55 protein-coding genes (2 of these 55 cut by a window edge) are annotated in these 57,000 nt (G+C 70.0%); 21 read left to right on the forward strand and 34 right to left on the reverse strand.

Annotated features, from left to right (window positions below; genetic code table 11):
- The 19 genes from Q0795_RS11135 to Q0795_RS11225 form a co-directional block, all read right to left on the reverse strand.
- Nucleotides 1-91 carry the 5' portion of a CaiB/BaiF CoA-transferase family protein gene (locus tag Q0795_RS11135; RefSeq protein ID WP_298889676.1) on the reverse strand. Its footprint begins 1,136 nt before the window's first position, so the window shows 91 of its 1,227 coding nt (coding positions 1-91); it begins with the start codon at nt 89-91; the stop codon falls past the left edge of the window.
- A complete protein-coding gene (locus Q0795_RS11140) occupies nt 88-1,152 on the reverse strand; it encodes an ABC transporter permease (RefSeq protein WP_298889678.1) in 1,065 nt (354 codons plus the stop codon). The genes Q0795_RS11135 and Q0795_RS11140 overlap by 4 nt, the downstream gene beginning before the upstream one ends.
- A gap of 28 nt (nt 1,153-1,180) precedes the next feature.
- On the reverse strand, nt 1,181-1,978 hold the full coding sequence (locus Q0795_RS11145; protein ID WP_298889680.1) for an aldolase/citrate lyase family protein: 798 nt from the start codon (nt 1,976-1,978) through the stop codon (nt 1,181-1,183).
- Nucleotides 1,979-2,051: 73 nt separating this feature from the next.
- Complete coding sequence (locus tag Q0795_RS11150; protein ID WP_298889682.1) at nt 2,052-3,575, reverse strand: ABC transporter substrate-binding protein; 1,524 nt, start codon at nt 3,573-3,575, stop codon at nt 2,052-2,054.
- Between the two features lie 92 nt (nt 3,576-3,667).
- Entirely contained in the window at nt 3,668-4,489 is an 822-nt protein-coding gene (locus Q0795_RS11155; protein ID WP_298889684.1) for an enoyl-CoA hydratase/isomerase family protein, read from the reverse strand.
- On the reverse strand, nt 4,486-5,325 hold the full coding sequence (locus Q0795_RS11160) for an ATP-binding cassette domain-containing protein (protein WP_298889686.1): 840 nt from the start codon (nt 5,323-5,325) through the stop codon (nt 4,486-4,488). The genes Q0795_RS11155 and Q0795_RS11160 overlap by 4 nt, the downstream gene beginning before the upstream one ends.
- Nucleotides 5,322-6,356 carry an ABC transporter ATP-binding protein gene (locus Q0795_RS11165; protein WP_298889688.1) on the reverse strand — a complete coding sequence of 345 codons (1,035 nt, stop codon included), beginning with the start codon at nt 6,354-6,356 and terminating at the stop codon, nt 5,322-5,324. Before Q0795_RS11165 ends, Q0795_RS11160 begins: the two co-directional genes overlap by 4 nt.
- Nucleotides 6,353-7,549, reverse strand: a complete 1,197-nt coding sequence (locus Q0795_RS11170; RefSeq protein WP_298889690.1) for a CaiB/BaiF CoA-transferase family protein — start codon at nt 7,547-7,549, stop codon at nt 6,353-6,355. The genes Q0795_RS11165 and Q0795_RS11170 overlap by 4 nt, the downstream gene beginning before the upstream one ends.
- Nucleotides 7,546-9,051: an aldehyde dehydrogenase family protein gene (locus Q0795_RS11175; protein WP_298889692.1), complete on the reverse strand. Its 1,506-nt coding sequence runs from the start codon at nt 9,049-9,051 to the stop codon at nt 7,546-7,548. The genes Q0795_RS11170 and Q0795_RS11175 overlap by 4 nt, the downstream gene beginning before the upstream one ends.
- Before the next feature lies 1 nt (nt 9,052).
- Entirely contained in the window at nt 9,053-9,958 is a 906-nt protein-coding gene (locus tag Q0795_RS11180; protein WP_298889694.1) for an ABC transporter permease, read from the reverse strand.
- 4 nt (nt 9,959-9,962) lie between these two features.
- Nucleotides 9,963-10,745, reverse strand: coding sequence for an SDR family NAD(P)-dependent oxidoreductase (locus Q0795_RS11185; RefSeq protein ID WP_298889696.1), 783 nt, complete (start codon nt 10,743-10,745; stop codon nt 9,963-9,965).
- Nucleotides 10,742-11,821 (reverse strand): tartrate dehydrogenase, encoded by a 1,080-nt coding sequence (locus Q0795_RS11190; protein WP_298889698.1) that lies wholly within the window; start codon nt 11,819-11,821, stop codon nt 10,742-10,744. Before Q0795_RS11190 ends, Q0795_RS11185 begins: the two co-directional genes overlap by 4 nt.
- A complete protein-coding gene (locus tag Q0795_RS11195; RefSeq protein WP_298889700.1) occupies nt 11,818-12,231 on the reverse strand; it encodes a MaoC/PaaZ C-terminal domain-containing protein in 414 nt (137 codons plus the stop codon). Before Q0795_RS11195 ends, Q0795_RS11190 begins: the two co-directional genes overlap by 4 nt.
- The gene (locus tag Q0795_RS11200; RefSeq protein ID WP_298889701.1) at nt 12,228-13,130 is read right to left on the reverse strand and encodes a MaoC family dehydratase N-terminal domain-containing protein; all 903 of its coding nucleotides are present in this window, start codon (nt 13,128-13,130) and stop codon (nt 12,228-12,230) included. The genes Q0795_RS11195 and Q0795_RS11200 overlap by 4 nt, the downstream gene beginning before the upstream one ends.
- Nucleotides 13,127-13,591: a hypothetical protein gene (locus Q0795_RS11205; protein WP_298889703.1), complete on the reverse strand. Its 465-nt coding sequence runs from the start codon at nt 13,589-13,591 to the stop codon at nt 13,127-13,129. The genes Q0795_RS11200 and Q0795_RS11205 overlap by 4 nt, the downstream gene beginning before the upstream one ends.
- Before the next feature lie 247 nt (nt 13,592-13,838).
- Nucleotides 13,839-14,858 (reverse strand): LacI family DNA-binding transcriptional regulator, encoded by a 1,020-nt coding sequence (locus Q0795_RS11210; protein ID WP_298889705.1) that lies wholly within the window; start codon nt 14,856-14,858, stop codon nt 13,839-13,841.
- 31 nt (nt 14,859-14,889) lie between these two features.
- Entirely contained in the window at nt 14,890-16,176 is a 1,287-nt protein-coding gene (locus Q0795_RS11215) for a hypothetical protein (RefSeq protein ID WP_298889707.1), read from the reverse strand.
- Between the two features lie 20 nt (nt 16,177-16,196).
- Nucleotides 16,197-17,369: an enolase C-terminal domain-like protein gene (locus Q0795_RS11220; RefSeq protein ID WP_298889709.1), complete on the reverse strand. Its 1,173-nt coding sequence runs from the start codon at nt 17,367-17,369 to the stop codon at nt 16,197-16,199.
- Between the two features lie 2 nt (nt 17,370-17,371).
- Nucleotides 17,372-18,340, reverse strand: a complete 969-nt coding sequence (locus Q0795_RS11225; RefSeq protein WP_298889710.1) for a dihydrodipicolinate synthase family protein — start codon at nt 18,338-18,340, stop codon at nt 17,372-17,374.
- A 193-nt stretch (nt 18,341-18,533) separates the two neighbouring features.
- Here Q0795_RS11225 and Q0795_RS11230 point away from each other — a divergent pair, with 193 nt between their 5' ends.
- Together Q0795_RS11230 and Q0795_RS11235 are read left to right on the forward strand one after the other, a co-directional pair.
- A complete protein-coding gene (locus tag Q0795_RS11230; protein WP_298889712.1) occupies nt 18,534-20,018 on the forward strand; it encodes an FAD-dependent oxidoreductase in 1,485 nt (494 codons plus the stop codon).
- Nucleotides 20,015-20,704: an RraA family protein gene (locus tag Q0795_RS11235; protein WP_298889714.1), complete on the forward strand. Its 690-nt coding sequence runs from the start codon at nt 20,015-20,017 to the stop codon at nt 20,702-20,704. The genes Q0795_RS11230 and Q0795_RS11235 overlap by 4 nt, the downstream gene beginning before the upstream one ends.
- Nucleotides 20,705-20,775: 71 nt before the next feature.
- Here the strand turns inward: Q0795_RS11235 and Q0795_RS11240 are convergent, their stop codons facing one another.
- From Q0795_RS11240 to Q0795_RS11250, 3 genes are read right to left on the reverse strand one after another with little or no spacing between them, the layout of a single operon-like run.
- A complete protein-coding gene (locus Q0795_RS11240; RefSeq protein ID WP_298889716.1) occupies nt 20,776-21,420 on the reverse strand; it encodes an SRPBCC family protein in 645 nt (214 codons plus the stop codon).
- A 55-nt stretch (nt 21,421-21,475) separates the two neighbouring features.
- Nucleotides 21,476-22,192, reverse strand: a complete 717-nt coding sequence (locus Q0795_RS11245) for a triose-phosphate isomerase (protein ID WP_298889718.1) — start codon at nt 22,190-22,192, stop codon at nt 21,476-21,478.
- Entirely contained in the window at nt 22,192-22,998 is an 807-nt protein-coding gene (locus Q0795_RS11250; protein WP_366942466.1) for a DeoR/GlpR family DNA-binding transcription regulator, read from the reverse strand. The genes Q0795_RS11245 and Q0795_RS11250 overlap by 1 nt, the downstream gene beginning before the upstream one ends.
- 236 nt (nt 22,999-23,234) lie before the next feature.
- Here Q0795_RS11250 and Q0795_RS11255 point away from each other — a divergent pair, with 236 nt between their 5' ends.
- The 7 genes from Q0795_RS11255 (at nt 23,235) to Q0795_RS11285 (ending at nt 30,099) form a co-directional block, all read left to right on the forward strand.
- Nucleotides 23,235-24,632, forward strand: coding sequence for an extracellular solute-binding protein (locus Q0795_RS11255; protein ID WP_298889720.1), 1,398 nt, complete (start codon nt 23,235-23,237; stop codon nt 24,630-24,632).
- Nucleotides 24,633-24,700: 68 nt separating this feature from the next.
- On the forward strand, nt 24,701-25,567 hold the full coding sequence (locus tag Q0795_RS11260) for a carbohydrate ABC transporter permease (RefSeq protein ID WP_298889721.1): 867 nt from the start codon (nt 24,701-24,703) through the stop codon (nt 25,565-25,567).
- Entirely contained in the window at nt 25,564-26,445 is an 882-nt protein-coding gene (locus tag Q0795_RS11265) for a carbohydrate ABC transporter permease (protein WP_298889723.1), read from the forward strand. Before Q0795_RS11260 ends, Q0795_RS11265 begins: the two co-directional genes overlap by 4 nt.
- A 44-nt stretch (nt 26,446-26,489) precedes the next feature.
- The gene (locus Q0795_RS11270) at nt 26,490-26,990 is read left to right on the forward strand and encodes a YjbQ family protein (RefSeq protein ID WP_298889725.1); all 501 of its coding nucleotides are present in this window, start codon (nt 26,490-26,492) and stop codon (nt 26,988-26,990) included.
- Nucleotides 26,987-28,441 (forward strand): FGGY family carbohydrate kinase, encoded by a 1,455-nt coding sequence (locus Q0795_RS11275; protein ID WP_298889727.1) that lies wholly within the window; start codon nt 26,987-26,989, stop codon nt 28,439-28,441. Before Q0795_RS11270 ends, Q0795_RS11275 begins: the two co-directional genes overlap by 4 nt.
- Before the next feature lie 47 nt (nt 28,442-28,488).
- On the forward strand, nt 28,489-29,292 hold the full coding sequence (locus Q0795_RS11280) for a sugar phosphate isomerase/epimerase family protein (RefSeq protein ID WP_298889729.1): 804 nt from the start codon (nt 28,489-28,491) through the stop codon (nt 29,290-29,292).
- Nucleotides 29,293-29,331: 39 nt separating this feature from the next.
- Nucleotides 29,332-30,099, forward strand: coding sequence for an SDR family oxidoreductase (locus tag Q0795_RS11285; protein WP_298889731.1), 768 nt, complete (start codon nt 29,332-29,334; stop codon nt 30,097-30,099).
- Between the two features lie 93 nt (nt 30,100-30,192).
- On the opposite strand, the gene Q0795_RS11290 is transcribed toward Q0795_RS11285, so the two are convergent.
- Together Q0795_RS11290 and Q0795_RS11295 are read right to left on the reverse strand one after the other, a co-directional pair.
- Entirely contained in the window at nt 30,193-31,914 is a 1,722-nt protein-coding gene (locus Q0795_RS11290; RefSeq protein WP_298889734.1) for an ABC transporter ATP-binding protein, read from the reverse strand.
- On the reverse strand, nt 31,907-32,929 hold the full coding sequence (locus tag Q0795_RS11295; RefSeq protein WP_298889736.1) for an Lrp/AsnC family transcriptional regulator: 1,023 nt from the start codon (nt 32,927-32,929) through the stop codon (nt 31,907-31,909). The genes Q0795_RS11290 and Q0795_RS11295 overlap by 8 nt, the downstream gene beginning before the upstream one ends.
- A gap of 187 nt (nt 32,930-33,116) precedes the next feature.
- Here Q0795_RS11295 and Q0795_RS11300 point away from each other — a divergent pair, with 187 nt between their 5' ends.
- The 8 genes from Q0795_RS11300 (at nt 33,117) to Q0795_RS11335 (ending at nt 42,886) form a co-directional block, all read left to right on the forward strand.
- On the forward strand, nt 33,117-34,325 hold the full coding sequence (locus tag Q0795_RS11300) for a membrane dipeptidase (RefSeq protein ID WP_298889738.1): 1,209 nt from the start codon (nt 33,117-33,119) through the stop codon (nt 34,323-34,325).
- 38 nt (nt 34,326-34,363) lie between these two features.
- Nucleotides 34,364-35,953, forward strand: coding sequence for an ABC transporter substrate-binding protein (locus tag Q0795_RS11305; protein WP_298889740.1), 1,590 nt, complete (start codon nt 34,364-34,366; stop codon nt 35,951-35,953).
- Between the two features lie 3 nt (nt 35,954-35,956).
- Nucleotides 35,957-36,919, forward strand: a complete 963-nt coding sequence (locus Q0795_RS11310) for an ABC transporter permease (RefSeq protein ID WP_298889742.1) — start codon at nt 35,957-35,959, stop codon at nt 36,917-36,919.
- Nucleotides 36,916-37,824: an ABC transporter permease gene (locus Q0795_RS11315; protein ID WP_298889743.1), complete on the forward strand. Its 909-nt coding sequence runs from the start codon at nt 36,916-36,918 to the stop codon at nt 37,822-37,824. Before Q0795_RS11310 ends, Q0795_RS11315 begins: the two co-directional genes overlap by 4 nt.
- Nucleotides 37,821-38,996: a Xaa-Pro peptidase family protein gene (locus Q0795_RS11320; protein ID WP_298889745.1), complete on the forward strand. Its 1,176-nt coding sequence runs from the start codon at nt 37,821-37,823 to the stop codon at nt 38,994-38,996. Before Q0795_RS11315 ends, Q0795_RS11320 begins: the two co-directional genes overlap by 4 nt.
- An 11-nt stretch (nt 38,997-39,007) precedes the next feature.
- Nucleotides 39,008-39,853 carry an alpha/beta hydrolase gene (locus Q0795_RS11325; protein WP_298889746.1) on the forward strand — a complete coding sequence of 282 codons (846 nt, stop codon included), beginning with the start codon at nt 39,008-39,010 and terminating at the stop codon, nt 39,851-39,853.
- A 92-nt stretch (nt 39,854-39,945) separates the two neighbouring features.
- Nucleotides 39,946-41,397, forward strand: a complete 1,452-nt coding sequence (locus Q0795_RS11330; RefSeq protein ID WP_298889747.1) for a DUF2252 domain-containing protein — start codon at nt 39,946-39,948, stop codon at nt 41,395-41,397.
- Between the two features lie 25 nt (nt 41,398-41,422).
- Nucleotides 41,423-42,886, forward strand: coding sequence for a YdiU family protein (locus Q0795_RS11335; RefSeq protein ID WP_298889748.1), 1,464 nt, complete (start codon nt 41,423-41,425; stop codon nt 42,884-42,886).
- Nucleotides 42,887-42,953: 67 nt separating this feature from the next.
- Here the strand turns inward: Q0795_RS11335 and Q0795_RS11340 are convergent, their stop codons facing one another.
- The 4 genes from Q0795_RS11340 to Q0795_RS11355 all read right to left on the reverse strand — a co-directional run bounded on the left by Q0795_RS11340 (nt 42,954) and on the right by Q0795_RS11355 (nt 46,507).
- On the reverse strand, nt 42,954-44,678 hold the full coding sequence (locus tag Q0795_RS11340) for a glycoside hydrolase family 13 protein (protein ID WP_298889749.1): 1,725 nt from the start codon (nt 44,676-44,678) through the stop codon (nt 42,954-42,956).
- A 109-nt stretch (nt 44,679-44,787) separates the two neighbouring features.
- Nucleotides 44,788-45,564 carry an SDR family NAD(P)-dependent oxidoreductase gene (locus tag Q0795_RS11345; RefSeq protein WP_298889750.1) on the reverse strand — a complete coding sequence of 259 codons (777 nt, stop codon included), beginning with the start codon at nt 45,562-45,564 and terminating at the stop codon, nt 44,788-44,790.
- Between the two features lie 285 nt (nt 45,565-45,849).
- Nucleotides 45,850-46,125: a hypothetical protein gene (locus tag Q0795_RS11350; RefSeq protein ID WP_298889751.1), complete on the reverse strand. Its 276-nt coding sequence runs from the start codon at nt 46,123-46,125 to the stop codon at nt 45,850-45,852.
- Between the two features lie 10 nt (nt 46,126-46,135).
- The gene (locus tag Q0795_RS11355; protein WP_298889752.1) at nt 46,136-46,507 is read right to left on the reverse strand and encodes a hypothetical protein; all 372 of its coding nucleotides are present in this window, start codon (nt 46,505-46,507) and stop codon (nt 46,136-46,138) included.
- Between the two features lie 155 nt (nt 46,508-46,662).
- On the opposite strand from Q0795_RS11355, the gene Q0795_RS11360 reads away from it, so the two are divergent.
- Together Q0795_RS11360 and Q0795_RS11365 are read left to right on the forward strand one after the other, a co-directional pair.
- Nucleotides 46,663-47,352, forward strand: coding sequence for a response regulator transcription factor (locus Q0795_RS11360; protein ID WP_298889753.1), 690 nt, complete (start codon nt 46,663-46,665; stop codon nt 47,350-47,352).
- Entirely contained in the window at nt 47,346-49,109 is a 1,764-nt protein-coding gene (locus Q0795_RS11365) for a histidine kinase (protein WP_298889755.1), read from the forward strand. Before Q0795_RS11360 ends, Q0795_RS11365 begins: the two co-directional genes overlap by 7 nt.
- A gap of 13 nt (nt 49,110-49,122) precedes the next feature.
- On the opposite strand, the gene Q0795_RS11370 is transcribed toward Q0795_RS11365, so the two are convergent.
- Nucleotides 49,123-49,929: a CPBP family intramembrane glutamic endopeptidase gene (locus Q0795_RS11370; RefSeq protein ID WP_298889757.1), complete on the reverse strand. Its 807-nt coding sequence runs from the start codon at nt 49,927-49,929 to the stop codon at nt 49,123-49,125.
- Nucleotides 49,930-50,270: 341 nt separating this feature from the next.
- Between Q0795_RS11370 and Q0795_RS11375 the strand changes: the two genes are divergently transcribed.
- Nucleotides 50,271-51,452, forward strand: coding sequence for a histidine kinase (locus Q0795_RS11375; protein WP_298889759.1), 1,182 nt, complete (start codon nt 50,271-50,273; stop codon nt 51,450-51,452).
- Nucleotides 51,449-52,156 (forward strand): response regulator transcription factor, encoded by a 708-nt coding sequence (locus Q0795_RS11380; protein ID WP_298889761.1) that lies wholly within the window; start codon nt 51,449-51,451, stop codon nt 52,154-52,156. The genes Q0795_RS11375 and Q0795_RS11380 overlap by 4 nt, the downstream gene beginning before the upstream one ends.
- A 79-nt stretch (nt 52,157-52,235) precedes the next feature.
- Here Q0795_RS11380 and Q0795_RS11385 read toward each other — a convergent pair whose 3' ends face one another.
- The 5 genes from Q0795_RS11385 to Q0795_RS11405 all read right to left on the reverse strand — a co-directional run.
- The gene (locus Q0795_RS11385; RefSeq protein WP_298889763.1) at nt 52,236-52,625 is read right to left on the reverse strand and encodes a hypothetical protein; all 390 of its coding nucleotides are present in this window, start codon (nt 52,623-52,625) and stop codon (nt 52,236-52,238) included.
- Between the two features lie 154 nt (nt 52,626-52,779).
- Complete coding sequence (locus tag Q0795_RS11390; RefSeq protein ID WP_298889765.1) at nt 52,780-53,193, reverse strand: serine hydrolase; 414 nt, start codon at nt 53,191-53,193, stop codon at nt 52,780-52,782.
- Between the two features lie 1,074 nt (nt 53,194-54,267).
- A complete protein-coding gene (locus Q0795_RS11395) occupies nt 54,268-54,762 on the reverse strand; it encodes a hypothetical protein (protein ID WP_298889767.1) in 495 nt (164 codons plus the stop codon).
- A 441-nt stretch (nt 54,763-55,203) separates the two neighbouring features.
- A complete protein-coding gene (locus Q0795_RS11400; RefSeq protein WP_298889769.1) occupies nt 55,204-56,118 on the reverse strand; it encodes a cation diffusion facilitator family transporter in 915 nt (304 codons plus the stop codon).
- Nucleotides 56,115-57,000: the 3' portion of a cation-translocating P-type ATPase gene (locus Q0795_RS11405; RefSeq protein ID WP_298889771.1), read on the reverse strand. The gene runs 1,103 nt beyond the window's last position; 886 of the gene's 1,989 nt are visible here — the last part of the coding sequence; its start codon lies off the right edge, out of view; the stop codon is at nt 56,115-56,117. The genes Q0795_RS11400 and Q0795_RS11405 overlap by 4 nt, the downstream gene beginning before the upstream one ends.

The following is a 57,000-nucleotide window of genomic DNA, read 5'->3' on the forward strand; positions in this document are numbered from 1 at the left end:
CGCCCATGTCGGCCAGCATCTGGGTGGCGTAGGGGCCCTGCATGCGTTCGGTGAAGTCGAGGATCGTGGTTCCGTGCAGCGGTCCGGTCATCGGGTACTTCCTCCTGTGTCGGCGCCGCCGGCTGCGGCCAACGGGCTCGTCGTGGGTGAGGTCGAGGGCGACTGGCTGCTCTTCGAGGTCGACCGGTTCTTGCCTGCCGCCCGAGACCAGGGCGCCCGTCGGCGTCGTGTCTCCGTCAGTGCGGTGCGCGGGTCGATCCAGAGGTAGGCCAGGTCGATGAGCAGGTTGACGACGATGATCATCGAGGCGATGACGAAGACGCAGGCGGTGACCAGCGGGAGGTCCCGACGCTCGATCGCCTGGATGAACAGCCCGCCTACCCCAGGCCAGGCGAAGATGGTCTCGATCACCACGGCTCCGTTGAGGAAGGTGGCGATCTCGTCGCCTCCGACCGTGATGATCGGGATGAGGCTGTTCTTCAGCGCGTGCTTGCGGACGATGGTGTGCTCCGGCATCCCCTGGGCACGCAGGGTGGTGATGTAGGGCTTCTGCATCTCCTCGACCATCGCCGAGCGGCTCACCTGCGCCAGTCTGCCCAGGGGTCGCAGCGCCAGCGCCGTGGCGGGGAGCACCGCATACTCCAGCCCGCCGTAGCCGGAGGTGGGCAGGAGCTGGAGGTGCACGCCCACCACCAGGATGAGCATCAGCCCGAGCCAGAAGTCGGCGATCGACACCCCGGCCAGCGAGATCGTGGTCAGCGTCCGGTCCAGGGGACCCTCGGGACGGAGCGCGGAGATGATGCCCAGGGCCAGGGCCAACGGCACGGCGACACCCAGGGTCACCGTGGTCAGGAGCAGGGTGGCCGGCAGCCGCTCGAGCACGAGCGGGAGGGCCGGGACGTTCTGCCAGACCGAGATCCCGAAGTCGCCGGTCAGCCAGCCGGAGACCGAGCGCCAGAACTGCACCAGGATCGGGTCGTTCAGCCCCATGCTCTCCCGGGTGTCCAGGTACAGCTGCTCCGAGGCCGACGGGGGCAGGATGAGGCGCGCCGGGTCGCCGATCGCGTTGACCACGAACCAGACCGCCACCAGGACCGAGGCGAGGACCAGCACCGCATGGAGCAGTCGCTTGCCGAGATATCGCAGAACCACGTCGTTCTCCTGAGCAGGGGGCGGGTGTTCAGTAGGTCTGGCTGGGCGCCGCTGCGGAGCTGGGCGCATCCGTGGCAGGCCGCACCGCCAGCTTCAGCTCAGCCGCGGCGGCGCGGGCCAGCAGCCCGGCGTCCGAGACGACGGTGACGAAGTCGAAGCCGAGCGAGAGGTAGTGCTGGGCGGCCCCGCCCGACCCGGTATGCATCCCGATCGCCAGGCCGCGGCTGCGGCAGGCCTGCTGGATCGTGTCGACCGCCGCGACGAACTCGGGGGTCGTGGTGTTCGGCCGACCCCCCAGCGCCAGGGTGAGGTCGTTGGGACCGATGTACACGCCGTCCAGGCCGGGGGTGTCCAGGATGTCGTCGAGGTTCTCCATCGCTGCCGCCGTCTCGATCATGACGATGCAGGCCACCTGCTGGACCACCTCGGTCTCCCCGCTCCCCATCACCTCCCGGGCCCGGATGGGACCGTAGGAGCGCTGCCCCTGGGGAGGGAAGCGGCACGCCGACACGGCCCGAGCGGCGTCCTCGGCGGTCTCGATCATGGGCACGACCACGCCCGCCGCCCCGGCGTCGAGCGCCGACATGATGGCGGGAGGCTCGTTCCACCGGACCCGGACGAGCGGTGCGGAGCCGGAGGCGTCGATCGCCTGCAGCATGGGCACCATCGTGGAGTCGTCGATCAGCCCGTGCTGCTGGTCGACGCAGACGTAGTCGAATCCCTGCCGGCCCAGCACCTCCGCCGCCACGGTGTCGGGAAGGGTGCACCACGCACCGGTCATCTGCGAGTCCTGGGCCCACTGGGCGAAGAAAGGGTTGCTGTACACGTCGTGCCTCCTGGCTGATGGTGGAAGGGGTGGCACGGCCGGGCCGCCGTCGAGGGCGGCCCGGCCGCGGGTCTCACTCGCTGACGGTCATCTCCTTGAGCAAGATGAAGCCGTCCATCCTCGGGGTCCACTCCAGTCGCTCGGTCATGCCGAAGTTGAAGTTCGGCTGACCGATCGGCACCACGGGGACCTCTTCATAGACGTACTCGGCGATGGCGGCGAGCGCCTCCTGACGCTCGTCGTCGCTGGTCGTGACCGCCTCGGCGTACATGTCCTCGAGCGTGGGGGCGCAGTAGGCCGAGGTCTGCCCGTCGCAGCTGTAGTAGCCACCGATGGAGCCGGCGTAGTCCATGAGCTCCTGGCCGTGCTGCTGCAGCCCGGCCCAGGCCCGGTCCTCCGGGATGTTGTCGTAGCCGATCGTCCACTGCTCCTCGAAGGCTGCGGTCTCCTGCGTCTCGCTGGTGGCTCCGGTCAGGCCGATCTCCTGCAGCTCGGCGGCGATGACCTGGACGGCCTCGCTCGCCCGGAGGATGAAGCCCTCTCGGGCGATGACCGTGATCGGCGCGGTCACGTCCACGCCGTCGGCCTGCGCCTCCGCGACGAGCTCGGCCGCCCGGTCGGGGTCGTAGGGGTAGGGCTCGAGATCGGCGTACCCGACGGCACCGGGGCCGACGATCTGTCCGACCGTCTCTCCCCCACCGAGGATGTCGTTCATGATCTGGTCCTTGTCGATCGCCAGGGCGATCGCCTCACGCACCCGCTGGTCCGCGAGCAGCGGGTTGGGCGTGTCCAGCCGCAGGACCACCGTCTCCACGGTCGGTGTGGACTCGCAGACCGGCGCGGCCTCGCACTGCTCCGACGTGATCCGTGGCGCGAGGTCTGCCTCGTTGCTGGACAGCATCCCCGCCCGCACCTCGGTCTCCGGACGGAAGACGTAGGTGGCCTGGGCGATGTCCTGCTCACCCATCGCCTCGTCGGACTCCGCGCCCCACCAGTCCTCGTTGGCGGTCAGCACGATGTTCTGGCCGCGGTTCCAGGACTCGAAGGCGTAGGGACCCGTGCCGATCGGGTTGGTCTCGTAGCCGTCCGGATCGTCCACCTGCTCGGGCGAGGGGATGGTCACGAAGTAGAGCCGGGTGGGCAGGATCGGGTCCGGGCTCTCGGTCTCCACGTTCAGGGTGAACTCGTCCACGGCGCTCGCCGTGACGTCAGGCCCCAGGAACGTCCTCATGGGGAAGGCGTTCTCCGGGTCCAGGACGAAGTTCAGCGAGGTGGCGGCGGCCTCGGCGTCGAAAGGCGTCCCGTCGTGGAAGGTCACCCCTTCACGGAGCGTGAACTGCCAGTTGGTGTCGTCGATCTGCTCCCAGCTCGTCGCCAGCTCGGGGACGAGCTCGTTGGAGTCCGGGTCGCGGTTCAGGAGCGCCTCGGTCACGTTGCGGAGCACCGGGTGCCCGTCGTTGGAGTAGGCGTTCCAGCTGGCCAGCGTGCGTGGCTCCTCCGGCAGTGCGATGGTCACCTCGGCGCCACCCGTGTCGTCCGCCGTCTCCTCGGTCTCGCCTCCGCTGCAGGCGCCGAGCACCAGGGCAGATGCGGCCACGCCCGCCACCACGGCGGATCGTCCGGACGGCCGGTGCGCCCGCCGCCTCGTCGTCAGTGGTGTCACTGTGCTTCTCCTCTCGGTCGCGGGCGTCATCGTTGACGTCCGTCCGGTGGTGCGGCTCTGCTGCCGTCCACGGGTTCTTGGTCCCCTCGGAACGGTCGCGTCGCAGCGGCGTAGCGAGGATCTCGGTGTGTGGCGTCGCCGGCCAGCGCCTGGAATGCGGCGACCAGTCCGCGCTCCGAAAGCGGCTCAGGCCGGAGGGCGACCATGGCGAGGCGGAGGGCCAACGAGTTCCGCGTGGCCAGCTCGGCGGCGAGCGAATGTGCGGCGCGGTCCAGCTCCTCGTCCGCCACGACCCGGGTGACGAGGCCGCGGGCGAGTGCTTCTGATGCGTCCACGGTGCGACCGGTGAGGATCCAGTCCGTCGCCACCCCCAGCCCCACCACCGGGGCGAGTCGCTGCAGCCCCCCGGATCCGGGCAGGCTGCCCAGGCTCACCTCCGGGAGGGCGAAGGTCGCGTCCTGCGCAGCGATCCGGATCGTGCACGCCAGGGCCAGCTCCAGCCCCCCACCGACGCACCAGCCGTGCAGCGCCGCGACCACGGGGACCGCACACCCCGCCACCAGGTTCTTGGTCGCGAAGTCCAGTGCCACGTACTCCTGCTCGGCCCGTCCGCTGAGCTCCCCGATCTCTCGCAGGTCGGAGCCGGAGCAGAACGCCCGCCCAGCGCCGCGCACGACGATCGCCCCGATGTCCTCGTCCGCCTCCAGCTCTCGCACAGCGGCCGCGAAGACACGGTGCGCGGCCGAGTCGAGCGCGTTCAGCACCTCCGGCCTGTTGAGCGTGATGGTGCCGACGCGGTCCTCGTCCCTGCTGACCACCACGCTCTCCCGGGTCTGTCCGGTCGTCATGGTCGTCCTGCCTCCGTCGTCTGCGCGGAGCGGCGGGCGGCCAGCTTGGCCCGCTCCGAGCGCGGGTCCGGCTCGGGAACGGCGGCCATCAGTGCTCGGGTGTACTCGTGCTGCGGGTCCTCGTAGATCTGTTCTCGCGTGCCGATCTCACGGATCTTGCCGTCCTGCATGACGGCGATCCGACCGCAGAGATGGCGCACCGTGGAGAGGTCGTGCGCGATGTAGACGAGGGTCAGGTCGAGCCGTTCCCTGAGGTCGGCGAACAGGTTGAGGATCTGGGCCTGGATGGAGACGTCGAGCGAGGCGACGGGTTCGTCGCAGACCAGCAGCTTGGGCTTGAGGGCCAGCGCCCGGGCGATGCCGATCCGCTGCCGCTCCCCGCCCGAGAAGGCCGCAGGCTTGCGGGTCAGGTGGTCCGGGCGCAGCCCCACCAGCTCGAGCAGATCGACCACCTCGTCCTTCACGGTGGTGGACGACTCGCGTGGCCGGTGGATACGGATCCCCTCGGCGATGATGTCGGCCACGGTCATCCGCGGGTTGAGCGAGGAGTACGGATCCTGGAAGACGAGCTGCGCTGTGGAGCGGAGGCGCCGGAGTGCGGGTCCGCCCAGGGCGAGCATGTCCTCGCCGTCCAGGCGCACCTCCCCGGCGGTCGGCTCGATCAGCCGCAGCACGCAGCGGGCCGTCGTCGACTTCCCGGACCCGGACTCCCCCACCAGCCCGAGGGCCTCACCCTGCATGACGTCGAAGGACACGTCGTCCACGGCGCGGACGAGTCCCGGGCCGTGGCCGAACTCCCGGACCAGACCTCGCACCTGTAGCAGCGGAGTCGTCATCGCAGCTCTCCGGGTCGCTCGGCCAACCAGGCCGCCCGCAGGCAGGCGCTCGCGTGCTCTCCGCCGGGAGGCCTCTCGAGGGGAGGCGGTGTGGTGCGGCACTCCGGTTGCACGTACTGGCACCGAGGGTGGAACGGGCACCCGGTAGGGAGCCGGGAGGGGGCCGGCGGGCCCCCGCCGATGGTGAGGAGACGTTCGGGGACGGGGCCGCTGATCCGGGGCAGGGACTCGAGCAGTCCCAGGGTGTAGGGGTGGATCGAGCGGTAGTAGAGCTCGTCGGTGCTGCACTCCTCCATGACCCGGCCCGCGTACATGACGATGACCCGTTCGGCGAGACCCGCGAGGATGCCCAGGTCGTGGGTGATGAAGACCACGGCGACGCCCTGCTCGTCGGTGAGTCGGTAGAGCAGGTCGATGATCTTGGCCTGGACACGGACGTCCAGGGCCGTCGTGGGCTCGTCCGCGATCACCAGTCGGGGCTGGCCGATGAGCGCCATCGCGATCATCACCCGTTGCCGCATCCCTCCGGAGAACTGGTGGGGATAGTTCCGGGCACGTCTGGCCGGATCAGGTATGCCCACCTCGCCCAGCATCTCGACCGCGCGGCGATGAGCCTCCTTCTTCGGGACCCGTCGCAGCAGCAGCGGCTGGGCCACCTGGTGACCGACGGTCCGCGTGGGGTCCAGGGCGGAGAGCGGATCCTGGAAGACGTAGCTGATGTCCCATCCACGCAGTGCGCGCAGCCGGTCCTGAGGCGCCGTGAGCAGGTCCTCACCCTCGAAGACGATGCTGCCGGTGGTGTGGTCGCGGGGCGTCAGCCCGAGGAGCGCCTGCGCGGTGACCGACTTCCCCGAGCCCGATTCGCCGACGATGCCCAGCCGCTCCCGCGGCCGGACGTCGAAGGACATGCCGTTCACGGCGCGGATGGGCCCGTCCGCCGAGGGAAAGGTGACGGTGAGGTCACGCACCGACAGCATGGCCTGGCCCACCTCGACCGGCGCGCTGGTGTCTGATCTGGCCTGCGTGCTCATCGAGTGCTCCCCTCCGTGCTGCGGACCGCCAGCCCGGACAGCACCTCCTGCGTGTGCTCCCCGTGCGCCGGCGGGCTGGTGGGGGGTGGCAGCGGGGTGCGGGAGAACCGCGCCGGCGGTGCCACCAGGTGCACGGGGCCGTGCCGGCCCTCGACCGTGACGATGCGACCGGTGGCCGTCACCTGGGGGTCCCTCGCCGCCTGCTCGAGGGTCAGCACGGGCGCCGCGTAGATGTCCCGGGCGACCATCAGCTGCATCCAGTCCGCGGTGCACCGGGTCCGCAGGCGGCTCTCCAGCAGGTGCTCCATCTCCTCCCTGTGCTGGTCCCGCACGGCGAAGTCGGCGAAGCGTGCGTCCTGGGTGAGGTCCGGCAGGCCGAGGATCTCGCAGATCTGCGGGATCTGCCGCCCGCTGGACAGAGCGATGTAGCCGTCGGCCGTCGCGTAGAAGCCGTAGGGAGGGGGGATGTAGCCGTGCCCGTGCATGGCGGTGCGCCGCTCCGGCTCGGGAGCGTCGCTGTTGAGCAGGTGGACGACGTGCTCGGACAGCGCGGCCAGCGCGCTGCCCAAAAGGTCGACGTGCACCCGCTGCCCCTCACCGGTCCGTTGCCGGTGCACCAGGGCGGCGAGCGCGGCCGCAGCCCCGTTGAGCCCTCCGAGCACGTCCGTGATCGAGAGTCCGACCGGCAGAGGTCGCCCGTCCGGCGCGCTGTTGGCCTGGCCAAGACCACTGAGGGCCTGGGCCAGGACGTCCTGCCCAGGACGGCTGCTGTAGGGACCGTCGGGTCCGTAGCCCGAGGCGGACACGTAGACGAGCCCGGGGTTGTCGGCCGCCAGTTCGTCGTACCCCAGCCCCAGCCGGTCCAGCACACCGGGACGGAAGTTCTCGTAGAGCACGTCTGCTGACCTGGCCAGCTGTCGGGCGGCCCGCACCCCCTCGGCCGACTTGAGGTCCAGCACCACGGAGCGCTTGTTCCGGTTGTTGGCCAGGAAGGTCGCGCGGTAGAGCGAGGTGGGGGCCGGCTCGCCGGGCGCCTGGTAGCGCTCGTCAGCGCGGCCGTCCGGCGTGAGCGCGCTCGGCCGCTCGACCTTGATCACCTCCGCCCCGAAGTCACCGAGCATCTGGGTCGCGTACGGCCCTTGCACGCGCTCGGTGAAGTCCAGCACGGTCACCCCGTCCAGCGGGCCGGTCACGGGACCACCGCCGTGGGAGGTGCCTGGAACGACACGAAGCGGACCTCGGTCATCTCGACGACGGCGCTGGCCGGCCCCTCGCGCGTGTTGCCCGAGTCCCCGACGCCGCCGTAGGGCTGTTGGTCCAGCCGGGTCGTGGGGATGTCGTTGACGAGCACGCCGCCGAAGTCCAGCTCGCGTACCGCCCGCAGGGCCAGGCCGAGGTCGCTGGTGAAGATCCCGGCCTGGAGCCCGTACGGCGTCTCGTTGGCGATCGCGAAGGCCTCCTCCGGCTCGTCGAACGGCACCACGGTCAGCACCGGCCCGAACGCCTCGGCGTCCCGCAGCTGGGACCCTGTCGGTGCCTGGTCGACCACCGTCGGCCGGAGGCAGGCGCCGTCACGGACACCGCCCGCGACGAGAGAAGCACCCATCCCGGCTGCCTCGTCGATCCACTCCTGCACCCGCTGGGTGGCGGCCGGGAGGATCAGCGGACCGATGTCGGTGCCGTCGTCGAACGGGTCCCCGACCACCAGCGCATCGGCCCGGCGCCCGAGCTCGTCGACCAGGTCCTGGTGCCTGCTGCGGTGGACCAGGACCCGCTGCACCGAGATGCAGCTCTGCCCGCTCGTGCCGTAGGCGGCACGCACGATCCGGATGGCCGCCTCGGCGACGTCGGCGTCCGCAGCCACGATGACCGGCGCGTTCGACCCGAGCTCGAGAGCGACGCGCTTGCGATGGGCGGTCTGCGCGATGCCCCAGCCCACCGTGGTGCTCCCGGTGAAGGTGACCAGCCGCGGGATGGGGTGCTCCACGAGCGCGGGGCCGGCGGAGACCCCGTCGTCGGTGACCACGGTGACCCAGTCCTCGGGCAACCCCGCCTCGAGCAGGAGCTCGTGCAGAGCCAACGCGGTCAACGGGGTCTGGTGCGCCGGCTTGAGCACGACGGCGCAGCCGGCGGCGATCGCCGGCGCCACCTTGTGCAGGACCGTGTTCAGCGGGAAGTTGAACGGGGTGATGGCGGCCACCACACCGATCGGCAGACGCAGCGCCATCGCCATCTTCCCCTCGCCGGTCGGCGTCGCCTCCGCGGCCACGAGGTCTCCGGTCAGGGTGCGCGCCTGGGCGGCCGCGAAGCGCACCGTCTCGGTGGCCCGAGACACCTCCGTGCGCGCGTCTCGGATCGCCTTGCCGTTCTCCAGCGTGATGATGGCGGCCAGCCGCTCGGTGTGGTCGGCCAGGAGGAGCGCCAGTCGGTCGAGCACCAGCGCCCTCTCCCACTGCGGCATCCCCCGCTCCTGGGCGCCGTGCGCCCTACGGCACGCGGCATCCACCTCTGCCGGTCCGCACCGGGCGACCGACGCGACGACCTCCTGGGTGTAGGGGTCCACCACGTCCACCTGGTCGGCGTCGGGGAACTGCTGCAGGTTGCCGGGAAGTCCGGCCCGGGTGGCGGCACGGCGGTCCTGGGCCGAGCTGGCCTCGCCGAACGCCGTCTCGAAAGATGTGGTCTGGGTCGACATGTCAGATCCCTTCACCGATGGTGACCTTGCTGAACTGGGCCTGGCTCGACCGGGAGCGGAGCCAGGTGGCGATGATGTTGACGCTGAGGGTGGTGAGCAGGATGGCGAGGCCGGGGACGGCGACGAGCCACCACGCGCTGGTGAGGTACTCCCGCCCCTCCGCCAGCATCAGTCCCCAGGACGACTCCGGGGGCTGGATCCCCAGGCCGAGGAAGCTCAGGCTGGCCTCGGTGAGCATCATCACCGCCAGCTCGAGGGTGGCGAGCACGAGGATGGGCCCGAGGATGTTGGGCAGCAGGTGGCGCACGATGATGCGTCGGCCGGGCGCACCGAGGGAACGTGCGGCCTCGACGAAGAGCTCCTCCCGCAGGGCGAGCACCAGCCCCCGACTGACCCTGGCGTAGACCATCCAGCGGGTCACCGCCAGGACCAGCACGACATTGACGAAGCTGGGCCCGAGGACGTACAGCACGAGCAGGGCGATGAGCAGCGAGGGCACACTCATCTGGAGGTCGACCAGGCGCCCCACGACGTCGTCGAACCAGTTGCGGTAGTACCCGGCGATCATGCCCACGGTGGTCCCGAACAGCCCGGACACCACCACGCTGGCCGCGGCCACGGTGAGCGAGATCTGCCCCCCGAGCATGACCCGGGACAGCTCGTCACGGCCCAAGGGGTCCGTGCCCAGCAGGTGGATCCCTCCGTCCGGGTTGGGCGTCAAGGGCGGCCGGTTGCGCATCGCGACGTCCTGGGCATACGGGTCGAAGGGTGCGATCCACGTGACCAGCAGGGCACTGCCCACCGCCACGACCAGGACCAGCGCGCTGAGCGACACCAGCTTGTGATGCCACACGAAGCGCGCCAGGCGCCGCCCGGGGGCTCGTCCGGAGGAGTGTGATGTGGTCATGACGTCACCCGAGCATCGAGACGCCGCCGTCGACGTAGATCGCGGCACCGGTGATGAAGGACGCATCCTGGGACAGGAGGAACTCGGCCGTGGCCGCCTGCTCCTCCGGTTCCGACAGCCTGCCGAGCGGGATACCGGGTCGGAACGCCTCGAGCGACCCCCGCAGCTTGGCCTCCAGCACCTGGGGACCATCGGTGCGGACCGCCTCCTCGATCATGGGCGTCTTCGTCACGCCGGGGCACAAGGCGTTCGCCCGTACGCCGTGCGCCGCGAGCTCCAGGGCGACCTGCCTGGTCAGGTGCAGTACCGCGGCCTTGCTGACGCAGTAGGCGGACTGGTTCATCCGAGCGGCGTTGGCGGTGACCGAGGCCACGGTGACGATCGCCCCACGCGTGCGGAGCAGCTGGGGGCGGCAGGCCCGGATGGCGATCAAGGTGCCCATCACGTTGACCCGGTGCACCCGGTCCCACGTGTCCAGGCCGAGCTCGTGGAAGGGGGCCGCGGGCTGCCTGATCCCTGCGGCCGTCACCAGGCCGTAGAGGGGGCCGAACGCCTCCTCCGCCTGGTCGACGGCGGCCCGCATCTGCTCCTCGTCGCAGGTGTCGGCGCTGACCCCGATCGCCTCATGACCGGCGTCGGTGAGCTCTCGAGCGACTCGCTGCACCGCATCCTGGTCGAGGTCGCAGACCACCACGCGGGCGCCGGAGGACGCGAGACGCCGCGCCATCGCCGCGCCCATACCGCCGCTGCCACCGGTGATGAGGACGGGTTCGGAGGAAAACGTCATCGTGCTCCCAGCCTTTCGATCACTGCGGTGGTGACGTCCTCCGTGGAGGCCGTCCCACCGATGTCGGGTGTCATGACGCCGTCGTCCAGTACCTGCTCGATCGCCGACATGAGGTCCTCGGACGCCTCCGTCTCCTCGAGGTGCGTGAGCATGAGCACCGAGGACCAGAGCTGTCCGACCGGGTTGGCGATCCCCTCACCCGCGATGTCGGGGGCGGAGCCGTGCACCGGCTCGAACATCGAGGGGAACCGGCGTTCGGGGTTGATGTTCGCCGACGGCGCGACGCCGATCGATCCGGCGACGGCGGCGGCGAGGTCGGTGAGGATGTCGCCGAACAGGTTGGAGGCGACCACCACGTCGAAGCGGGTCGGATCGAGCGCGAAGAGCGCTGCGAGAGCGTCGATGTGGTATTGCGAGGTGGTGACGTCGGGGTGGGCGGCAGCGCGATCCGCGAAGACCTCGTCCCAGAAGGGCATCGTGTAGACGATCCCGTTCGACTTGGTTGCCGAGGCCAGCGACCCCCGCCGCCGGGCTGCCAGGTCGAAGGCGTAGTCCATGACCCGGCTGACCCCCCTCCGGGTGAACACGGACTCCTGCACCGCGATCTCGTGCTCGGTCCCGCCGTACAGCCGCCCCCCGATCCGTGAGTACTCGCCCTCCACGTTCTCCCGGACCACGACGAGGTCGAGGCCGGCCACCCGTTCAGGTACCAGGGGGCTGGGGACCCGGGGCAGCAGCCGGGCGGGTCGGAGGTTGACGTACTGGTCGAACTCCCTGCGGATGGGGATGAGCATCCCCCACAGGGACACGTGGTCCGGGACCCCGGGGGCTCCGACCGCTCCCAGCAGGATGGCGTCGGTCGGCGCGAGGATGCTCAGGGCGTCCTCCGGCATCATCGAGCCGGTGCGTCTGTAGTACTCGCAGCCCCACTCCTGGTGCTCCCACCGGAAGTCGAGGCCGTGCTTGGTGCCGAGCGCGTCCAGCACCCGGGTGGCGGCGGGGAGTACCTCGTGGCCGATGCCGTCGCCGGGAAGAGCGGCGATCCGGTAGGTCCGGGTGGTGTCCTGGTTCGTCACGATCTGCCTTCCCAGTGCAGGCGCGCCCGCACGTCGGTCGTCCGATGGCCTGCTTCGTCCTCGATCCACAGCTCCAGGCCGACGACCCCGTCCGCCGTCACGTCGGTCACGACGCCTTGGCAGAGCAGGGGCGAGCCGACCAGGTCGATGCCGCGGTACCGGACGGCGAACTGCTGGATCCAGCTGCCCGGCGGCGCCCAGCCCAGGGCGAGCTCTTCCAGGAGCCCTGCCTTGAGGAAGCCGTGCACGATCACGGAGGGGAAGCCGCGGTCCCGCGCGTAGGAGTCGTCGAAGTGGATGGGGGACGGGTCCTGGGCGGCTCCGGCATACCGCACCAGCTGCGTGCGGCTGGTGAACCGGACGCGGGAGGGCAGTGGGCTACCGGGTGCGGGGTGGGTGTCCGCGCTCATCGGCGAGTCACCCCCGGTGCGGTGGAGGCCGGGAGCGCGAAGCCGAGGACGTGCCCGCACCTGGAGGTGGCCACGAGGGTTCCCGAGGCGTCCCTCATCTCGTTCTCGCGGACCCGGAAGAGCAGGGTCCCCCGGGAGCCTTCCTTCTCGTAGACCTCCGTGTAGCGCGTCGTCACCGTGATCTCGTCGCCGACCTGGAGGGGCCGCACGTACTCCACCTCGTTGAACGCGTTACCCCCACCCGTACGCGGGAACGGCAGCTCGAGCAGGAACCCGTCCAGCTGGAGGTCGCGCCGCTCCACGGGGTCGAGGGCGCCGAAGTAGGTGGCCGGGACCCGCCCCGACGGGTCCGCCTCGCCCTCGAGCGCCCGGGCGAAGTGGTCCAGGTCGTTCGACTGCACCTGGTACTCGAAGGTACCGGCGACCTCACCGACGCGCAGCGCCCGCCGCAGCTGCTCCAGCGGCAGGGCGGACGCCGGATCCGCGCCACCCGTCCGGACGCGAGCCAGGACCCGCACCGTGGTCCGGCCGTCGGAGCGCCGGGACCGGAGCTCACATCCCAGCACCTCGTCGCCGGCCTCGCCACGACTGACCTCGGTCACCTCTCCCTCGAAGACCAGCGCATCACCGACCGGCGCGGGTGCGAGGTAGATGGCGTCCACGTGGGTGACCCGCGCGTCCGCACCCAGCCAGCGTCGAAGCTGCTCGAGCAGCACCGCCACCTGCAACGGACCGTGCACGACCGCTCCCTCGAGCCCTCGCTCCCGCGCTGCGTCGTCGTCGTGGTGGATCTCGGAGAAGTCCTCGGCCCCTGCCCCCCAGCGCAGCAGGGACGACGGCGGCAGGACGACGGGTCCGACCGGCGGTACGCGGTCTCCTGCCACCCGCGGCGCCGTCACCGGGCCACCTCCAGGTCAAGGCTGATGCCGGTGCACCAGCCGACCCGCTCTCCCGTACCGGGACGCATCAGCTCGGTCAGGAAAGTGGTCCGGACGAGCCGCGACCCACGGCTGGTCCGGCGTTCTTCGATGCTCGCGACCGAGCTCACGGACACGAGCTGCTCGCCGTCCTCGACACCGAGCAGCTGCGTCCAGCTGCTCCCGCCGTCGATCTGTCGGTCGAGGGCCTTGGGGCGGGGAAGCCCCGCCTGCAGCGCGTGCACCAGGGGGTCGGGGCAGACGTCCTGGAGGGTCACACTGCGCCCCTGCGCGGGCCCGAGTACCAGGTCGACGGCGGCCTGCAGCAGCTCGGCCCGCCGGACATCCACCGGCAGCCGTCGCGGGCGGGTCAGCTCGCCGGCCCGAACGCCGTCGTGCTCGTCCAGAGCCTGCCAGGTCTCCGCATCCTCGACGAGGCTCACGGGTGACCACCGGCTCCTCGGTCGGCGGAAACGATTTCAGCGCCGACCCACGAAAGACGCCGCGGAGACGGGGAGTACTGCCCCTGCCATGGCGTCCGCACGGGCTCAGAGGACACCCGGGTCACAGCCGGATGAGAGACCTTCAGCATCGTTGCTTCTTTCGGAACCGTTTTCAGGAAGTGACGCAACTGTAGGTGATCATCGGACGTGCGCACAAGGGTTCGGGCAGGATCGGGCTGAGCGGGTCTCAGTCAGCGTCGAACTGCCGGGAGGTGGACTCCCGCACCATGAGGCGGGTCGGCAGCACGACGGTGTGGGCCATCCGTCGGCCGTCCTGGAGGCGGTCCAGCATCATGTCGGCCGCGCGTCTCGCCATGTCCGGGACGTGACGCCACACCGAGGTCAGCGACGGCGACCACAGGGCGACCACAGGGTCGTCGTAGTAGGTCGCGACCGCGAGGTCCTCGCCGATCCGCACCCCCCGACGACGCAGCTGGGCGAGGGCACCGACGACCGCCGCGGTGTTGCCGTTCGCCAGCACGATCGCGGTGGGTGGCTCGGGATCGTCGAGGAGGCGAGCCACCCCCTCGCTGCCGTGCTCGTGCGACCCCCGCCCGCTGATGAGGAAGTCGGGGCGGATCTCCAGCCCGTGCTCCCGGGCCACGTCCTGCATGCCGAGGATCCGTTCCCGGGTGGAGTACAGCGCCTCCGACCCGCTGATCATGGCCAGACGCCGATGCCCCTGGTCCACCAGGTGCTCGCTCAGCTGCTGCGCGCCGTACCGGTGGTCGCTCAGCACGGCGCTGACGTCAATGTCGTCGACCTGCCGGTCGAAGAGCACGACGGGGACCGTCCACGAGCGCAGCTCGGTCGCGAGCAGAGGGTTCCGGTCGTCGGCGAAGGAGGCGACCAGACCGTCCACGCGCCGTTGCTTGAGCACCATGAGGTTCTCCAGGTCGACCTCGCTCAGGCCGTTGGAGTTGGTGAGGATCACGTTGTACCCCGCCCGGCGCAACTCGCTCTCGAAGATGTCCATCATCTGGGCGTTGAAGGGGTTCAGCACGTCGTTGACCAGCATGCCGACGGTCTTGGTCTTGCCACGGCGCAGGCCGGCGGCGAGCAGGTCCGGCTGGTAGTTGACCTCCTCCACCGCCCGTAGCACCCGCTCGCGCAGCTCGGGGCTGACGTTGGGGTAGCCTCCGAGCACCCTGGTCACGGACGATGGCGACACCCCGGCACGGAGCGCAACGTCCCGGATGTTCGACATCTGCTCCCCTTCTGCCGTCGGTGGGCGAAGACTACAGGCTCATCAACGCGCGGCAGAGCATCAACGTGGGCAGGGCCAGGACCAGGACGAGGAGCGCGTGCCCTGCGTTCGCGCGCGCCACCTCGAAGCCGTTCAGGCCGAACCTCCCGGACAGGTACACGTTGAGCCCTGAGACCGGACCCACCGAGGCAGAGGCGCCCCAGGCGATCGTCGCCGTCAGCGCGAAGAGGGTGGGGTCCGGCTGCGTCGGAGCCACCAGGACCGCTGCCATCGCGATGCTGATGATGGGATGGATGCCGATGACGGAGAGCGCCGTCATGCCCAGGATGCACCCCCAGGCCACCACCACCGTGAACTCCCCCACCGGTGCCCGCACCCCGAGCTCGCCCACCAGCATGAAGAGCCCCACCGAGAGGACACCGGCCGCGACGAACAGCGCCGCCTCGCCCCGCAGTCGCGGCAGCCCGTGGACCACGTGGCGCCCCAGGGCGCCGAGGAGACCGGCCCGCAGCGTCCATGCCCCCAGCACCACACTCACGAACAACGCGGAGAGCAGGACGACGGTGGAGACCGGCAGACCAGGGACGAGAGCGTGTCCGACGACGACGCACAGGAGGAGCGAGACCGGCAGCAGCAACATGCCCGGGGTCACCTCGTACCCCCGGTAGTCGTGGGACCCGTCGGGGAAGCGACGCTGGAGGAGCAGGAGACTGAGCGCCAGCGCGGCGACGGCCAGGACACCGCCGCAGAGCACGAGCGCCCGGGTGTCGGCCGCCGGGGCGTACGCGATCGCGGTCGCGGAGGAGGCCCAGAAGGGCGACCAGAAGGCAGCCACGGAGAAGGAGCGGGAGAGCAGCAGCCCGTCGAGCAGCGGCAGTCTCGTGCGTCCCCGCCCGAGGTGCCCACCGACGATGTCCACGGCGGCGAGGTTGATGACCGAACCCAGGCCGTGCACCAGACCTGAGGTACGCCACAGCGCGACCCGTCCGGGGCGCCCCTCCTGTCCCTGGCCCCCCGGCTGACGCACGGTGACCAGCCGGGTGAACGACACCGCGGCGAGCATCCCCACCACGCCCTGGTTGAGCGAGGTCAGCTGACCCGGCGCAGGACGGGCGCCGAGCAGCATCGCCCAACCCAGGGCCACTGCCCCGACGGCGACGAGGACGAGAGCGACCCAGCGGGTCACGGGGCGCACGATGAACAGTGCGGCCACCAGGACCACGAGTGCTGCGACCCCGGCCACCACCCCGGCTCCCGGGTAGAGATTCCCCAGGGGGACGGTCAGGATCACCAGGGCCAGGCCGAGGCCGACCACCACCTCGGCAGGGGCCGACCTGGTCAGTCTTCGAGCCGGGCCAGTACCGGCGCCAGCGAGGCCTTCAGCTCGAGCCCGATGCCCGGTGCGTCCGGCAGCGTGATGTAGCCGTCGACCACCCGGTCACCATCGGCGAAGCCGCCGAAGGGTTCGAAGATGCCCGGATAGGACTCCGATCCCCGCAGGCCGCAGCCCGCCGCGATCGCGAGGTTGAACTGATGCCCACCGTGAGGGACGAACGCCTGCGGCGTCCAGCCCAGCTCGCCGAGGGCGGCCAGCGTGTGCTGGTACTCGGTGAAGCCGTAGCTGAGGGCGGAGTCCATCTGCAGCACGTCCTGCTCGGGACGCAGCCCACCGAACCGGGCCAGGTTGACGGCCTCCTGGCGCGACAGCAGGTTCTCCCCGGTGGCCAGCACGCCCGGGTATGCCTCGGCCACGCTCTGATGACCGGCGTAGTCCAGGGGATCGACGGGCTCCTCGTACCAGTGCAGCGGCAGGTCACGCAGCGCCTCGGCGTAGTGCACCGCCGTCACGACGTCGAAACGCCCGTTGGCGTCGACCGCCAGGGTGCACCCCTCTGGCAGCACCTCCAGCACAGCCTCGATCCTGTGCAGGTCCTCCGTGAGCGGCGCCCCACCGATCTTCATCTTCACGGTGCGGTACCCCTGGTCCAGGTAGCCGAGCATCTCCTGCTGCAGCGCCTCGATCCCTCGGTCCGGGTAGTAGTAGCCACCGGCCGCGTAGACCCAGACCTTCTCCGCCGGCGCGCCCAGCCCGACCGGTGAGCGCTCGGCGATGAGCCGCTGGACGCTGAGGCCCGCAAGCTTGGCGGCCAGGTCCCAGGCGGCCATGTCGAGGATCCCGACGGCCACCGCCCGGTCCCCGTGTCCACCGGGCTTCTCGTCTCGCATCGAGGCGGCCCAGATCCGCGCCGGGTCCAGGTGTCCCGTGGCAGGGTCCACGAGCGTCTCCTGGTCGGCCCCGAGCACCCGGGGAATGATGCGGTGGTCGAGGATCCCGGGCTGGGCGTAGCGGCCGTTGCTGTTGAAGCCATAGCCCACGACCGGCTTGCCGTCCCGTACCTCGTCGGTCACGATCGCCAGCACGCTCACGTCCATCGACGAGAAGTTGATGAACGCGTTGGCCATGTCGGCCTTGATGGGCTCGGTGACGTGCCGGATGTCGACGATGCGCATGGTCAGGCTCCCACCGGCTGTCCCAGCGGGACTCCAGCCGAGGCGAGCGCGCTCCGGATCTCCTCGCGGGCGCCGTCCTCGAGCGGCATCAGCGGGGGGCGGACGGTCGCGTCGGCGATCAGCCCGCGGTCGACGAGGCCGAGCTTCATCGCCGTGGTGGATTCGATGTGCGACGCCCGGTGGTAGACCGCCTGGGTGATCGGCAGCATCCTGTCGTGGACAGCCTTGGCGCGGTCGTAGTCGTGCGCCTGCGCAGCGTGGAGCAGCTCCACCATGAGCTCGGGGATGAGGGCCGCGTACCCGACCAGCGCGCCGTCCGACTCCCACATCGTGTGCAACAGGAACTCGTCCTGGCAGGTCAGGATCTGGATGTCGGGGAACTCCCGGCGGATGACGGGCGTCTCGGTGTCCCACCGGATCATGTCCCGGGCGCCGTCCTTGATCGCGAAGACCGCGTCGTGGGCGCACAGCTCCAGCAACAGCTCCAGGGAGAAGGTGGCCTTGGTCGCGGCGGGGAAGTTGAACGCGATGATCGGCAGGCCCGCCTGCGCGACCGCGTCGTAGCGATCCTGGACCGACCCGGCCTGGTAACCGAAGCGGAGGCTGGAGGGGGCTGGGAAGACGAGCAACGAGTCCGCACCGGCATCCGCGGCACGCTGGGCTTCCTGGGCCACGACGCGGGTGCCGTCCCCGGTCACGCCCGCGACCAGGTGCAGATCGGGCACCTCGTCCCTCACCGTGCGGATGATCTCGACCCGCTCTGCCTCGGTCAGCGAGGTCCCCTCCCCCGCGTGCGCGTTGAGCACGACACCCGTGACTCCTGGGATCGTTTTCAGCCAACCGCAGTATGAGACCAGGCTCGCCATGTCGACCTCGCCGGCCTGGTCGAACGGAGTGACGATGGCCGGCGTCACGCCGCGAAGGTTGGGGACCACCATGATGAAGAACCTCTCGTCGTCTGGCGCCCTCATCCGAGTTCGCCGCGTAGGAACAGCATATTGAAGGGTATGGAGTCGCACCAGGGCTCAGCCGACGACGACCTCGCCGGACCCGGATCTCGCCTGTGCGACTGAGCCGCCGATGACGTCGACCGGTCGCTGAGGGGTCTGGCGCAGCTCCGTGGCAGACGATACTCTGAAAACGATACGAACACTAGGAGGCAATATGGACAGGGTCTGGGATGTCATCGTGGTCGGTGCCGGCGCTGCGGGGCTGGCCTGCTCGGTCGCGGCCGCGGAGGCCGGCGCCTCGGTGCTGCTCCTCGAGCGCGGCCGCTCCCTGGGCGGGACGACGATGTACTCGGTCGGGTCGATGACGGCCGCGGGGACGTCCTTGCAGCGGCGAGCGGGGATCGAGGATGACACCGAGCAGCTGATCGAGGACATGTGGGGCTACCCGGACGCCGGGCTGTCCGGCGACGCACCCGACCTGCGCCGCCTCTACGCCGAGGAGTCGGGTCCGACGCTGGAGTGGCTGGTCCGGCACGGGGTGCAGTTCACCCTGCCCAATATCGAGCCGCCGCACCGCGTGGCCCGGATGCACAACGTCATCCCGGGCTCCCGGAGCTACATCACCCGACTCGAGGAGGCCGCCCGTGCTGCAGGGGTGCACGTGGTGCTCTCCACCGAGGTGCGTGAGCTGGTGCTGGAGGACGGCGAGGTGCGCGGCGCAGTGGTCGCCGGCCCCGCGGGGACGTCCACGGTCCTGGCGCGCCGTGGGGTCGTGCTCGCCACCGGGGACTTCAGCGGCAACAGCGGCATGCGTCAGCAGCACCTGCCCGAGGCCGCGGCCGCCGCGCTCCCGATCAACCCCGAGGCGCTGGGGACCGGGCACCAGCTGGCGGCGCAGGCCGGGGGCGAGCTCGTCGCGATGGACCGCCTCTTCGGGCCGCAGCTGCGCTTCGGTCCGCCACCCCGCCGTGGGTGGCTGGACCGGCTGCCGACCTGGCGCTGGCTGTGCGCGATCGAGGGCGCCGTCGTCCGTCGCGTCCCCGCCTCGGCTCTGCGTCCCGTGGTCAAGTCCCTCCTCGTGACGCACATGTCCCCGACGGACTCGCTGTTCCGATCCGGTGCGGTCCTGGTCGACCGCGACGGGGTGCGTTTCGGCCTGGAGGAGGACCCGGCCAGGGAGCTGTCGGCTCGTCCAGGCTCCACGGGCTACATCATCATGGACGAGTCGGTGGCCAAGACCTTCGACAGGGAACCGAACTTCATCTCCACGGCGCCCGGCATCGCCTTCGCGTACTTCACCGACTACCGCCGGGGACGACCCGACCTGGTGACCACGTCCGACACCGTCGAGGACCTGGCCTCCCGCCTCGGCATGGGGACGGACCAGCTCGTCTCCTCGGTCCGGTCGTCCGGCCTGCGCGGCCCCTTCGTCGCGATGGGACCGGTGCACAGCATGCTCACCGTGACCGAGGGCGCAGTACGGGTCGACCAGTCCCTCGAGGTGCAACGACCGGACGGGCAGCCCGTGCGCGGACTGTTCGCGATCGGCGCCGTGGGCCAAGGGGGGATGCTGCTCAAGGGACACGGGCACCACATCGGCTGGGCGATGACCTCGGGTCGGGTGCTCGGTGTGCGCCTGGCGGCTCGGCCGCTGGACGGGCGGACGACGGGGAGCCTCAGCGAGGAGGAGGCCGCATGAACCGCGTGCTCACTGATGAGGAGCTGGGCTTCCTGAGGGGTGTGGACAGCCCCACGGTCGCCAACGCCATCGAGAGACTGTCGCTGCGGGACCGTACGCACGGCTTCATCGGCGGCCGCGTGCGTTGCACCTTCCCGGACCTGGGGGTGATGGCTGGCCGTGCCCTGACCGTCCGGGTCAGTGATGCTCCTGGCCCGCCGCCTCAGCGTGAGCAGTGGTGGCGTCTGTGGGAGGAGCTGGAGGGCATGCAGGGGCCGACGGTGCTCGTCTTCGCCGATGCCAGCGGCGCACCTCACCGCGTCGCCTATGCCGGCGAGGTGATGGTCCGCCTGGCTCGCCGTCTGGGGGCGGTGGGGATGGTCACCGACGGCGCCCTCCGGGATCTCGACGAGGTGCACACCCTGGGTTTCCACTACTTCATGCGCTACCCCGTGGTCTCGCACGCCAACTTCGAGGTCGTGTCGGTCGGGGAACCGGTGGTCGTCGACGGCCAGCAGATCCGGACGGGCGACCTGCTGCACGGGGACGCCAACGGCATCGTCGTCGTCCCGTGGGAGGGCCTTGGCGGACTGCCCGAGCAGGTGGAGGCGGTCCGGAGCACCGAGGCCGCGGAGATGGCCTTCATCGAGAGCGAGGAGTTCACCCTGGACCGCCTCAAGGAGCGGCGCGGCTACGGCACCCGCTAGGCCCTGTCCCCCTTGGCAGGGACACCTCCACCTGCTCCTCGTCGGCCCGCTCCGCCGCAGGGCGTCGCTCGTCAGACAGGACGACCGTTCACCTCGGCCCGGTTACGGATGCCCCGCAGCATCCGCTCGGTCATGACGAAGCTGGCCACCGAGACGGTCTCGACCAGCGGCCGCGCCCAGCGGCTCAGGTAGCGGTATCGCTCCCGGACCACCAATCTGCTGCCGTCGGGGGACCGGGGGTGGAGGGTGAAGGACCAGGTGAAGTCGTAGGGCATCGAGGACGTGTCTCTGGTGGCCTCACCGGTGGCGGAGACCGCGCCGCGGACGACCATGGCCCGTGGCGGATCGATCACCGCGAGCCGCAGCGCGACGTCAGGGTGAAGCCGGAAGTCGTCGCCGACCTCCGGGTGCTGCCACTCCTCGACCACACGGGTGGCGCTCGCCATCCGGCAGCCGACGAGGTTCTCCAGCCAGTCGTAGGAGTAGAGACCCCCTCGTGCCTGCCCCATCTGCGCCAACCACGGCCATACCGCCTCGACCGGGGCGTCGATGCTGATCGCCCGGGTCGCCACCAGGTCGGGACGAGGCAGGAGGTCGTCCCCAGGCAGTGCGCGAGACACCTCGTCGGCAGTAGCGCCCCAGGTGAGGACGCGGGGTCGTATGACGAGGTGCAGCCCCGCCGCTCCCAGGACGGTCAACACTGCGCGCGCCAGCACCCGCATACTCCTAGCGTGGCACCGAGACGGGCCTGTGGGAACCACGTCGGGAAGGTCACTCGGCCGCTGACAGCGCCGCCTCGTACCCCTCCCGGGCCGCCTCGATGAAGAGCTGGGCCGCCTGCTGCGGTGACGGCGCCTGGAGGACACCGGACGTCGAGCCGGTGCCGTGGGCACCGCTGCGCATGATGTCGTACGCGTCGCGCGGAGCTGCCACCCCTCCCGCATGCATGACCAGGACACCGGGTGCCGCCTGGGTGACCTGGTGGGTGGCCGGTCGGATCCACGGCCGCTCGCCGGCTCCCGCGCCCCCGATGAGCGCGGGGGGTTCGTAGAGCACGATGGTCGGCCCGCGCCTGGCGACCTCCACGGCCTGCTCGTCGGTGTCGGCGCACACCATCGTCAGCAGGCCCGCCTGCTCGGCACGCTCCATGGTCCGGGTGAGGAGCAGGGGGTCCAGCGGATGGCCGACGTGGTTGAGCATGACACCGTCGGCGCCGGCGTCCACCAGGCTCTCCGCCGTGGTGCGACCCACGCTGACGCCCTGCTCGTCGGCGTCCATCGTCTGGGCGAAGACGTATGCGTCGGGCACCGCCGCGCGGACCTGCGCGATGAGCGCTGTCGGCACGGTGAGGATGACGCCCACCCCCTGGTCGCGACCGGCCCGGGCGGCCGCCGTACCGACGGAGACGATCTCCGGCAGACGCAGGAGGTTCTTCGGTCCGATCTCGAAGAAGGGGGCCTTCAGAGGCGGGCGGCCAGCCGTCGGCATCAGGCCATCTCCACGGCTGCCGAGCGCGGCTCGACCAGGCGGACCGTGACGTGGGAGGGAAGGTCGGCCAGCACGGCGTCGTCGGGAGCGGCATCCGTCACGATGACGTCGATCTCCTCGAAGTTCGCCACCCTCGACATGAGCACCCTGCCGAGCTTGGAGTGGTCGAACGCCAGCACCACGCGGTCGGAACGCTCCAGAGCCAGCCTCTTGCCGGCGCTCTCGTCCGGGTCGTAGTCCGTCAGACCCTGGCGAGGGTGCACCCCGCTGATCCCCATCACGTAGGTGTCGACGTTGTAGTGGCGAAGGTCGTCGGCCATCGTGGAGCTGGTCGTCGTCATCTCCGAGGCCTTGAGCCGCCCCCCGAGCAGGAACACCTCGACCTGCTCCTCGTCGGCCAGCTCGGCCGCGACGAGCAGGCTACGGGTCAGCACGGTCAAGGGCTGGCCCCGTCCCCGGAGGGCGTGCGCCGCCGCCAGCGCCGTGCTCCCCCCGTCGAAGAAGACGACCTCCCCCGTGCCGAGCAGGTCGGCGACAGCACGCCCGATGTGCGCCTTGGTCTCGTGCTCGCTCACCGCGCGGTCGGACAAGGAGGGCTCTGTGCTCTTCGACTCGACCATGACGGCCCGACCCCCCATGAGGCGCCGGACGACACCACGGTCCTCCAGGGCCTCCAGGTCGCGCCTGATGGTCATCGCGGAGACCTCGAAGTGGGTCGCCAGACTGGTGATGTCGACCTCCGACCGGTCCCTCATGAGTGCCTCGATCTCGGCTCGCCTCTGCTGCACTCCGCGGCCCATCGCCATGAGAACTCCTCCACTCGACGGTGGCGTCGACGACGCCCGCTCCTGCTCGAACGTAGCACAGCGACTGCCTCTAGATGTCAGATTGTCACAATTTTGCCGCACCTCTTGCCACCTTGCTGAGACTTGGTTACATTTCGGTGTAATCGCCTCACATCGATAGGCGAGGTCGTGATTGCCCCTCGGAAGGACGACCCGTGTACATCCCCCCTTCGCTCCCCCGCACCCGGCCCGTCAGCATGTCACGCAGGGTGGTGCTGGCCGGCAGCCTCACCGGCGCCCTCCTCCTCACGGCGTGCGGCGGCTCCTCCGACGACCTGGACCCCTCGGCCGCCGGCGGTTGGTCGCAGGAGTATGCAGGCACCGAGCTGAACGTCCTGGCCGAGGCCACCCTCAACTCCGACATCCTGGCCCAGATGGCCCCGGAGTTCACGTCCATGACCGGCATCGAGGTCACGATCGAGACGGCGCCCTTCGCGCAGCTGGTGCAGCGAGCCACCCTGGACTTCTCGACCTCGCAGGGCGACTTCGACGTCGTCTCCATCCCCTACGACTACCTGGGCGCCTACGCGGGCAGCGGCTACCTCGAGGACTTCGCCCCGCTGATGGAGGCCAACGCGGACAAGGTCAGCGACGACTTCAGCCAGGAGAACGTCATCCCCGGGCTGTGGGACACCGCCGCGCAGTGGGACGGCGCCTACTACGGCATGCCGAGCAACAGCGCGGTCACCATGATGATGTACCGGCAGGACCTCTTCGAGGACGAGTCGGAGCAGGCGGCCTTCATGGACGCCTACGGCTACGAGCTGGCACCGGCCACGACCTGGGAGCAGTACGCCGACATCGCCGAGTTCTTCACCCGGGACGCCGGTGAGCAGCTGGCCGGGGAGACGCTGTCCGAGCCCCTCTACGGCGTGACCCTGGCCGGCAAACGGCACGAGGCGGCGGTCTTCGAGTGGCTCAACTACGCCAACTCCTTCGGTGGTGGCGTGCTCTCCCCCGAGGGCGAGCTCATCCTGGACACCGACGAGTCCGTGGACAGCCTCGACTACATGAGCTCCCTGGGCGAGTTCGCGCCCCCGGGATACACCTCGGCCACCTGGGACGAGGTGACGGCCCAGCTGCAGCAGGGCATCGCCGTCCAGGCCATCTCCTGGGGCGACACCGCCGGGGCCATGGAGAACCCCGACCAGTCGGCCGTCGTCGGCAAGATGGCCTACGGCGACATCCCGGTGCTGGACGAGGGCGACGAGCACCACGCCCTGCACGGCGCCTGGACCTACGGCATCAGCACCGAGGCCAGCGACGCGGACGCGGCATACCTCTTCGTCGCATGGGCGCTGTCGGAGCCGGTCCAGAAGCAGATCGGTGAGATGGGCGGCGTGCCGGCCACCTTCTCCGCCTTCGAGGACCCCGAGCTGCTCGAGACGCTGCCGTCTTGGCCGCAGCAGCTGCGCAGCCTGGAGAACGCGGTCGCCCGGCCCCGCAACGCCGAGTGGCCGCAGATGCTGGACCAGCTCATGCTGCAGGTCTCCAACGGCCTGGTGGGCGAGGCCACACCGCAGGAGGCGCTGACCGACGCGCAGGACGAGATCACCGGCATCCTCGGTGACAAGCTGCCGCTGACGGAGTTCTGAGCCCGATGACGATCGCCGTGGAGCCTGGGCGCGAAGCACCGCCCCCACCGGCGCCGAGGAGGAGGACGGTGCGCTGGGCGCGGATCGGGATGCAGGCACCCAGCCTCGTCATCCTGATGCTGGTGCTGGCGTTCCCGCTCGTCTACAGCCTGCTGCTGAGCTTCCAGTCCTACAGCCCGGTCGACCCGGCTGCCGACGGTCGGTGGATCGGGCTGGACAACTACGCACGGATGTTCACCGACACCCAGTTCGGCCAGGCCATCCTCGTCACCCTGGGGTATGTCGTGCTCGCCGTGGCTCTCGAGACGCTCCTCGGTCTCGTCCTAGGCATCTGGCTGTCGCGTCTGGTCCGGACGCGACGCCTGATGACGTCCCTCCTGCTGCTGCCGATGATCGCCACTCCCCTCGTGGTCGGGCTGATGTTCAGCTTCGGCCTCAACCCCCAGTTCGGCTACATGACCTCGGCGCTGCAGTCGCTCGGGCTGATCGGCGAGGCGGGGGTGCTGGACAGCCCCGTCGGGGCGTTCGCGGCCCTCGTCGTCATGGACGTGTGGGAGTGGACCCCCTTCATCGCCCTCATGGTGCTGGCGGGCCTGTCGGCCGCACCCGAGGCCCAGATCCAGGCAGCGCAGCTCGACGGGTGCTCGACCTTCCAGATCTACTGGCACGTCATGCTGCCCATGATCCGCCCGGTGATCGGGGTGGCCATCCTGTTCCGGGCGACCGAGGCGATCCGCATGTTCGACCAGGTCTACATCCTCACCGGCGGCGGCCCCGGATCGGCCACCACGGTCAACGACATCTTCCAGTACCGCGTGAGCTTCACCGCGTTCGACATGAGCTACGGGGCGACGCTCGGCATCGCGACGTTCGCCGTCGTCGTGACGCTGACCTGGGTGCTCTTCCGCTACCTCAACCGAAGGGGTGCAGCATGACGACCACGGACGCCCGGGTCGAGACCCGGCCGCAGAGGACCGAGCAGCCCCGCCGGACGCCACGACGCGCGTTCGTCACCGTCCTCTCGGTGCTGGTCCCCGCCGCACTGATGCTCGCCTACCTCTCGCCCATCGTGTGGCTGGTCCTGACCTCGTTCAAGAACCGGGTGGACATCTTCTCCTCCGCCCCCACGGTGTTCTTCACCCCGACCCTCGCCAACTACGTCGAGGCCTTCGTGGACAAGGGCTTCACCGAGAACCTCGTGAACTCCGCGGTGGTGGGCATCGCCTCCACGCTGATCGCGCTCCTGGTGGGCCTGCCGGCGGCCTACAGCCTCAGCCGCGCCAGCAAGGGCGAGGGCTTCATGATGGCGCTCCTGGCCGCCCGGCTGCTGCCGGCCATGGTGCTGGCCGTCCCGCTCTTCGTGCTCGCCTCCAACCTCGGGCTCCGCGACACCTACGCCGGCCTCATCGCCGCGCACCTGACCTTCGCGCTGCCGTTCACGGTATGGATGATGCGCGGCTTCTTCCTCGCTGTGCCGGTGGCCCTCGACGAGGCGGCGCAGCTGGACGGGTGCGGGGAGTGGGGCACCTTCCTGCGGGTCATCATGCCCATCGTCAAGCCCGGTCTGGCCGCGACCGCCATCTTCTGCCTCATCAACTCCTGGAACGAGTTCCTCTTCGCGCTGGTCCTCACCGGGCGGGAGACCCAGACGCTGCCGGTGGCCATCCCGAGCCTCATCACCCCGATCGGCACCTCCTGGGGCCAGGTCGCGGCCGTGGGCACCGTCACGGTCATGCCGGTCATGATCGTGGCCTTCATCGTCCAGAAGCACATCGTTGCCGGCATGACCGGCGGAGCCATCTCAGCGGAGTGAGCCACACGCAGCCCCGCACCGCCCTCGCCTCTCAGGAGACACCCATGCTGGTCCGATCCACCACCACCGTCATCCAGACCCCGGCTCGCCAGGAGTTCTTCGACGTGACCGAGCAGTTCACCGCCTTCATCACCGAGTCCGGGTGCGCGGACGGGCTCGCCGTCGCCTACACCCAGCACACCAGCTGCTGCGTGTTCATCCAGGAGGAGTCGGAGGACACGACCTACTACGGGACCCAGCTGCTCCTCCAGGACACGCTCAACGTCCTGGCCAAGATCGCGCCGCCGACACGGAACGAGGGCCAGTACCTGCACCCGGGCCCCATCCACATCAAGAACGCCGCGGACCTGCGCGGGGAGCACCCGTCCTGGGGCCTGAACACCGACGGCCACATCATCTCCTCCATCCTGGGCCGCTCCGCGACGGTGCCGGTGGTCGACGGCGAACCCGTCCTCGGCGAATTCGGGCGCATCTACGTCGGGGACCTGGACTCGGTCCGCGCCCGGGAGCGGACCGTCTACTTCACCGTCCTGGGTGCCCCGTGATCGTCTACGCGGTCGACCTGGGCACGACCAACGTCAAGGTCGTCCGGTATGACGACACCGCACGTGCCCGGGCGACGGCGTCGTCGCCGATGCGCTACCACCGCGAGGGCGACCGGGTCACCTTCGATCCGGACACCGTCGTCGACACCGTGCTCGACCTCGTCCGCGCGGCCGGACGGGAGGCGCCGGAGACCGAGTCGTCCGCGAGCATCGTGCTCACCGGCCAGGCCGAGTCCCTCGTCCTGGTGGATGCGCAGGGGCAGGTCGTGGGTCCCGGGATCTCCTGGATGGACGAGCGGTCGGGTGACCAGGCCGGGGAGATGGCGGCGGCCTTCGACCCCGACGCCGCCTTCGCGATCACCGGGGAGCCGGAGGCGGTGCCCACCTGGCCCGCGACCAAGCTGCGGTGGCTGGCGCAGCACCACCCCGAGGTCCTCCCCCGGGTCCGACACGTCTTCATGATCAAGGACTTCGTCATCTGGCGGCTCACCGGGCGCGCGGTGGGCGAGGAGACCACGCGCGGCTTCACCTATCTCTACGACGTGTCCCGGCGCGACTACTGGCCGGACATGCTGGACTTCTGCGGGGTGACCCAGGGGATGATGCCCGAGGTGGTCCCCGCCGGAGCGACCGTCGGCCCGGTGGTCCCGCGCATCAGCGAGCGGCTGCCCGCGGCGTCATACACGGTGAACACCGGCGCGCTGGACCACTTCTGCGCGATGCTCGGCACCGACACCTACGCCCCCGGCCAGCTGAGCGTCTCCGCCGGGACCGTGCTGGCGCTGTCCATGCTGGCCGACGGCTGGACGCACGACCCCACCTTCAGGGTGTCCTTCCACGCCGGGCTCCGACCGGACGACACGGTCCTCTTCAGCTGCGCCGACAGCGGAGGCGTATGCCTCGGCTGGCTCCAGGAGATCCTGGGCGCGGACGGCGACCTCGGGGCCGTCGAGCCGCAGCTGCGCGAGGTGGACAGGGGTGCGGCACCGCTGTTCCTCCCCTACCTCACCGGCCTCAACCCGCCCGACTTCAACCCCCGGGCCCGCGGCGCGTTCCTCGACCTCCAGCTCCGCCACCAGCGCAGCGACCTGGTCTACTCCGTCATGGAGGGCGTCGCCCACCTCCTGCGACGCAACCTCGCCGACCTCGCGGACCACGGTCACGCCGCGGCCTCGCTGACGTCGGCCGGCGGCGGCACGGCCTCCGGCTTCTGGAACCAGCTCAAGGCCGACGTCACCGGGCTGGAGCTGACCGTGCCTCAGGAACCCCAGGACGCCTGCCGCGGCGCCGCCATCCTCGCGCTGGCCGCCGAGGGAGCCATCGGCTCCCTCGGCGACACGGCCTCCCTCAGCCGGCCCCCCGTCGCGACCTTCTACCCTCGCCACGACCCCCGCACCGACCACCGCTACGCAGCCTTCGACGGTGCCCTGCACCGGCTCTACGGCTCCTGACCGCCACACCCCTGCCCCGTCCCACCACGCATACCAAGGAGAACATCATGATCCTGTGCTGCTCGAGCGTCATGCTCCCCGACGAGTCGCTCACCTCGCAGGCCGAGCGACTCAAGACCTGGGGCTTCGACGCCATCGCTGTCTTCCAGGACTACGCCCGCTGGGACGACACCGTCCACCGCGAGCTCGTGGAGCTCGAGTCCCGCACCGGCGTGCGCCCGGTCGAGTTCGTCCTCCTGGACGAGATCTACGGCAAGGCCATGTCGTCCGACGCGGCGCTCCGGACGGCGTGCCGGGACATGTACAAGCAGGCGGCGGACGTCTGCGCCGAGCTCGGCCTCGTCACCGAGATCGAGTACGAGTACGGCCCCCAGGACCCGATGCCCCTCTTCGACCCCTACCAGCAGATGGACGCGGAGACCGAGGAGGCGTTCCTGGATTTCTACCGCGAGCTGCTGGACCGGGTGGCCGGGTCGAACGGGAAGATCCTGCTGGAACCGCTCAACCGCTACGAGAGCCGCTACCTCAACTCGGTCGCCGACAACCTGCGCATGATCGAGAAGGTGGCCCACCCCAACGCAGGACTGCTCCCGGACACCTTCCACATGTCGATCGAGGAGAAGAACGTCGCGGACTCCCTCCGCGCCGCCGGGGACCAGGTCCGTCACGTGCACCTGGGCGACAGCAACCGGCTCCTGCCCGGTCACGGTGCGCTGGACTGGCCCGACATCTTCGCCGCCCTGTCGGAGATCGGCTACCACGGCACCGTCAACCTGGAGTGCTCGACCAGCGGCGACCCCGAGCGGACCCTCCCCGAGACGGTGCGCTTCCTGCGCGACCTCGCCGCCTGACCCACCACCAGAACACCCGAGACACCGAGGAGACACATCATGGACCTGAACCTGGCCGGCAAGACCGCCGTCATCACCGGCGGTGCACGAGGCATCGGCCTGAGCATGGCGCGGGCCCTCGCTGCCGAGGGCGTGAACGTCGCCCTGCTCGACCTGCTGGAGGGGGTGGGCGACACGGCCGCGGAGATCTGCACCGAGTTCGGCGTGCAGACCTGCGGTCTGCGGCTCGACGTGACGGACCAAGAAGCCACCGAGGCGTGCTTCGCGACCGTGCGGGAGCAGATCGGCGTCCCCCAGGTGCTCCTGACCGCCGCGGGGATCGAGATCAACGAGGACTCCATCGACGTCTCGGCCGCGGACTGGCGCAAGGTCATCGACGTGAACCTGGCCGGGACGTTCTTCTCCTGCCAGGCCTTCGGCCGCGGACTGCTCGACGCCGAGCTGCCCGGCAGCGCCGTCCTGGTCGCCTCGATGTCCGGGGTCATCGTCAACGTGCCCCAGTGGGCGGCCTCCTACAACTCCTCGAAGGCAGCGGTCGCCCACCTCGCGCGCTCGCTCGCGGTGGAGTGGGCGGCCGCGGGCATCCGGGTCAACTCGATGTCCCCCGGCTACGTCCTGACCGACCTCACCCGACAGATCCTCGAGCGGCAGCCCGAGCTGGAGGCCGAGTGGGTGGCCCTCATCCCCCAGGGCCGGATGGCGACGCCCGAGGACCTGGCGGGGCTGGTGCTCTTCCTCGCCTCGGACATCTCCTCCTACCTCACCGGGCAGCAAATCGTCATCGACGGCGGCTACACGGCGGTCTGACCGTGGTGGTCGTGCGGGCGCGACCCGCTCCCGTCTGGTGGGCCGCTGGTGCCACGCCGCGCGCCGCCGTCAGGCGGGGTCGTCTCGCTCGACCTAGGCGACGTCGGTGGCTGCACGCCGCCGCCGTCGTTGCTCGACGGGGTCGGGGACGGGCGCCGCGGCGATGAGACGTCGGGTGTAGGCGTCCTCTGGTCGCGTGAGGACGTCCTCACGGCTCCCCTGCTCCACGATCTTGCCCTGGCTCATGACCGCTATCCGGTCGGAGAGCAGCTCGACGACGGCCAGGTCGTGGCTGATGAAGAGGCAGGAGAAGCCGAGTTCGCGCTGCAGCTCGAGGATCAGATCGAGCAGGCGGGCCTGGACCGAGACGTCCAGCGCACTGGTCGGCTCGTCCGCGACGAGCAGCTCGGGGTGGGCAGCCAGGGCCCGCGCGATGGCGACTCGTTGGCGTTGGCCTCCGGACAGCTCGTGGGGGAACCGGTTGCGCCACGAGGACGGGAGCTGAACGCTGTCCAGCAGTTCACTCACGCGGTTCTCCAGCTCACGCCGTCCCTCGGGCACCAGCCGGTGGAGTCGGAGAGGCTCGCTGACGCTGTCGCCGATGGTGTAGCGAGGGTTGAGCGACGCGGCAGGGTCCTGGAACACCATGCCGATGTGGCGTCGGAGGGGACGCAGCTGGCGGCGCGACGCCGTGCTGATGTCGGTCCCGGTGACCTCGACCGTTCCTGAGGTGACCTGCTGCAGCCCCACGACGACTCGACCGAGGGTGGACTTCCCCGATCCCGACTCCCCGACCAGCCCCACGATCTCGCCGCGGTTCATGTCGAGGCTCACCTGGTCCACCGCCCGGAAGGGGCGCCGACCGAAACCGCCCGGGTAGTCCACCACCACGTCGCGCAACCGGAGGATGGCATCCGCAACTGGCTCCCGGCTGTCGTCGCCAGTCGTCGGACCTCGCTGGTGCGTGGCTGCCGGCGGATCCGCGCGACGTCGGCCCAGGTGGGGCACCGAGGCGAGGAGCTGCTGGGTGTAGGGGTGCTGCGGGTGGGCGAACAGGTCATCGACCGACGCCTGCTCGACGATCTGCCCGTCCTTCATGACGATGACCCTGTCGGCGATGTCGGCCACGACCCCCATGTCGTGGGTGATGAGGACCATGGCCGCGGAGATGCGTTGCCGGAGGTCTCGCATCAGCTGGAGGATCTCGGCCTGGACGGTGACGTCGAGGGCCGTGGTCGGCTCGTCCGCCAGGAGCACCTTCGGATCGCAGGAGATCGCCATGGCGATCATCGCTCGCTGACGTTGACCACCCGAGAGCTGGTGCGGGTAGTAGCCGACACGCTCCTCCGGGTCCGGCATCCCGACGAGGCGCAGCATCTCGACGGCTCGGTCACGAGCCTGTCTGCGGGTCATCGACAGATGCAGACGCAGCATCTCGCTGATCTGCCACCCGATCGTGAAGACGGGGTTGAGCGCGGTCATCGGCTCCTGGAAGATCATCGCGACGTCACGCCCACGCATCTGCCGGAGCGCCGACTCGTCGAAGCCGGAGACGTCCTCGCCCTCGAGCTCGACCCTGCCGCTCAGCTGCGCGGAGCTGGGGAGGAGCCGCAGGACCGACATCGCGCTGACGCTCTTGCCCGACCCGGACTCACCCACGATGGCCAGGATCTCCCCGGGGAAGACCTCGAGGCTGACCTCCTGGGTCGCTGCGACGACGCACCCGCCGACGGCGAAGGACACCGACACGTCTCGCAGGGCCAGCACCGGTCGCTCCCCCTCCGGAACCTGTGGAGCAGTGGTCTCGTCACGCATGTGTCTCTTCTTCCGCTGTGTCGATGAGGGCGAGGGTTCTGCGGTTGAGGACGAAGGCGCGTCGGAGGGTGGCCAGCTGCTGACCCGCCTCTGCGCGGTGCAGCCCCGGCAGGCCGGCGAGCACCTCGGTGTTGAACCGGTGCAGGTCGGCCTGGTCCCGGAGGACCACCTCGAGGGTGATGTTGCTGTGTCCGGAGGTGGCGGCGACGTAGCGGACCTCGGGACACCGCGTGAGGGTCTTCGCCGCGTCGTCGACGTGCCGGAGGTCCATGTGCAACCAGTACATGGCGGGTGCCGAATAACCGAGGAGCTCGGGGTCCACCAGCGTGCTGAGCCGGACCCGCCCCTCCGTCAGCAGGTTGTCCAGCCGTCGGCGCACGGAGGTCTCGCTCGCCCCGAGCTGCTGGGCGAGCTCGGAGATGCTGGCTCGCGCGTCGACGCTCAGCAGGTCGACGAGGGCGCGCTCGCGCTCGTCCAGCGGCCGGGGGTCTCCGGGGGTCACCGCGCCCCGGTGCTGCACCAGGATGTCGGCCGCCTCCGCCGGCAGGTCCGTCTGCAGCCAGGTGTGCTCGAGCTTGTAGTGCGACAGGACGCTCTCGGTCTTGGTGGCCCACACCCCGGGTATGCGGTCGATCTCGGTGAGCAGCACCCGCGCGAGCTCGGCCTGCGAGCTGACGATGAGCTCGACCACCAGGTCGAAGGAACCGGTGAGCAGGGCGGCGAACCGGACGTCGGTGCGCCCGGCCAGCGCCTTGGCCACCTGGGTGACGGATCCGGCGGTGGTCGTGATCTCCACGAGGACGGGATAGCCCTCGACGCAGAGCAGCGGGTCCGTCGTGGCGACGACCTGGGCCAGTCCTTCTCCGAAGAGTCGTTGTGCACGGCGCGCCACCGTGCTGTCCGAGCTGCCGGTGGCGCCGGCGATCTGCTGCCACGTCGCGCGACCGTGGATCTGCAGTGCCGCGATGATGCGCCGGTCGAGCTGGTCGAGGCCAGGCGCCTGATGATTCCTCACCGCTGCCCCTCCTTCGTGTATGAGGTGTCGCCACCCTAGCGTATGAGGAAACTGGGCGAAACTCTTGTGCTCGACGGGGATTTATGGCAAGTTGGGCGCAGTTCGCGACGATATCCGCCACATCCCCGGTGGAAGCGGACGTGCCACCCCGTGCCCGCACGAAGACCAGCCAAGGAAGGCAACCGCCGTGCTCGAACCAGCCAGCCGGTACACCGGCTACCGCTCGTACAGCTATCTCGAGGAGGGCAGGGACTACAAGTCCTTCGACCTCGCCCCCGAGCTCGACCGTGTCCCGGCCTACGCCGGTGGCGACCTCACCGACGACCAGCGCGAACGGGTCGGCCGGCTGCTGGACGAGTGCATCGTGGTGTCCACCCACGACCATCCGACGCGCTTCCCCAGCGACATCGACCAGACCATCGACTACAACCGGACCGGTCGCCACCGGACCGGCTACGAGGGCCTGGCGCGCTCGGGCATGACCGCGGTCATCGACAACTTCATGGACGGCACCGCCTGCGTCACCAGCCAGGCCGGCTGGAAGTGGACGGACATCATCGCCGACCTGGGCCTGCGGTTCTCCGACCTCGCCCACCAGGACTACGTCATCAAGGCCGAGACCGTCGCGGACATCCACGCGGCGAAGGAGACGGGACGACTGGCCCTCATCGCCGGGCTGGAGGCGTCCACGCCGATCGAGAACGAGCTCGACCGTCTGGACATCCTCTACGGCTTCGGGGTGCGCCAGCTGGGCATCGCCTACAGCGAGGCCAACACCCTGGGCAGCGGCCTCAAGGAGCGTCATGACGGTGGGTTGACGGTGTTCGGTCGGCGGGCCGTGGAGCGGATGAACCGTCTGGGCATCGTCGTCGACGTCTCCCACTCCGGTGACCGGACCTCGCTGGAGACCATCGAGCACTCCACCAAGCCGATCATGATCACTCATGCCGGGGCCCGAGGAGTCTGGGACACCAACCGGATGAAGCCCGACGAGGTCATCAGGGCGTGTGCGGAACGAGGCGGGGTCATCGGACTGGAGGCTGCGCCGCATACGACGCTGTCGGCCGACCATCCCCGGCACTCCATCGAGTCCGTCATGGACCACTTCACCTACTGCGTCGACCTCGTCGGCATCGAGCACGTCGCCTTCGGGCCCGACACCCTCTTCGGGGACCACGTCGGCCTGCACGACCTGTTCTCCGGGGCTCTGTCGCTGGGCGAGGCCCATGCGGGGGTCGAGTACGAGCGTGTTCCGTACGTCGACGGCCTGGAGAACCCGGCCGAGTGCTTCTGGAACATCGTCGCGTGGCTCGTCAGCCACGACTACTCCGACGACGAGATCCGTGCCGTCGTCGGCGGCAACGCCATGCGTGTCATCGAGGAGGTCTGGGTCTGATGGGAAGCACGACAGGAAGAGCAGCGCGCACGCTGGCCATGTCCGTGGGTCTGTCAGCCCTCGTCCTCGCCGGATGTGTGCCGTCCAACCCCGACGCACCGGGTGAGGACTCGGCGGACGGGACCGGTGGCTCCGGTCAGCAGGCCGAGGACACCACGCTCAACATCGGGACCACCGCCGACGTCGTCAACTACAACCCTCTCGTCGGCAACAGCCGGACGGACACCTGGGTCACCAACCTCATGTACCCGCACATGATGACGCTGGACGACAGCGGCCAGAAGGTGCCGGCGCTGGCGACCGACTGGGGCTACTCGGAGGACGGGACGACGGCGTGGGTCGAGATCCGCGACGACATGGAGTGGACGGACGGCGAGGCGTTGGACGCCGATGACGTCGTCTTCACCATCGACGCCATCCAGGCGGAGCAGATCGGGACGGTGGCGGGCATGATCGGCGCCTACGAGAGCGCCGAGGCGGTCTCCCCCACCCGCGTGGAGTTCACCCTGTCCCGGCCGGACGGCGCGTTCCTGACCAGCGTCGGCTTCTGGATGCCGGTCGTGCCCGAGCACATCTTCGGGGAGGTGGAGTCGGTCGCCGAGTTCGCCAACGACTCGGACTGGGTCTCCGCGGGCCCCTTCGTCCTCTCGACCGTCGAGCGGGGTCAGCGGTACGTCCTCGAGGCCGTCGACAACTACCCCCTGGTGGAGTCCGGGACGCCCAACGTCGACGAGGTGGTGTTCTCCGTCTACCCGGACGTCAACACCGAGGTCCTCGCCCTGCGCTCGGGCGAGCTCGACCTGATCGGCAACGCGCTCCCTCCGGCCGTCGCCGAGCAGCTGTCGTCCGACGAGAGCGTCGAGCTCTACACCGTCCCCTCCCTGGGGTGGGCGCACATGCAGTACAACATGCGCCGCCCACCGCTGGACGACGTCGACGTGCGACGGGCCCTGGCCCACGCCGTCGACTACGAGGCCATCCGCCAGGTCGTCCTCGGGGGCAACGCGATCTCCGCCGACTCCAGCGTGCTCACGCCCGTCTTCGAGCAGTGGCAGGACGGGCTGGACCTCGAGGAGTATGCCTACGACCCGGAGCAGTCACGCCAGCTGCTGGAGGACGCCGGCTACTCCGAGGAGGACCTCACGTTCGAGATGATCTACGACCAGGCCGACCCGATGATCTCCACGTGGGCCGAGCTGGTCCGCGACCAGAGCGCCGAGGCCGGGATCACCATCGAGCTGGCCGGGCTGGAGCGGAACACCTACCTGTCGCGCACCGCCGACCGTGACTTCGACATCTATGCCGGCTCCTGGGCCGTCATCGACGAGCCGCAGAGCAACTTCTCCCTGCTCTTCGCGCCCGACGGGTTCATCAACTACGCAGGTGTCGAGGATGCCGAGATCAACGAGCTCATGGAGGAGGCCTCCACCGCCCTCTCCCCCGAGGACGCGAAGGAGCCCCTCCAGGAGATCGCCCGCATCGTGCACGACCAGGTCTACGACAACGTCATGTATGTGGAGCAGTTCAACTTCGCGGCGTCCTCGAACTGGACGGGCTTCGAGCCCAAGCCCAGCGACCTGCTCTCCCTGGTGAACCCGCAGTCGCTGGCGCAGGCCAGCTCGGGCTGATCGATGGGCCTGCTGCGCTTCGTGTCCGTGCGCCTCCTCCGAGGGCTGCTGACCCTCTGGTTCGCCGTGACGGTCACGTTCTTCCTGGTGCGGCTGCTGCCGGGGGATCCTGCCCTGGCAGTGGCCAGCCCCACCATGACGGCTGACCAGCGCGCCCAGATGCTCTCGGACTTCGGGCTCGATGAGCCCCTCCTGGTCCAGTACGCGACCTACCTCGGCCAGCTCGCCCAGGGCAACCTGGGGATCTCCTTCCGGCAGAACGCGCCGGTCCTGGACATCCTCCTGGAACGGCTGCCGTGGACCCTGCTGCTGACCGGCTCCTCCCTGGTGGTCACGCTCATCGTCGGCGTGCCGCTCGCCGTGGCGGCGGCCCGCCGCCAGGGGTCGGCCCTGGACCGCGCCGTGCAGGTCGGCGGTGTCGTCGGCCAGGCCCTGTTCGTCCCCACGGTGGGCATCTTCCTGCTCTACGTCTTCGGCGTGTGGCTGGGATGGCTGCCGATCGGGGGCGCGATGGCGAGCGACGTCTACGGCCTCGCCGCCTACGGGAGCATCCTGGCGCACCTGGTGCTGCCGGGTCTGAGCCTGGTCCTGCTGCAGCTCGGTCCCTACGTGCTGTTCCTGCGGACCAGCCTCATCGAGGCGCTGTCCGAGGACTACACCAACGTGGCCCGGTCCAAGGGGGTGTCGGAGACCAAGGTCGTCTGGGTGCACGCGCTGCGCAACGCCCTGCTGCCGACCGTCACGCTCGTGGGCCTGCAGCTCGGATTCCTCGTGGGCGGTTCGGTGCTGACCGAGACCATCTTCGCCTACCCCGGCATCGGGCGGGCGATCTACGAGTCCGTGGGCCAGCTCGACTTCCCGGTGATGCAGGGAGCCTTCGTCCTCCTCGCGGCCACGGTGGTGGTGGCGAACCTGCTCACCGACCTCATGTACGGACTACTGGATCCGAGGGTGCGACAGACATGAGCATCATCCCGCCCAGCGGCACCGCCGAGGACGCCCGCGAGGGTATGCGGACGGAGGCCGTCTCTCCCCGGAGCCGGACCTGGCGCGCCTTCGTCCGCAACCCGTTCGGGCTCGTCTCGCTGGCCGTCCTGTTCCTCATCGTCGCGGTCGCGCTCGCCGCACCGCTCATCGCGGGCGAGCCCGGCGGCTACAGCGCCGACGTGCTCGCACCGCCCTCGGCCGAGCACTGGCTCGGCACGGACAACATCGGGCGCGACGTCTACAACCAGATCGTCTGGGGTGCGCGTACCAGCTTGGCCGTGGGCCTCGGAGCGTCCGCCCTCGCGATCGTGCTGGGCGCGGCCGTCGGCATCGGCGCGGCATACTTCCGGCGCCTGGACACGCCCCTGGGCATGCTCATCGACGTCATGCTCTCCCTGCCCATCCTCCCGCTGATGATCCTCGTGGCGGCTCTGGCCGGCCCCAGCATCTCGACCCTGGTCGTCGTGATCGCCGTCTTCTCCTGGCCCGAGGTCGCCCGCGTGGTCCGGTCGCAGGCCCTGCCGGTGGTGGATCTGACGTATGTCAACGCCGCCCACGTCATCGGCGCCCCCAACCGGTGGGTGCTGCTGCGGCACGTGCTGCCGGCCGTCACTCCCGTCATCGTCGTGTCGGTCGTGCTGACTGCCTCGCGGGCCGTCCTCAGCGAGGCAGGCCTGTCCTTCCTCGGCCTGGGCGACCCCTCGAGCTGGTCGTGGGGCACGATCCTCTACAACGCCCAGCGCAGCGGGGTCCTGGCCTCGGCCTGGTGGACCGCACTGTTCCCCTCGCTCGCCATCCTGCTGCTCGTGGTCGCAGCAACCCTGACCTCCCTGGCCTACAACGACGCCCGCAACCCCCGCACCCGAGGTGACTCTGCCCGATGACTCTGTCCCACCGACTTCCCCGGTCCTTCTACGACCAGCTCCATGCGCGCCTGCGCGACCGGCTGCACCAGAGCGGGCTGGACGCCATCCTGGTGGACGACTGGCGCGACGTCGCCTATCTCTGCGGGTTCTTCCACCACCCCAACGAGCGACCCGGCGCCGTCTGGATCTCCGGCGACCGCGTCGTGCTCCTCGTGCCGGAGCTCGAGCGCGAGCACGCCCTGGCCCAGGGAGCGGCCGTGGACGAGGTGGTCGCCTTCGCCGAGTTCCCCGGGCGGGAGAGCCCGTTCCAGGTCCTCGCCCGGACCGTCGGGACGCACGGCCGGTGGGGGCACTCCCCGACCCTGTCCACCGGCCGCCTGGCCGAGCTCCAGGAGGTCTTCGACGGCGTCACCTGGACCATGTCGGGGGTCGTCGACGCCCTGCGGCTCATCAAGCAGCCGGAGGAGGTCGTCCTCCACCGCGCGGCTGCCCAGCTCGGCGACGTCATGCTGACGGCGGGCCGCTCCCTCATCGAGGCCGCGCTCGAAGAGGACGACCCGCTCCCCACCGAGTCCCAGCTCGCGGACCACGTCGTCCGCGAGGGCGCCCGCTGGATGTACTCCACCCACGACGACATCGTCGTCGTGCCCATGCTGACGGGAGGCCTCGTCTACGCGGGCGAGAACACCGCCTTCCCCCACGGGCTGCCGTCCAAGACCAGGCTCGAGAAGGGCGACACGGTGATCCTCTCCCTCGGGGGAGCCGTGGGCGGTCGGTATGCCGAGAGCGAGCGGACCTTCTTCATCGGTGAGCCCAGCACGGAGCAGCTGCGCTACTTCACGACCGACCACCGCGCGCAGGAGGTCGGGACCCAGGCCATACGCCCCGGGGTCTCGTGCCGAGAGGTGAACGAGCAGTGCCTGGACGTCATCCGGGACGCCGGACTGGCCGAGTTCATCCGGCACCGCCAGGGCCACGGCATCGGCCTGAACTTCCACGAGGCGCCCTGGCTGGAGGACGGGGACACCACCGAGATCCAGCCGGGCATGGTGCTGTCCAGCGAGCCGGGCATCTACGTCCCCGGCCACGCGGGCTACCGCATCTCCGACACCGTCCTGGTCACCGAGGACGGCCACGAGCGCCTGACCACCTACCCCCGAGACCTCGACGACATCATCATCGCCGCCTGACTAGGAGCATCATGATCCTCACCATCAACGACGCCGACCTCGACGTGGAGCTGCTCGGCGGGGACGACCCGACCAAGCCGCTGCTCATCGCCCACCACGGCGCCCCCGGTCTCGGGTCGCGCGCCGAGCCCGAGCTGGCCTTCGGCCCGCTGTCCGACCTCTTCCGGGTCTTGGTCTTCGACGCCCGGGGCAGCGGGAAGAGCTCCGACACCCCGCCCTACACCCACGAGCAGTGGGTGGCCGACGTCGACGCGCTGCGCGAGTGGGCCGGGGCCGAGACCTTCGTCATGGCCGGCGGCTCCTACGGCGGCTTCATCTCCATGGAGTATGCGGTGCGGCACCCGCAGCGGCTGCGTGCGCTGGTGCTGCGCGACACCTCGGCCGACCACGAGCACAACGACCTCGCGATCGCGAACGCCCGCGCGTCCGACCGGGTCGACATCGACGAGGACCGGCTGATGCGGATGATGGAGGGCCGGATCCGGGACGATGCGGACTTCCGGGAGTCGTGGCGCGAGCTCCTGCCGCTCTACGACTACGAGTACGACCCGGCCCAGCTCGACGCCCGGGTCGCCAGCGTGGACTACCACTTCGCGACCCACAACGCCGCCTTCTCGGAGAACCTGCACCACTACGATCTCAAGCCCCGGCTGGGCGAGATCACCTGTCCCACGCTGGTGACGGTCGGCCGGACGGACTGGATCACCCCGGTCTCGTGCAGCGAGACCATCGCCGGCCTCATCCCCGAGGCCCAGCTGGTCGTCTTCGAGAAGTCCGGCCACTCCCCGCCGCGCGAGGAGCCCGAGCTCTTCCAGCGCACCGTGCGGGACTTCCTGGTGCGGCACGCCCTGTCCTGAGTCCGGTCCGGGGTGTTGCACCATCGGCGCGGACCCGCGAGGGTGAGGTCCGTGCCAGACGACCACGCCCACGCTCCGCCCGACCCGGTCCGGTGACCCCCGCCACCACCGGCCACCGGGTGCTCGCCACCGCCGACAGCACGGCATACGCCTCCATCCGCAAGCGGCCCACCTCGCGGGCCGAGCGCTACGCCATGGGCAAGGCGCTGCGCAAGCAGGTGCCGCGCAAGAGTCTGGGTGACTGGGCTCCCCGGTCGGGGCGGCCGGACCCGGTGGCGCTGATCCAGGAATCGCACGAAGGACGGCGCAGCGAGCTGGTCCCGGTGCGCGTGGACCGGATGATCACCAACCCCTACGGCTTCCTGCGGGGCACCGCCGTCGTCATGGCCGACGACGTCGCGCACCTGCCGGCCACCGGGATCATGCCGGTCATCGGCGGCGACGCCCACTTCGGCAACTTCGGGTTCTACGCCTCCCCCGAGGGCGAGCTCGTCATCGACCTCAACGACTTCGACGAGGCCCACCCCGGGTGCTGGGAGTGGGACCTGCGCCGCCTGGTCGCCAGCATCCACGTCGCCGGGCGCGCGAACGGCCTGTCCGAGAAGCAGTGCGAGGCTGCCGTGCGGGCCTGCGTCGCGGCATACCGCAGCGAGCTGAGGTTCCTGGCCGAGCAACCGCTGATGATGCGCTCCTACAACCGGCTCGACGTCCACCGGATGCACGAGACCGCGACCGAGAAGACCCTGCGCAAGGAGATCCACCGGTCCGCCAAGCGGGCCCGCAAGCGCACCAGCGACCGCGCGCTCCCGAAGTTCACGACCGAGCAGGCCGGGCGACGGAGGATCGTCGAGGACCCACCCACGATCACCCGGGTCAGCGACGCCGAGCGGGAGGCCCTGGCCGAGGCGCTCGACGGCTACCTGCTGACGCTCGCACCGCACTGGCGCCGGGTGGTCGGCGGCTACACCCTCGTCGACATCGCGCACAAGGTGGTCGGGGTCGGCAGCGTGGGGCTGCGCGCCTACGTCGCGCTGCTGGAGGGCAGCACCCCCGACGACGTGCTGTTCCTCCAGCTCAAGCAGGCCCGGCGCTCGGTCATCGCCCCCTACGTGCACGGCGACTCCGCGCTGCACGAGCACCAGGGCCAGCGGGTGGTCGAGTACCAGCAGGCGCTGCAGACGGTCAGCGACCCGCTGCTGGGGTGGGCCACCGTCGGCGACGACTACACCTACTACGTGCGCCAGTTCCGCAACAGCAAGGGCACCATCCCCCTGGACGCGATCGACGCGCCCGCCCTGGCCGACTACGCGGGCATCGTCGGTCACCTGCTCGCCAAGGGCCACGCCCGCACCAGCGGCGCCTCCATGATCGCGGGGTATGTCGGGGGCTCGGACAAGGTGGACGTCGCCCTCAGCCGGTTCGCCCGGTTGTATGCCGACCAGACCGAGGCCGACCACGCACAGCTGCTGGCCGCGGTCACCCGCGGCGAGCTCCCCGTCCACGAGGGCGCCCTGGACGGCGCGAGCTCCGCCTTCCGCCCCTGAGCGGTGCCTCGTCTACGCTCGACGGGTGAGCGTGGTGCCCCGGCAGACCGTGTCCTTCGACGACCAGTTCGCCCGAGAGCTGGGTCCGCTCGCCGTGCCGTGGCAGGCCGAGGAGACACCGGATCCCCGGCTGCTGCTGCTCAACGAGTCGCTGGCGGCCGAGCTGGGCCTCGAGCCGTCCTGGCTGCGCAGTCGCGAGGGTCTGCGGCTGCTGACGGGACACCTCGTTCCTGACGGCGCCACCCCGGTGGCGCAGGCCTACGCCGGGCACCAGTTCGGCGGATACTCGCCTCGCCTGGGTGACGGCCGGGCGCTCCTGCTCGGCGAGGTCGTCGGCACGGCGGGGCGCAGGGTCGACATCCACCTGAAGGGCTCCGGTCGCACACCCTTCGCCCGGGGCGGTGACGGCCTGGCCGCGGTCGGTCCGATGCTGCGCGAGTACGTCATCAGCGAGGCGATGCACGCCCTGGGCGTGCCGACCACACGGTCGCTGGCCGTGGTGGGCACCGGCCGGTCGGTGCAGCGAGAGACGCTGCTGCCCGGAGCGGTGCTCACGCGGGTCGCCTCCAGCCACCTGCGCGTGGGCACCTTCCAGTATGCCCGCGCCACCGGCGACACCGATCTCCTGCGACGCCTCGCCGACCACGCGATCAGCCGCCACCACCCCGACGCCGCCGCGGCCCAGAACCCCTACCGCGCGCTGTTCGAGGCGGTGATCTCCAGCCAGGCGCAGCTCGTCGCCCGGTGGATGCTGGTCGGGTTCGTCCACGGCGTGATGAACACGGACAACATGACGATCTCCGGGGAGACCATCGACTACGGACCGTGCGCCTTCATGGAGGCTGTCGACCCGGCGACGGTCTACAGCTCGATCGACACCGGCGGACGGTATGCCTACGGCAACCAGCCCGGCGTCGCCCAGTGGAACCTCGCTCGCCTCGCCGAGGCGCTGCTCCCCCTCCTGCACCCCGAGGAGGAGCAGGCGGTCGAGGTGGCGATGGGCTCCCTCGGCACGTTCTCAGCGCAGTTCGCCTCGGCCTGGGCCAGCGGTATGAGGGCCAAGCTGGGCCTGGCGGACTCCGTGAGCCCCGAGGTCGTCGAGCCGCTGGTCGCCGAGCTGCTGAGCCTGCTGCAGGACAACCACGTGGACCACACGTCGTTCTACCGCCGCCTCGGCGATGCGGCCCGCGGTGACGCCGAGCCGGCGCGAGGCCTATTCGTCGACCTGGCGGGTTTCGACGCCTGGGCCGAGCGGTGGCTCGCCCTCGACCCGCGGGCCGAGCTCATGGACCGGGTCAACCCCGTCTACATCCCCCGCAACCACCTGGTCGAGGAAGCCCTGGCGGCCGGCAGCGACGGCGACCTGGAACCGCTGGTGGGGCTCCTCGGCGCCGTCACCGACCCCTACCGCGAGCGCCCCGGCCTCGAGCGGTATGCCGAGCCGGCGCCGGCGGACTTCGGCCGCTACCGGACGTACTGCGGCACCTGAGCCGCCGGGGACGTGACGGCTCTGCCGGGAATCTCTGCACCAGGAGGTCCACCCCGCGGGGTCGACCTCACCTCCGGGGGACCAGCCAGGCGGCGGTGTCGTGCGCGAGCAAGGGTCCGTCGAGGGGGACGCTCGAGAGCAGGACGTCCCAGTCGGGATCCAGGGTGATCGGCTCGCCGGAGAGGTTCACGACGCAGCGCAGGTGGGGGCCGCGCTGGAAGTCGAGCACCTCCGTCGGCGACTCGCGCCAGGCGAAGTCGTCGGTCCGGAAGGCGGGCAGCTCGCGGCGCAGACGCAGCGCCCGCCGGTGGAGGTTGAGCGTCGATCCCGGGTCGGCGGTCTGGGCCTCGACGGTCAGGTCGGCCCAGCCTGCGGGCTGCGGGAGCCACGGCTGGGCGGTGGCGCCGTCGGGGCTGAAGCCGTAGGGCGGCTCGTCACCGTGCCACGGCAGCGGCACCCGACAGGCGTCGCGCCCGCGCAGCGTGTGCCCGGAGCGCTCGCAGATCGGGTCCTGGAGGCGGTCTTCGGGGATGTCGTCGACGCTGGGCAGCCCGAGCTCGTCACCCTGGTAGATGTAGGCCGTCCCCGGCAGCGCCAGCATGAGCAGGGCCGCGGCCCGGACCCGGCGGGTCCCGAGGGCCAGGTCGGAGGGGATGTCGGGGCTGACCCCGACCTCCGAGCTCGAGTCCGCGCGGCCATACCGCGTCGTCAGTCGCAACTCGTCGTGACTGCCCAGCACCCAGGTCGCGGTCGCCCCCACCGGCGCGAGGGTCTCGCGGGTCTCATCGATCACGCGGCGCAGCCCGGCGTCCCACGGGACCTTGAGGAACTCGAAGTTGAACGCAGTGTGGATCTCGTCCGGCGCGAGGTAGCGCACGAGCCGCTCCGGACTCGCCACGACCGCCTCCGCGACCAGGACGCGATCGCCGTCGTACTCCTCCGCCACGCGGCGCCACCGCTTGAAGATCTCATGCACGTCGTCGACGTCCCAGTGCGGGTTGCCGACCCACTCCCCCGACCTGAACCGCAGGTCGCCGCCGTAGTCGGCGTCCGGCAGGCCCGGAGTCTTGAAGAACGCCGGTGCGGCGTCGACGCGGATGCCGTCCACGCCTCGGTCGAACCAGAAACGCAGGATGCCGTCGAAGTCGCTCCTGACGTGGTCGTTGCTCCAGTTCAGGTCCGGTTGTTCAGGTGCGAAGGTATGCAGGTACCACTGCCCCGGCGTGCCGTCCGGGTTCGCGGTGCGCTCCCAGGCCGGCCCACCGAACGCGCTGATCCAGTTGTTCGGTGGCTCGCTGCCGTCAGGACCGCGCCCGTCGCGAAACACGAACCGCTCCCGCTCGGGCGACCCCTCGGGTGCCGCGAGCGCAGCCGTGAACCACGGATGGTCCAGGGCGGTGTGGTTCGCCACCATGTCGATGATGACCCGCATGCCCCGTGCGTGCGCCTCGGAGAGGAGCGCGACGGCGTCCTCGAGGCTGCCGTATCGCCGGTCGATACTGCAGTAGTCGGAGACGTCGTAGCCGCCGTCCGCCATCGGGGACGGAAACCACGGCGCGATCCAGAGGGCATCCACGCGGAGGTCCTGCAGATAACCCAGCCCGGCGCGGATGCCGTCCAGATCGCCCTCCCCGTCACCGCCCGAGTCCCGGAAGCTGCGCGGGTAGACCTCGTAGACCACAGCATCACGCCACCACGGCCGGTGCGAGCTGTCCACGGCGCCGCGCGCCTCGTCGGGCCGTCCGCCGACCGGCCCCGAGGACGACGGCTCGACCGCAGGAGATTCATTCACCGTCATGCCCCTTCTCAGACTGCCGGACTCGATGCCTGGGCCCAGAGGTTGCTCACCGGCCGGAGACGGCTCCTGTCACTTGTCCGGGTCTCAGGCGGCGGAGAGCCGCTCACCCTTGCAGCAGCGACTGCGCCCCATCGACCCACACCTCGGTGCCGCTGATGTGGCTGGCCGCGTCCGAGGCGAGGAAGGTCACCAGGTCGGCCACCTGCTGCGCCGAGCCGGGGGTCCCGTCGGTGAGCGGGATCTCCCCCTGCGGGAACTCGACCGGGATCTTGACGTCCTCGTTCGCTGCCCGCGTGTTGTCGTCGATCTCGGTGTCGATCGCCCCGGGGCACACCACGTTGAGACGGATCCTGCGCGGCCCGAGCTCGACCGCCAGCATCTTGGTCAGAGCGACCTGGCCCGCCTTGCTCGCGGAGTATGCCGTGGCACCAGAGTTGGAGAACACCCGCGTGCCGTTGACCGAGGAGACCACGACGACCGAGCCGCCGCCCTCGGCCAGGTGCGGCACCGCATGCTTGATCGTGAGGAACGTCCCGGTCAGGTTGATATCGACCGTGGACCGGAAGTCCTCGACCTCGAGGTCCTCGATGCCGGCCCACGTGCCGTTGACCCCGGCGTTGGCGACGACGACGTCGAGCCGCCCAAAGCGCTCCACGGTCTCCGAGACCATCCGGCGCGCATCCTCCTCCTCGCTGACGTCACCGGTCACCACCAGGGCCTGGGCGCCGGCGGCCTCCAGGTCGGCCGCGACCTCCTCCAGCTCCTCCCGGGTGCGACTGACCAGCGTGACGTGCGCACCCTGCGCAGCCAGCGCCCGTGCGCTCGCCTCACCGATGCCCGACCCCGCACCGGTGACCAGCGCGACCTTGCCCTTCAGCATGCTGTGCTCCTCTCCTGCCGTCGCTCGTGATGCGACGGCTCGACCCAACCTACGAGGTAGGCCAGCGCTCGGCAGTATGCGTAGCCAGTCCAGTGTCGCGTCCTAGTGTCAGGGGAGACCTGCGCCTGATGCGCCTGCGCCGATCGGTGCGGGGTGTGATGGTGGTAGCTGTTCTCGAGCGTCAACCGCCACACCTGACCCACCGCTCCACGGGAACCGCGGCTGATCAGTGACGAGTCCACGTGGCCCCCGAGCGGGGGTTTCATGCTGGCAGGGTGAAGCCACCTAGCCGCTGGCGCGGATGCGCAGCCGGTGACCGAGGGCGACCAGCCCGAAGCCGAAGGCGAAGATCGCCAGGGTGACCAGACCGTAGCTCCACGGGAAGACATCTGCTGCAAAGGTCTGCCCGGTAGTGCCGTCGACGGAGGGAAGGAGCAGATAGAGCGTCTGGAAGACGAAGGCCCACAGGTAGGCCACCGCATAGATCAGGTTGGCAGCCAGCCATGACCCCACGAGGAAGCCCAGCGGAAGAGCGGTCAGGATGGTGATGATGCCGATCACGGCTGGTCCTTCAGTCCATCACCGGCACCGGCCGGCGTTCGGTCGAGAACATCAGGACGATGGCGGCTACCGCGAGGAGGACGGAGGTAGCGACCAGAAGCCGCACCACGGGGGGCACGTCGACGAAGAACGCCGGGAGCGCGGTGAGCGTCGGGATGATGACGGCTCCGGCCGCGACCCTGAGTGCTGGCGCGCTGCCACGCCAGGCAAGCACGACGGCGACGACGCCGATCACGCCCACGACGGTGGAGAGCATCAGGACTACGTAGGGCGGGCCGACCTGACCCTCAGGCGTCGGCATGAGCACGCTGGGGATGGCGGTCAGGTTGAGCACGCCGGCGATGGCGAGACCGACCTTTTGACGGGTGGACGGGTTGTTCATGGTGACTCCCCTGGTGGGCGGAATGGATGAGACCACCGTGTGCCTGATCCTCCTCCCGGCGTCATGACCATCGTGCCCGGCATTGTTCCCTGGTGTCCTGCCCCGCGGGGAACAGTTTCCCGACAGCGGGAGGGTCGGGGGGCGCATAGTGGAGTATGACGATCCGCGCGCTGCTGGCAGATGACCACCCGGTGGTGCGGAGTGGGCTGCGAGCTCTGCTGTCGACGATCGAGGGGATCGAGCTGGTCGGTGAGGCCGCGGACGGTGAGCAGGCGGTTCGTGAGACCCAGCTGCTGCGCCCCGACGTAGTGCTCATGGACATCCGGATGCCCGGCAGCGGCGGGATCGAGGCCATCCGACGCATCCGCACGGCCGTCCCCGGGACCGCGGTCCTGGTCCTCACGATGTACGACGACGACGCCACCGTGCTCACCGCGATGCAGGCCGGGGCGCGAGGCTATCTGCTCAAAGGTGCCGAGCAGGAAGAGATCGTCAGCGCCATCCGCGCCGTGGTCGCTGGTCAGGCCGTCTTCGGACCAGGGGTAGCCGCTCGGGTCCTGGACCTGTTCGCCACCAGGGTCCCGGACGAAGCCCCCGCCGCCATGCCGTTCCCAGGGCTGACGGACCGGGAACGTCACGTCCTCGGGCTCCTCGCCGACGGCAGGCGGACCTCCGAGATCGCCCGCGAGCTGTTCCTCTCGCCCAAGACGGTGAGCAACAACCTCACCGGCATCTTCGCCAAGCTGCAGGTCACCGACCGGGCGGCCGCGATGATCCTCGCGCGCGGGGCGGGTCTCGGGGGCGGCCCGGATCGGCCAGGCGACGGGCCAGGCCCACGATGCTGAGCGCCAGCCTCGCGGCACTGGCCGCGGTGGCGCTGTCGTGCCTTCTGGGCGGGATCGCGCTGCTGCTGGCTCGCCAGGCTCCGATCTGCGGCGGACTCCTGGTCTGCGCAGGAGCAGCCGGCCTGGTCGGAGTGTTACTGGCCCCTTCCGGCGGGACCACCTTGGCCCGCGCTCTTCTCGTGACGGGGGGAGCCGGGCTGCTGCCGTTGGCGCTGATGACCTACCCCCGGGCGCGTTGGCGCCATCCCGTGGACGTCCTGGCCCTGGGCATCATCATGGTGGCCGGCGCAGCAGCGGTGACCCGGGCCACCGACCTCTCCGCAGTGGGCTCGCTCGGCATCCTCATCGTCGGCACCCTGCTGGCCCACACCTGGTGGCGACTAGAGCGCATCTCAGGCGACGAACGTCGAGCGGTGCAGTGGATGGCCCTCGCGGTCGGCACCTCAGCGCTGACCGGCGCCATTCTCGGTTTCGCGTGGGAGGGGTACCTCGTGAGCAGGCTCGCGGTCGGTCTGCTTGTCGTGATCGGACCGGCGCTCTACCTCGGGGTGATGGCACCACAGGTCGTCGACGTGCGAGGGGCCGTGGTCGGCGCCGTCGTGACCGCCCTGGCGGTCCTTGGCTACACAGCAATCTTCGTCACCCTCGCCACCCTGCTCGAACTCACGGCCGGAGTGCAACCGCAGGTGGGAGCGCTGGCGCTCGTGGGCGCGCTGGCGGCGCTGACGTTGCATCCGCTGCAGGTGCTTCTTCGTGGCGTGGTCGACCGGCTCCTCTTCGGTGTCCGGCCCGACCCGTTCCTGGCCGCGCACGAGGTGGTAGGCCACATCGGGGACGACCCGGTGCTCGCCCTGCGCGCCATCCGTGCGGCGCTGGTGCTGCCCTACGCCTCGCTCCGTGTCAAGGGCGTCGCGCTCGTCTCCTCCGGTTCATCCACGCCGCACACGCGCACCATCGTCGTCGACCCCGACACCGAGCTCGTCGTGGGTCTTCGGGCCGGGGACCTCGCGATGACCCGGGGCGACAAGCAAGTCCTCGAGCTCGCTGCTCCGTTGCTGGCCCAGGCGCTCCAGGCCCGCGCACTCGTCGCCGACCTCCGTGCGTCCCGCGAGCAGACAGTGGCCGCCATCGCCGAGGAGCAACGACGCCTGCGGCGGGACCTGCACGACGGACTCGGTCCCCGGCTGTCGGGTATCGCGTTCACCTGCGACGCTGCCCGAAACCTGATGCACGTGGATCCCGAAGGAGCCGAGGCCCTGCTCCGAGCCGTACGCGCCGAGACGGCCACCGCGATCGAGGACATCCGTGGACTGGTCTACGCGATGCGGCCACCTGCGCTGGACGAGCTGGGACTGGTCGGCGCTCTGCGCCAGCGAGCTGTCGGCCTGCGCACCGTTCAAGGCGCGCCACTGACCGTCTCGATAGTCGCCACCGACGCACTCCCGACGCTGCCCGCTGTCGTCGAGGTAGCCGCATACCGGATAGTCGTGGAGGCCCTCACCAACATCGGACGCCACACGACCAGTCCTGATGCGACAGTGTCGCTACGCTTCCACGCTTCAGCTTTGGTCGTCTCGGTTTGCGACAAGGGCGGAACGCTGGTGGGGCCGGCCCATCCCGTCCACGCCCCTCCCGGGCCGTGGACGGCGGGGATCGGGCTCTCATCCATGCGCGAGCGGGCCACCGAACTCGGCGGCACACTCGCCGCCGGCCCCTCCTCCTCCGGCGGACAGGTCAAGGCCGTGCTGCCCGTGTGACCTGTCGTCCGTCTCACTCGGGCTCTCCAAGCGACTCACCACTGTCGCCTGATCGTGCAGCAGTCCCCGAAGAGCGCTTCATGGTGATGAGGACGGCCGCGGCCCCTGCCCACCAGGCGATCGCGGTCAGTGTCCCCAACCGGGCCTGGTCGGCTCCGTCGAACAGTTGGCTGGCGTAGCTACCGCCGACGGCGTTGTTGGTGGCGTGCATGATCATCACCACCAGGACGCTTTCACGTGCGGTGTGGAACACGGCGGCGATCACCACGCTGGCGGCCACGATCGTGAGCACGTCCGTCCACAGGATCTGCCCGACCAGGAAGAGGGGTGCGTGCCAAAGAACCCACAGCACGCCGAGGACGAGGGGTCCGGTCATGGCGCCGAAGCGCTGCTCCAGTCGGGGTAGGGCGAATCCTCGGAAACCTGGCTCCTCCCAGGCACCGCCGACCCCGGGGATCAGAAGAACGAAGAGCGCGGTAGCCGGGATGGCCGTCCAGGTCGCGAGGCCGCCGTCCACCGGCTCGGCCCCCCAGGCGAGATTGGCCATGACCGCGCCGCCGCTGAACGCCAGGGGCAGCCCGATCGCGAGCAGATAGGCCCGCCTCGGGACACGCCAGGCGACCATGGAGCGAAGCAGCGTCCACACCGCGGCTCTGCCTCCCGTCAGGGCAAGCACGACCAGCGCGGCCAGGAATGGACCGAAGCTGGCGATGGGTAGCGGAGAGGCGTCCACCGCGTACAACGCCGCGGGCCACCACGACAGCAGACACGCCAGGACGACGAAGCTGAGCAGTGGCCGCCGTCCGATCAGCGCGGCCACTCTCCAGCGGGGCACCATCCGCTCAGAGTCGTTGCGACCCTGCTGGAGAGGGGGCTGTGCTGCAGGAGCGGTGGGGGTCATGGTGCCTCCTGAAACCGGGGCGCCGGAGCTCGACACCGTTCGGCTTCACTCTGGCCCGCCGACCCGCTGACCCGCGTCGGTCCGCAGGCTCGACCTCGCGTCCCGCCCTCCTCCTCGAGACCCGGGTCCTCAGCCGGATGCGCCCGTCATGCCGTTGGCCATACTGTCGTGTCAGGCGGACACATCCGGTGAGCGCCGAGAAGGGCTAGCCGATGGCTGGAACCGCACCATCCAGGTCTCGGCTGACTCGACTTCTCCGGTTGGCACGCTCGACGACGGTCTTCGACGCCGTCCTTGCGCTCGGTTGCACCCTGATCGCGGTGACCGTGCACCGATCGCACCTCGATGGGGTCGACGCGAACCGAACCTCGGATCTCGTCTCCACGGCCCTGACGGTCATCGCCGTCGCACCGCTGGCGAGTCGTCGGTCTCGCCCGCTGGCCGCTCTGGCGGCGTGCTCCATCGGGCTGCTAGGCCTGATGGCCGGAGAGTATGTCGTGGCGGTGGCACCGGTCGGGGTCCTGATCGCGTTCTACTCGGTCACGGCCTGGGGAACCGTGCGGGCAGCCCGGCACGGCCTCGTCGTCGTGGCCGCCGTCGTCGTGGCGACTGCGCTGCTGCGTCCGGTGGACCTCAGTCTTGAAGGAGTGGCGGTCAACGGCGCCCTGCTGGTCGTGGGGTTGGTGCTCGGCACCGGGGTCAAGGAACGCAGGCTCCTGCACGAGGCCCAGGTAGCGGCGGCCCTGCGAGATCTGGACCTGGAGCGGGAGCGGGCAGATCGAGCCTCCCTGGAAGAGCGGCTGCGCATCAGCAGAGAACTCCACGACGTGCTGGGACATGCCATGAGCGTGATGGTGGTGCAGGCCGGCGTCGCCCAACATCTGCTCAGCGCGCGACCGGACGAGGCCGCCGCTGCGCTGGCACGCATAGCCGACACCGGGCGATCATCCATGCACGAGCTGCGACGGCTGCTCTCGGTCATCCGCGAGGGGGACCCGTCGACGCACTCAGCTCACGGGCTGGTCGGGTTGGATGACCTCCCGGCTCTCGCCTCAGGGATGGCAGCTGCGGGACTGCCCGTAGCGCTGGATTGCAGCATCGACGGCGACGTCCCAGCCGGCATCGAACTTGCGGCATACCGCATCATCCAGGAAGCCCTGACGAACACTCTGCGTCACGCAGGCTCGGCCACTGTCTCCGTGACCCTGCAGCGCCGGGGTGACGACCTACTGATCGACATCGTGGACGACGGCCGAGGAGGGGCGCCGTCCGTTCGCGGATCAGGCCGCGGGCTGGCCGGGATGCGGGAGCGCGTGGCCGTCTACGGCGGGGAGCTCACCACCGGCCCTCGCCGCCTCGGCGGCTACCGCGTGCACGCGCGAATCCCGTTGAATGCCCAGCCCCATGACGCCGTTCCCTCCCAGAACGCGGTGCCGGCGTGATTCGCGTCGTCATCGCGGACGACCAGCACCTGGTCAGGGGCGGGTTCTCCCTAATCCTCAACTCCGCTGCCGACATCGAAGTGATCGCAGAAGCCGGTGATGGGGTGGAGGCCCTTGCCGCGGTCCGGCGACATAGTCCGGACGTGGTGCTGATGGACCTGCGGATGCCCCGCATGGACGGCATCGAGGCGATCCGTCACCTCTCCGGCGCTGCGGAGACCCGCGATGTGCCCGTGCTGGTCTTGACAACGTTCGACGACGATGACGACGTCCGCCAGGCACTCCACGCCGGAGCGCGCGGATACCTGTTGAAGGACATCCGACCTGACGACCTCATCACCGCAGTACGCAGTCTTGCTTCGCGCAACGAGTTCCTCCTTGGCGGCTGGATCACGCAGCGGCTGGTCACCCAGTTCATCAGCGACACGTCAGTCGATGTCCGCACACATCTCCGGCCCACCGCATCATGGCCCATGCTGACGCCCCGGGAGCGCGATGTACTGAGCGCCGTCGCAGACGGCCGCTCGAACCGCGAGATAGCAACCGATCTGCACCTGGGCTACTCCACCGTCAAGACCCACGTCAGTCACCTGCTCGCGAAACTCGACGTACGCGACCGTGCCCAACTAGTGGCCCTGGCCCACCGCCCAGAGCACCCACCTGGCAAGTCACCGACCAGCCGCGACGCCGTACGGGAGACGTAACGGGAGTGCCCTCGCGAGGAACAGAACGCGAACTCCGTTGCTCACTTACACCCCGAGGAGACAAGCCTTCCTGCCCCGCTCACCACGCCCAGGGCTGACGAACCTCGGTCACCTGCAGCAGCATGGCCGTCGTGTCGTCGTCCTCAGGGTGCTGCCACACCTTGAGCAGGGGCCAAGCCAGGTCGGTGCGGTGCATCTCGATCACACCCCACACCGCCTCCGAGAACCCGTCCTGCCCGAGATCGAACTCGTCATCTCCCGCCGCCTGGAGCTGGTTGTAGAGCTCGACGGCCGGACCCACGCCCGCCTCCTCGAGCATCTTCGCCAGCGGCACCGTCACGGGTGGTTTCGGGGGCTCCGCCAGATCCTCACCAAGAAGCACGTCCAGCGCGGCCTTGGTGAGGCTGAAAATCGGGGCGGTGTTGCTGTTCGCCAGCACCACGACACCGACCCCACGCTCCAGCACCATCGCGAGGCTGGTGCTGAAGCCCGGGTCCTCGCACGAGTGGCTGACGGCGGCATACCCGCGGTGCTAGGCCCCCTCGACCACCCGCGGCACAGACCCAGGTGCGGGCTCGCGCCCAGGCCCACCGGCACGTCGGCACGCAAGAAGGTGCTCGTCGTCATCCCGGCCGCGTCGAGCACCCGGTCCTTGAGGTGCGCCTGTAGTCCGCCACGTCCCCCAGCCCCGACGTGTGGGACAGCAGGTGCCGGACGGTCATCGCGTCGGCTCGCGGGTCGGTCCAGTCCAGACCAGGCAGATATGCAGGAACGCTCCCGTCCAGCTGCAGCTCTCCGCCCTCGACCAGCTGCATCACCGCGGTGGCGACGAAGGTCTTGGAGATCGAGGCGAGGTGGAACAGCGTGTCGACGGCGACCGGCTCGCCGGTGGTGCGGTTGCGCGTGCCGAACGCTCGGATGTCTAGTAGACCGCCGTCGTGCACGAGGCCGATGGCCATCCCCGGCAGAGCCCAGGTGTCGACGACGCGCTCCGCGTACGCCCACAGCAGCGCCCCGGTCTCTGGGGTAGGTCCCACGCGCCCACGCTACTCCCGACAACGACCGGGCGGTCCGATCTGTCCGTGGAGGAGTCGGTGACTGCAACCAGCCACGGGCTAGCGCCAGGGTCGGGGCGCATGGCAAACCACTGGACCAGCCCGCGGAAGACCTCGGCGAGACCGGCGGGGAAGAGCAGTCAACCCGCAGCCTCCACCGCTGCTGCGCCGGCACCGCCGTCCACTCCCCTACCGTCGCTACGTCTCGACGCCCAGCACGAGCGAACCCGCCACGCTACGGTCCGCCCGGATGTCGGTGGGCTCCAGGAACTCGCGCGGCGCTCTCAGGACGGAATGGCAGGTCAGAATCCCCGGTCAAAAGGAGAGCTGGCGAAGGGACTCGAACCCTCAACCACCTGTTTACAAGACTCCCGGCCACAACGTCCTGACCTGGACAAACAGCCCAAAATGAGTCGTTTAGACCGTTTCGTGCATCATACGTGCATCATGACTGGCGCCTCATGGCTCGTCTTGACCACTCCCCCGCCGACCGCCCGACGGCAGAAAGTCGTGCATACCCCACAGACGGGCACCACGACGGACAGCGGTCGAAGTTCGTCCGGTCCTCGACTCCCGCAAGCCTAGACCGCTCGCCCTTCCCGCGCCGTCCACGTCCGTGGCCGTCTCGACTTCGCGAGATCGATTGGCCACCTGGAGCGGGCGGTCGATACATCACCCTCACGCCGATCAGCGCGCCCTCATCAGGGATATATGGGTGATCGGCCAGCGCCGAGGGTCGGTACATCGCTGTCATGCCGAGAGTCGGATGCTTCGGCAAGGGCCTGACCACGGCCGGCCACGCCGAGTAGCGGACGCTTCTGTTGAGCCCTGGATGCGGTTTCCGGCAGGGCAGTCGGTTCATAGACGAGCTAGTCCTACGTGATGTCGTAATTATCACACCCCATGACGGTTCGATGCCCTATCGCACCGCCCAAGAAGGGAGGATCGTTGGAAGTGACCGGATTCCAGAGGTCTGGTCACAGCCAAGGAGCAGTCATGAGAACCCCCACCCTCCCTCGGACCTGCGTCGCGCTCGCTGCTGCGATCATGAGCGTCTCAGGCGCCACTCCCGTGGTCGCCGTCCAGGCCGACCTTCCGGTCGCGGAGGCGTTCGCACCGGGGCCGCACCATCCCGACTCTGGCCTCGTGGAGGGACTGCACATCGGACATGGATCCTGTGCCGACAGTCTGGTGGACTACGAGCGGCGTCACGTTGAGATGTTGGAAAGGGACGGCGGCGGGAGCACCGACTCTCCGGTGTGGCACCACCTCGACGCTGGCCTCGTGGAGGGACTGCATATCGGACAGGGATTCTGTGCCGACAGTCGCCTGGAACACGAGCAGCGTCACGCTGAGATGGCCGAAACGCAGGGCCGCGGCATGGCCGACGCTCCCGTGTGGCACCACGACGGCGCGCCAGCCCCTCAACGCGACGACGCTCCGGCGTGGCACCACGAAGACGCGCCGGACCGCCAACGCGACGACGCTCCGGCGTGGCACCCCGACGGGGCTCCGGGCGCGGGTCACGACGAAAGGCCCGCTGACCACCACGGCGCCACCGGACGTCACGGCTGACCTCGCCTCCCGCCCTGACACGCTGCGCAGCGGTCAGCGCGCGCAGACGGTTCATCGACGACCGCGCCGGGGCCGCCGACCGCCGGACCCGTCACCCTCCCGCAGGGGTTAGGTTCAGGTGGTCGTGTTCCTCCGGATCACAATCCGCAGGTAGGGGCCGCCACCCTGTTGGGACCAGTTCGGCGGGGCTCTGCTTCAGACAGCGCCCTTTGTGGCGCAAGCCATGGGGGGTAGGTCTGGTGTGCCGGCAGCCTCCCACGCGGTAGAAGAGCCACTACAAGACTGTGGGGCAAGATGTGACTGGCCGTTAGGGGCGGGCAACACGGATCGCGTCCCGTCCGCCGGTCGAAGGTAGCACGAAGTGTTCGGGGCCCATGAAAAGGACCGTAGTGAGCGTCACGGACTGCTCTCGCAGGGTCAGGCGTGGGCGGTGTGTTCGCGATCGGCGTGGCCGGGTGGTTCGAGCTGGAAGGTGGAGTGCTCGATGCTGACATCGAAGTGGTCAGCCACGCAGTCCTGCAGGCGGGCCAGCATCTCGGCGGCGTGACCGTCGGTGAAGCACTCCTCGTCCAGGACGACGTGAGCCGTCAGCACGGGTAGGCCGGTGGCGATGGTGGAGGCATGCAGGTCGTGCACGTCCTGCACGTGCGGGACCGCCAGTACGTGAGCGCGGACGTCGTCGAGCTCCAGCCCCTTGGGGGTGGACTCCAGCAGGATGTGGCCCGCCTCGCGCAGGATGGTGATGGCGCGGGGCACGATGAGGGCGGCGATGAGCATGCCGGCGATGGCGTCGATGCGGACCCACCCGGTGGTGGTGATGACGATCGCGCTGATGATGACGGCCACCGACCCCAGGGCGTCGTTGACGACCTCCAGGAACGCGGCGCGCATGTTGAGGTTGGCGCCGCGTCCGGAGCTGAGGACCAGCATGGAGGCGATGTTTCCGGCAAGGCCGACGATGCCGAAGATCAGCAGGCCGGTGGAGCTGACCTCGTGCGGCTCGTACAGGCGGCGGACGCCCTCGACGAAGGCATAGATCCCGACACCCAGGAGCACGGCCGCCTGCGCGCCGGCGGCGAGGACCTCCGCCCGGCGGAACCCCCAGGTCCGCTCGGCGGTCGGTGGGCGCAGCGCCAGCGACGCGGCGACCAGCGCCATGCCCAGCCCGGCAGCGTCGGTGAGCATGTGCCCGGCGTCCACCAGCAGGGCCAGGGAGCCCGTCCACAACGCTCCGATGACCTCGGCGACCAGGATGGTCGCGGTGATCGCGAACGCGACCGCCAGCCGGCCCCGGTGGGTGGTGACGGTCCCGTGGTCGTGACCTGCGCTCATGCGTGAGCTCCTTCCAGGTGGGCGCGGTCCTGCGCTGCGCCGGGGGCGACCAGGTGTCTGCTGCGGCCGGCACGGACGCCGTTGGCGATGACCAGGACCTCGGCCAGCTCGTGGACGAGAACGACCGCGGCCAGACCCAGCACGCCGAGCAGGGCCAACGGGATCAGGACCGCGATCAGGACCAGGGAGACCACGACGTTCTGCAGCATGATGGCGCGGGTGCGGCGGGCCTGCTCGAACGCATACGGCAGCAGCCGCAGGTCATCACCCATGAGGGCGACGTCGGCGGTCTCGATCGCGACGTCGGTGCCCATCGCGCCCATCGCCACGCCGACGTCCGCGGTGGCCAGCGCGGGCGCGTCGTTGACACCGTCACCGACCATCGCGGTCGGCCCCTGGGCGCGCAGGCCGGTGACCACCTGCGACTTGTCCTCCGGGCGCAGGTCGGCGTGCACCTGCTCGATGCCGGCCTCGGCGGCCAGGGCCCGTGCGGTGACCTGGTTGTCCCCGGTCAGCATCGCCACGGTGTAGCCGTGGTCGACGAAGCGGGCGATGACCTCGGCGGCATCGGGCCGCAGCTCGTCCCGGACGGCGATGGCACCGACCGGCTGACCGTCGACCTCGACCACGACCGCGGTCGCACCGGCCTGCTGCATCCGCCCCACGTCACCCCCCAGGTCACCAGGGTCGACCCAGCCGGGTCTGCCGAGCCGGACCCGCGCACCGTCGACCGTGCCGACCAGGCCGGCGCCGACCACGGCCTGCACGTCCTGCGCGGCGGGCACCGTGGCGGAGGCGGCCAGGATGGCTGCCGCCAGCGGGTGCTCGCTGCGGGCTTCCAGCGCGGCCGCCCACCCCAGCACCTGGTCCCGGTCGCTCACC

This window comes from uncultured Serinicoccus sp. (assembly GCF_947487915.1).
Classification (GTDB): Bacteria; Actinomycetota; Actinomycetes; order Actinomycetales; family Dermatophilaceae; genus Ornithinicoccus.

What these genes read in the sequence shown, in the direction of transcription:
- Q0795_RS11355 (WP_298889752.1), bottom strand. Translation starts at nt 46,507, where the DNA reads ATGAACAACCCGTCCACCCGTCAAAAGGTCGGTCTCGCCATCGCCGGC.
- Q0795_RS11345 (WP_298889750.1), bottom strand. Translation starts at nt 45,564, where the DNA reads ATGCTGAAGGGCAAGGTCGCGCTGGTCACCGGTGCGGGGTCGGGCATC.
- Q0795_RS11285 (WP_298889731.1), top strand. Translation starts at nt 29,332, where the DNA reads ATGGACCTGAACCTGGCCGGCAAGACCGCCGTCATCACCGGCGGTGCA.
- Q0795_RS11220 (WP_298889709.1), bottom strand. Translation starts at nt 17,369, where the DNA reads ATGCGCATCGTCGACATCCGGCACGTCACCGAGCCCATCAAGGCCGAC.
- Q0795_RS11400 (WP_298889769.1), bottom strand. Translation starts at nt 56,118, where the DNA reads ATGAGCGCAGGTCACGACCACGGGACCGTCACCACCCACCGGGGCCGG.
- Q0795_RS11315 (WP_298889743.1), top strand. Translation starts at nt 36,916, where the DNA reads ATGAGCATCATCCCGCCCAGCGGCACCGCCGAGGACGCCCGCGAGGGT.
- Q0795_RS11245 (WP_298889718.1), bottom strand. Translation starts at nt 22,192, where the DNA reads ATGCCGACGGCTGGCCGCCCGCCTCTGAAGGCCCCCTTCTTCGAGATC.
- Q0795_RS11235 (WP_298889714.1), top strand. Translation starts at nt 20,015, where the DNA reads ATGAACCGCGTGCTCACTGATGAGGAGCTGGGCTTCCTGAGGGGTGTG.
- Q0795_RS11180 (WP_298889694.1), bottom strand. Translation starts at nt 9,958, where the DNA reads ATGACCACATCACACTCCTCCGGACGAGCCCCCGGGCGGCGCCTGGCG.
- Q0795_RS11155 (WP_298889684.1), bottom strand. Translation starts at nt 4,489, where the DNA reads ATGACGACCGGACAGACCCGGGAGAGCGTGGTGGTCAGCAGGGACGAG.
- Q0795_RS11365 (WP_298889755.1), top strand. Translation starts at nt 47,346, where the DNA reads ATGCTGAGCGCCAGCCTCGCGGCACTGGCCGCGGTGGCGCTGTCGTGC.
- Q0795_RS11320 (WP_298889745.1), top strand. Translation starts at nt 37,821, where the DNA reads ATGACTCTGTCCCACCGACTTCCCCGGTCCTTCTACGACCAGCTCCAT.
- Q0795_RS11210 (WP_298889705.1), bottom strand. Translation starts at nt 14,858, where the DNA reads ATGTCGAACATCCGGGACGTTGCGCTCCGTGCCGGGGTGTCGCCATCG.
- Q0795_RS11360 (WP_298889753.1), top strand. Translation starts at nt 46,663, where the DNA reads ATGACGATCCGCGCGCTGCTGGCAGATGACCACCCGGTGGTGCGGAGT.
- Q0795_RS11185 (WP_298889696.1), bottom strand. Translation starts at nt 10,745, where the DNA reads ATGACGTTTTCCTCCGAACCCGTCCTCATCACCGGTGGCAGCGGCGGT.
- Q0795_RS11195 (WP_298889700.1), bottom strand. Translation starts at nt 12,231, where the DNA reads ATGAGCGCGGACACCCACCCCGCACCCGGTAGCCCACTGCCCTCCCGC.
- Q0795_RS11225 (WP_298889710.1), bottom strand. Translation starts at nt 18,340, where the DNA reads ATGAGGGCGCCAGACGACGAGAGGTTCTTCATCATGGTGGTCCCCAAC.
- Q0795_RS11280 (WP_298889729.1), top strand. Translation starts at nt 28,489, where the DNA reads ATGATCCTGTGCTGCTCGAGCGTCATGCTCCCCGACGAGTCGCTCACC.
- Q0795_RS11175 (WP_298889692.1), bottom strand. Translation starts at nt 9,051, where the DNA reads ATGTCGACCCAGACCACATCTTTCGAGACGGCGTTCGGCGAGGCCAGC.
- Q0795_RS11385 (WP_298889763.1), bottom strand. Translation starts at nt 52,625, where the DNA reads ATGGTGCTGGAGCGTGGGGTCGGTGTCGTGGTGCTGGCGAACAGCAAC.
- Q0795_RS11325 (WP_298889746.1), top strand. Translation starts at nt 39,008, where the DNA reads ATGATCCTCACCATCAACGACGCCGACCTCGACGTGGAGCTGCTCGGC.
- Q0795_RS11290 (WP_298889734.1), bottom strand. Translation starts at nt 31,914, where the DNA reads ATGCGTGACGAGACCACTGCTCCACAGGTTCCGGAGGGGGAGCGACCG.
- Q0795_RS11310 (WP_298889742.1), top strand. Translation starts at nt 35,957, where the DNA reads ATGGGCCTGCTGCGCTTCGTGTCCGTGCGCCTCCTCCGAGGGCTGCTG.
- Q0795_RS11250 (WP_366942466.1), bottom strand. Translation starts at nt 22,998, where the DNA reads ATGGCGATGGGCCGCGGAGTGCAGCAGAGGCGAGCCGAGATCGAGGCA.
- Q0795_RS11305 (WP_298889740.1), top strand. Translation starts at nt 34,364, where the DNA reads ATGTCCGTGGGTCTGTCAGCCCTCGTCCTCGCCGGATGTGTGCCGTCC.
- Q0795_RS11230 (WP_298889712.1), top strand. Translation starts at nt 18,534, where the DNA reads ATGGACAGGGTCTGGGATGTCATCGTGGTCGGTGCCGGCGCTGCGGGG.
- Q0795_RS11270 (WP_298889725.1), top strand. Translation starts at nt 26,490, where the DNA reads ATGCTGGTCCGATCCACCACCACCGTCATCCAGACCCCGGCTCGCCAG.
- Q0795_RS11160 (WP_298889686.1), bottom strand. Translation starts at nt 5,325, where the DNA reads ATGACGACTCCGCTGCTACAGGTGCGAGGTCTGGTCCGGGAGTTCGGC.
- Q0795_RS11165 (WP_298889688.1), bottom strand. Translation starts at nt 6,356, where the DNA reads ATGAGCACGCAGGCCAGATCAGACACCAGCGCGCCGGTCGAGGTGGGC.
- Q0795_RS11255 (WP_298889720.1), top strand. Translation starts at nt 23,235, where the DNA reads ATGTCACGCAGGGTGGTGCTGGCCGGCAGCCTCACCGGCGCCCTCCTC.
- Q0795_RS11265 (WP_298889723.1), top strand. Translation starts at nt 25,564, where the DNA reads ATGACGACCACGGACGCCCGGGTCGAGACCCGGCCGCAGAGGACCGAG.